Source organism: Frankia sp. R43 (assembly GCF_001306465.1).
GTDB lineage: Bacteria > Actinomycetota > Actinomycetes > Frankiales > Frankiaceae > Parafrankia > Parafrankia irregularis.
In genome coordinates, this window is sequence record NZ_LFCW01000010.1 from 56877 (window position 1) to 112860 (window position 55984).

Annotated in this window: 62 protein-coding genes and 3 tRNA genes (1 of these 65 running past the window's edge); 60 read left to right on the forward strand and 5 right to left on the reverse strand. The window is 69.7% G+C overall.

Going from position 1 to position 55984, the window contains the following annotated elements:
• The first annotated feature begins 359 nt into the window (after nucleotides 1-359).
• From ACG83_RS34190 to ACG83_RS34210, 5 genes are all read left to right on the forward strand, one after another.
• Nucleotides 360-432, forward strand: a tRNA-Thr gene (locus tag ACG83_RS34190).
• Between the two features lie 94 nt (nucleotides 433-526).
• Nucleotides 527-603, forward strand: a tRNA-Met gene (locus ACG83_RS34195).
• Nucleotides 604-696: 93 nt separating this feature from the next.
• Nucleotides 697-861: a 50S ribosomal protein L33 gene (gene rpmG, locus ACG83_RS34200; protein WP_006539112.1), complete on the forward strand. Its 165-nt coding sequence runs from the start codon at nucleotides 697-699 to the stop codon at nucleotides 859-861.
• Between the two features lie 268 nt (nucleotides 862-1129).
• A complete protein-coding gene (locus ACG83_RS34205) occupies nucleotides 1130-1585 on the forward strand; it encodes a MaoC family dehydratase N-terminal domain-containing protein (RefSeq protein WP_006539113.1) in 456 nt (151 codons plus the stop codon).
• Between the two features lie 20 nt (nucleotides 1586-1605).
• On the forward strand, nucleotides 1606-2043 hold the full coding sequence (locus tag ACG83_RS34210; protein WP_054570656.1) for a MaoC/PaaZ C-terminal domain-containing protein: 438 nt from the start codon (nucleotides 1606-1608) through the stop codon (nucleotides 2041-2043).
• 176 nt (nucleotides 2044-2219) lie between these two features.
• Here the strand turns inward: ACG83_RS34210 and ACG83_RS34215 are convergent, their stop codons facing one another.
• Entirely contained in the window at nucleotides 2220-3419 is a 1200-nt protein-coding gene (locus tag ACG83_RS34215; RefSeq protein ID WP_006539115.1) for a pyridoxal phosphate-dependent aminotransferase, read from the reverse strand.
• 175 nt (nucleotides 3420-3594) lie between these two features.
• Here ACG83_RS34215 and ACG83_RS34220 point away from each other — a divergent pair.
• From ACG83_RS34220 to ACG83_RS34270, 11 genes are all read left to right on the forward strand, one after another.
• Nucleotides 3595-3667: transfer RNA gene (locus ACG83_RS34220), tRNA-Trp, on the forward strand.
• Nucleotides 3668-3699: 32 nt separating this feature from the next.
• Nucleotides 3700-3963, forward strand: coding sequence for a preprotein translocase subunit SecE (secE, locus tag ACG83_RS34225; protein WP_006539116.1), 264 nt, complete (start codon nucleotides 3700-3702; stop codon nucleotides 3961-3963).
• Between the two features lie 238 nt (nucleotides 3964-4201).
• Nucleotides 4202-5002, forward strand: a complete 801-nt coding sequence (gene nusG, locus ACG83_RS34230; protein ID WP_054570418.1) for a transcription termination/antitermination protein NusG — start codon at nucleotides 4202-4204, stop codon at nucleotides 5000-5002.
• Nucleotides 5003-5037: 35 nt separating this feature from the next.
• Nucleotides 5038-5472: a 50S ribosomal protein L11 gene (gene rplK / locus ACG83_RS34235; RefSeq protein ID WP_054570419.1), complete on the forward strand. Its 435-nt coding sequence runs from the start codon at nucleotides 5038-5040 to the stop codon at nucleotides 5470-5472.
• Between the two features lie 208 nt (nucleotides 5473-5680).
• The gene (rplA, locus tag ACG83_RS34240; RefSeq protein WP_054570420.1) at nucleotides 5681-6394 is read left to right on the forward strand and encodes a 50S ribosomal protein L1; all 714 of its coding nucleotides are present in this window, start codon (nucleotides 5681-5683) and stop codon (nucleotides 6392-6394) included.
• Between the two features lie 414 nt (nucleotides 6395-6808).
• A complete protein-coding gene (gene rplJ, locus ACG83_RS34245; RefSeq protein ID WP_054570421.1) occupies nucleotides 6809-7372 on the forward strand; it encodes a 50S ribosomal protein L10 in 564 nt (187 codons plus the stop codon).
• A 96-nt stretch (nucleotides 7373-7468) separates the two neighbouring features.
• Entirely contained in the window at nucleotides 7469-7861 is a 393-nt protein-coding gene (rplL, locus tag ACG83_RS34250) for a 50S ribosomal protein L7/L12 (RefSeq protein WP_054570422.1), read from the forward strand.
• 1842 nt (nucleotides 7862-9703) lie between these two features.
• Nucleotides 9704-13129, forward strand: a complete 3426-nt coding sequence (gene rpoB / locus ACG83_RS34255; protein WP_054570423.1) for a DNA-directed RNA polymerase subunit beta — start codon at nucleotides 9704-9706, stop codon at nucleotides 13127-13129.
• Between the two features lie 135 nt (nucleotides 13130-13264).
• The gene (locus ACG83_RS34260) at nucleotides 13265-17155 is read left to right on the forward strand and encodes a DNA-directed RNA polymerase subunit beta' (protein WP_054570424.1); all 3891 of its coding nucleotides are present in this window, start codon (nucleotides 13265-13267) and stop codon (nucleotides 17153-17155) included.
• Nucleotides 17156-17316: 161 nt separating this feature from the next.
• Nucleotides 17317-17616 (forward strand): type II toxin-antitoxin system CcdA family antitoxin, encoded by a 300-nt coding sequence (locus tag ACG83_RS34265; RefSeq protein ID WP_054570425.1) that lies wholly within the window; start codon nucleotides 17317-17319, stop codon nucleotides 17614-17616.
• A complete protein-coding gene (locus ACG83_RS34270) occupies nucleotides 17613-18050 on the forward strand; it encodes a PIN domain-containing protein (RefSeq protein WP_054570426.1) in 438 nt (145 codons plus the stop codon). Before ACG83_RS34265 ends, ACG83_RS34270 begins: the two co-directional genes overlap by 4 nt.
• Here the strand turns inward: ACG83_RS34270 and mug are convergent.
• The gene (gene mug / locus ACG83_RS34275) at nucleotides 18027-18743 is read right to left on the reverse strand and encodes a G/U mismatch-specific DNA glycosylase (RefSeq protein WP_083473833.1); all 717 of its coding nucleotides are present in this window, start codon (nucleotides 18741-18743) and stop codon (nucleotides 18027-18029) included. The genes ACG83_RS34270 and mug overlap by 24 nt on opposite strands.
• Before the next feature lie 1033 nt (nucleotides 18744-19776).
• Here mug and rpsL point away from each other — a divergent pair.
• From rpsL to truA, 36 genes are all read left to right on the forward strand, one after another.
• A complete protein-coding gene (rpsL, locus tag ACG83_RS34280; RefSeq protein WP_009740532.1) occupies nucleotides 19777-20151 on the forward strand; it encodes a 30S ribosomal protein S12 in 375 nt (124 codons plus the stop codon).
• Nucleotides 20151-20621, forward strand: coding sequence for a 30S ribosomal protein S7 (gene rpsG, locus ACG83_RS34285; protein ID WP_006539128.1), 471 nt, complete (start codon nucleotides 20151-20153; stop codon nucleotides 20619-20621). Before rpsL ends, rpsG begins: the two co-directional genes overlap by 1 nt.
• Before the next feature lie 6 nt (nucleotides 20622-20627).
• The gene (fusA, locus tag ACG83_RS34290; protein WP_054570427.1) at nucleotides 20628-22724 is read left to right on the forward strand and encodes an elongation factor G; all 2097 of its coding nucleotides are present in this window, start codon (nucleotides 20628-20630) and stop codon (nucleotides 22722-22724) included.
• Nucleotides 22725-22825: 101 nt separating this feature from the next.
• The gene (gene tuf / locus ACG83_RS34295) at nucleotides 22826-24019 is read left to right on the forward strand and encodes an elongation factor Tu (RefSeq protein WP_054570428.1); all 1194 of its coding nucleotides are present in this window, start codon (nucleotides 22826-22828) and stop codon (nucleotides 24017-24019) included.
• Nucleotides 24020-24316: 297 nt separating this feature from the next.
• Nucleotides 24317-24625, forward strand: coding sequence for a 30S ribosomal protein S10 (gene rpsJ / locus ACG83_RS34300; protein WP_006539131.1), 309 nt, complete (start codon nucleotides 24317-24319; stop codon nucleotides 24623-24625).
• Nucleotides 24626-24643: 18 nt separating this feature from the next.
• Entirely contained in the window at nucleotides 24644-25357 is a 714-nt protein-coding gene (gene rplC, locus ACG83_RS34305; RefSeq protein WP_054570429.1) for a 50S ribosomal protein L3, read from the forward strand.
• Entirely contained in the window at nucleotides 25354-26073 is a 720-nt protein-coding gene (rplD, locus tag ACG83_RS34310; protein ID WP_054570430.1) for a 50S ribosomal protein L4, read from the forward strand. Before rplC ends, rplD begins: the two co-directional genes overlap by 4 nt.
• Nucleotides 26070-26366, forward strand: a complete 297-nt coding sequence (gene rplW, locus ACG83_RS34315) for a 50S ribosomal protein L23 (protein WP_006539134.1) — start codon at nucleotides 26070-26072, stop codon at nucleotides 26364-26366. Before rplD ends, rplW begins: the two co-directional genes overlap by 4 nt.
• Nucleotides 26367-26424: 58 nt before the next feature.
• Nucleotides 26425-27258 carry a 50S ribosomal protein L2 gene (gene rplB / locus ACG83_RS34320; RefSeq protein ID WP_006539135.1) on the forward strand — a complete coding sequence of 278 codons (834 nt, stop codon included), beginning with the start codon at nucleotides 26425-26427 and terminating at the stop codon, nucleotides 27256-27258.
• A 63-nt stretch (nucleotides 27259-27321) separates the two neighbouring features.
• Nucleotides 27322-27603: a 30S ribosomal protein S19 gene (gene rpsS / locus ACG83_RS34325; RefSeq protein WP_006539136.1), complete on the forward strand. Its 282-nt coding sequence runs from the start codon at nucleotides 27322-27324 to the stop codon at nucleotides 27601-27603.
• On the forward strand, nucleotides 27596-28018 hold the full coding sequence (gene rplV, locus ACG83_RS34330) for a 50S ribosomal protein L22 (protein ID WP_054570431.1): 423 nt from the start codon (nucleotides 27596-27598) through the stop codon (nucleotides 28016-28018). Before rpsS ends, rplV begins: the two co-directional genes overlap by 8 nt.
• Nucleotides 28018-28980, forward strand: a complete 963-nt coding sequence (gene rpsC / locus ACG83_RS34335; RefSeq protein ID WP_054570432.1) for a 30S ribosomal protein S3 — start codon at nucleotides 28018-28020, stop codon at nucleotides 28978-28980. The genes rplV and rpsC overlap by 1 nt, the downstream gene beginning before the upstream one ends.
• Before the next feature lie 5 nt (nucleotides 28981-28985).
• The gene (rplP, locus tag ACG83_RS34340) at nucleotides 28986-29402 is read left to right on the forward strand and encodes a 50S ribosomal protein L16 (RefSeq protein WP_054570433.1); all 417 of its coding nucleotides are present in this window, start codon (nucleotides 28986-28988) and stop codon (nucleotides 29400-29402) included.
• On the forward strand, nucleotides 29402-29653 hold the full coding sequence (rpmC, locus tag ACG83_RS34345) for a 50S ribosomal protein L29 (protein WP_054570434.1): 252 nt from the start codon (nucleotides 29402-29404) through the stop codon (nucleotides 29651-29653). Before rplP ends, rpmC begins: the two co-directional genes overlap by 1 nt.
• Nucleotides 29654-29673: 20 nt before the next feature.
• Nucleotides 29674-29973 (forward strand): 30S ribosomal protein S17, encoded by a 300-nt coding sequence (rpsQ, locus tag ACG83_RS34350; RefSeq protein WP_054570435.1) that lies wholly within the window; start codon nucleotides 29674-29676, stop codon nucleotides 29971-29973.
• 238 nt (nucleotides 29974-30211) lie between these two features.
• Complete coding sequence (rplN, locus tag ACG83_RS34355) at nucleotides 30212-30580, forward strand: 50S ribosomal protein L14 (RefSeq protein WP_006539142.1); 369 nt, start codon at nucleotides 30212-30214, stop codon at nucleotides 30578-30580.
• 12 nt (nucleotides 30581-30592) lie between these two features.
• Nucleotides 30593-30910 (forward strand): 50S ribosomal protein L24, encoded by a 318-nt coding sequence (gene rplX / locus ACG83_RS34360; protein WP_035950362.1) that lies wholly within the window; start codon nucleotides 30593-30595, stop codon nucleotides 30908-30910.
• 29 nt (nucleotides 30911-30939) lie between these two features.
• Complete coding sequence (rplE, locus tag ACG83_RS34365; protein ID WP_054570436.1) at nucleotides 30940-31509, forward strand: 50S ribosomal protein L5; 570 nt, start codon at nucleotides 30940-30942, stop codon at nucleotides 31507-31509.
• Nucleotides 31510-31512: 3 nt separating this feature from the next.
• Nucleotides 31513-31698 carry a type Z 30S ribosomal protein S14 gene (locus ACG83_RS34370; RefSeq protein ID WP_006539145.1) on the forward strand — a complete coding sequence of 62 codons (186 nt, stop codon included), beginning with the start codon at nucleotides 31513-31515 and terminating at the stop codon, nucleotides 31696-31698.
• A 135-nt stretch (nucleotides 31699-31833) separates the two neighbouring features.
• The gene (gene rpsH, locus ACG83_RS34375; protein WP_054570437.1) at nucleotides 31834-32241 is read left to right on the forward strand and encodes a 30S ribosomal protein S8; all 408 of its coding nucleotides are present in this window, start codon (nucleotides 31834-31836) and stop codon (nucleotides 32239-32241) included.
• A gap of 12 nt (nucleotides 32242-32253) precedes the next feature.
• Nucleotides 32254-32790: a 50S ribosomal protein L6 gene (gene rplF, locus ACG83_RS34380; RefSeq protein WP_054570438.1), complete on the forward strand. Its 537-nt coding sequence runs from the start codon at nucleotides 32254-32256 to the stop codon at nucleotides 32788-32790.
• Nucleotides 32791-32800: 10 nt separating this feature from the next.
• Nucleotides 32801-33175: a 50S ribosomal protein L18 gene (gene rplR, locus ACG83_RS34385; RefSeq protein ID WP_054570439.1), complete on the forward strand. Its 375-nt coding sequence runs from the start codon at nucleotides 32801-32803 to the stop codon at nucleotides 33173-33175.
• 29 nt (nucleotides 33176-33204) lie between these two features.
• Nucleotides 33205-33813, forward strand: coding sequence for a 30S ribosomal protein S5 (rpsE, locus tag ACG83_RS34390; protein WP_006539149.1), 609 nt, complete (start codon nucleotides 33205-33207; stop codon nucleotides 33811-33813).
• Complete coding sequence (gene rpmD / locus ACG83_RS34395; protein ID WP_006539150.1) at nucleotides 33813-33998, forward strand: 50S ribosomal protein L30; 186 nt, start codon at nucleotides 33813-33815, stop codon at nucleotides 33996-33998. Before rpsE ends, rpmD begins: the two co-directional genes overlap by 1 nt.
• Nucleotides 33998-34495, forward strand: a complete 498-nt coding sequence (rplO, locus tag ACG83_RS34400) for a 50S ribosomal protein L15 (RefSeq protein ID WP_006539151.1) — start codon at nucleotides 33998-34000, stop codon at nucleotides 34493-34495. Before rpmD ends, rplO begins: the two co-directional genes overlap by 1 nt.
• Before the next feature lie 350 nt (nucleotides 34496-34845).
• A complete protein-coding gene (gene secY, locus ACG83_RS34405; protein WP_054570440.1) occupies nucleotides 34846-36138 on the forward strand; it encodes a preprotein translocase subunit SecY in 1293 nt (430 codons plus the stop codon).
• Nucleotides 36138-36791 (forward strand): adenylate kinase, encoded by a 654-nt coding sequence (locus ACG83_RS34410; RefSeq protein WP_006539153.1) that lies wholly within the window; start codon nucleotides 36138-36140, stop codon nucleotides 36789-36791. The genes secY and ACG83_RS34410 overlap by 1 nt, the downstream gene beginning before the upstream one ends.
• A 395-nt stretch (nucleotides 36792-37186) precedes the next feature.
• Nucleotides 37187-38026: a type I methionyl aminopeptidase gene (gene map, locus ACG83_RS34415; protein WP_054570441.1), complete on the forward strand. Its 840-nt coding sequence runs from the start codon at nucleotides 37187-37189 to the stop codon at nucleotides 38024-38026.
• 330 nt (nucleotides 38027-38356) lie between these two features.
• Nucleotides 38357-38578: a translation initiation factor IF-1 gene (gene infA / locus ACG83_RS34420; RefSeq protein ID WP_006541558.1), complete on the forward strand. Its 222-nt coding sequence runs from the start codon at nucleotides 38357-38359 to the stop codon at nucleotides 38576-38578.
• Between the two features lie 55 nt (nucleotides 38579-38633).
• A complete protein-coding gene (gene rpmJ, locus ACG83_RS34425; RefSeq protein WP_003956441.1) occupies nucleotides 38634-38747 on the forward strand; it encodes a 50S ribosomal protein L36 in 114 nt (37 codons plus the stop codon).
• 281 nt (nucleotides 38748-39028) lie between these two features.
• A complete protein-coding gene (rpsM, locus tag ACG83_RS34430) occupies nucleotides 39029-39409 on the forward strand; it encodes a 30S ribosomal protein S13 (RefSeq protein ID WP_006541559.1) in 381 nt (126 codons plus the stop codon).
• Nucleotides 39410-39500: 91 nt separating this feature from the next.
• Nucleotides 39501-39905, forward strand: a complete 405-nt coding sequence (gene rpsK, locus ACG83_RS34435) for a 30S ribosomal protein S11 (RefSeq protein ID WP_006541560.1) — start codon at nucleotides 39501-39503, stop codon at nucleotides 39903-39905.
• A 35-nt stretch (nucleotides 39906-39940) separates the two neighbouring features.
• A complete protein-coding gene (gene rpsD, locus ACG83_RS34440) occupies nucleotides 39941-40570 on the forward strand; it encodes a 30S ribosomal protein S4 (RefSeq protein WP_006541561.1) in 630 nt (209 codons plus the stop codon).
• 193 nt (nucleotides 40571-40763) lie between these two features.
• The gene (locus ACG83_RS34445; protein ID WP_006541562.1) at nucleotides 40764-41813 is read left to right on the forward strand and encodes a DNA-directed RNA polymerase subunit alpha; all 1050 of its coding nucleotides are present in this window, start codon (nucleotides 40764-40766) and stop codon (nucleotides 41811-41813) included.
• A gap of 120 nt (nucleotides 41814-41933) precedes the next feature.
• The gene (rplQ, locus tag ACG83_RS34450; protein WP_054570442.1) at nucleotides 41934-42506 is read left to right on the forward strand and encodes a 50S ribosomal protein L17; all 573 of its coding nucleotides are present in this window, start codon (nucleotides 41934-41936) and stop codon (nucleotides 42504-42506) included.
• 153 nt (nucleotides 42507-42659) lie between these two features.
• Nucleotides 42660-43487: a tRNA pseudouridine(38-40) synthase TruA gene (gene truA, locus ACG83_RS34455; protein ID WP_054570443.1), complete on the forward strand. Its 828-nt coding sequence runs from the start codon at nucleotides 42660-42662 to the stop codon at nucleotides 43485-43487.
• A gap of 71 nt (nucleotides 43488-43558) precedes the next feature.
• Here truA and ACG83_RS34460 read toward each other — a convergent pair whose 3' ends face one another.
• A complete protein-coding gene (locus ACG83_RS34460) occupies nucleotides 43559-45253 on the reverse strand; it encodes a hypothetical protein (protein WP_054570444.1) in 1695 nt (564 codons plus the stop codon).
• Nucleotides 45254-45745: 492 nt separating this feature from the next.
• Here ACG83_RS34460 and rplM point away from each other — a divergent pair, with 492 nt between their 5' ends.
• From rplM to glmS, 4 genes are all read left to right on the forward strand, one after another.
• Nucleotides 45746-46189, forward strand: a complete 444-nt coding sequence (rplM, locus tag ACG83_RS34465) for a 50S ribosomal protein L13 (RefSeq protein WP_054570445.1) — start codon at nucleotides 45746-45748, stop codon at nucleotides 46187-46189.
• A gap of 36 nt (nucleotides 46190-46225) precedes the next feature.
• Entirely contained in the window at nucleotides 46226-46633 is a 408-nt protein-coding gene (gene rpsI, locus ACG83_RS34470) for a 30S ribosomal protein S9 (RefSeq protein ID WP_006541567.1), read from the forward strand.
• A gap of 171 nt (nucleotides 46634-46804) precedes the next feature.
• Nucleotides 46805-48208, forward strand: coding sequence for a phosphoglucosamine mutase (glmM, locus tag ACG83_RS34475; RefSeq protein ID WP_054570446.1), 1404 nt, complete (start codon nucleotides 46805-46807; stop codon nucleotides 48206-48208).
• Nucleotides 48209-48391: 183 nt separating this feature from the next.
• Nucleotides 48392-50326 (forward strand): glutamine--fructose-6-phosphate transaminase (isomerizing), encoded by a 1935-nt coding sequence (gene glmS, locus ACG83_RS34480; RefSeq protein WP_054570659.1) that lies wholly within the window; start codon nucleotides 48392-48394, stop codon nucleotides 50324-50326.
• A 128-nt stretch (nucleotides 50327-50454) separates the two neighbouring features.
• Here the strand turns inward: glmS and ACG83_RS34485 are convergent, their stop codons facing one another.
• Nucleotides 50455-51342 carry a PadR family transcriptional regulator gene (locus tag ACG83_RS34485; RefSeq protein ID WP_054570447.1) on the reverse strand — a complete coding sequence of 296 codons (888 nt, stop codon included), beginning with the start codon at nucleotides 51340-51342 and terminating at the stop codon, nucleotides 50455-50457.
• A gap of 126 nt (nucleotides 51343-51468) precedes the next feature.
• Between ACG83_RS34485 and ACG83_RS34490 the strand changes: the two genes are divergently transcribed.
• From ACG83_RS34490 to alr, 3 genes are all read left to right on the forward strand, one after another.
• A complete protein-coding gene (locus ACG83_RS34490; RefSeq protein ID WP_054570448.1) occupies nucleotides 51469-52011 on the forward strand; it encodes an SWIM zinc finger domain-containing protein in 543 nt (180 codons plus the stop codon).
• 123 nt (nucleotides 52012-52134) lie between these two features.
• Nucleotides 52135-53790, forward strand: coding sequence for an NAD(P)H-hydrate dehydratase (locus ACG83_RS34495; protein WP_054570449.1), 1656 nt, complete (start codon nucleotides 52135-52137; stop codon nucleotides 53788-53790).
• Entirely contained in the window at nucleotides 53787-54926 is a 1140-nt protein-coding gene (gene alr / locus ACG83_RS34500) for an alanine racemase (RefSeq protein WP_054570450.1), read from the forward strand. Before ACG83_RS34495 ends, alr begins: the two co-directional genes overlap by 4 nt.
• 155 nt (nucleotides 54927-55081) lie before the next feature.
• Here the strand turns inward: alr and ACG83_RS34505 are convergent, their stop codons facing one another.
• Nucleotides 55082-55414: a hypothetical protein gene (locus tag ACG83_RS34505; protein WP_054570451.1), complete on the reverse strand. Its 333-nt coding sequence runs from the start codon at nucleotides 55412-55414 to the stop codon at nucleotides 55082-55084.
• A 382-nt stretch (nucleotides 55415-55796) separates the two neighbouring features.
• Between ACG83_RS34505 and ACG83_RS34510 the strand changes: the two genes are divergently transcribed.
• Nucleotides 55797-55984 carry the 5' portion of an alpha/beta fold hydrolase gene (locus ACG83_RS34510; RefSeq protein ID WP_054570452.1) on the forward strand. The gene runs 1054 nt beyond the window's last position, so only the first 188 of its 1242 coding nucleotides appear in the window; its start codon is at nucleotides 55797-55799; the stop codon falls past the right edge of the window.

The following is a 55984-nucleotide window of genomic DNA, read 5'->3' on the forward strand; positions in this document are numbered from 1 at the left end:
GGCACACGCTAAGCACTCGAGTGATTACTTACAGCTATCGACGTGGGAGGCGTGTCGGGCTGGCCGTCACTCGGATCCGCGCCGATGCGGCCTTGGTGGTGTTTCGTCTGTCGAAGTCGTCGCGCAGCGTCGACAACCCGACGGTGGGTGGTCGACGGCGTCGTGACGTCCCGCAGTCGCGCGGCGCCGATCAGGGGTGGCGGTCGAGAGTTGTGATCAAGGGGAGATGTTGCGAGGAGTGGGGTGTTGTGGGGTGGGTTGGCGGCCTGCCCGGCTGACCACGTGTCGGCTCGTCAAACTGATGGGGGCCCGCCCGCCACGAAGGCTCCGGAGTCGTGTAACGTGAGTCCCGCGAACACGCCCCTTTAGCTCAGTCGGCAGAGCGTCTCCATGGTAAGGAGAAGGTCTACGGTTCGATTCCGTAAAGGGGCTCAGGCGGTCCGGTGCCGGGTGGGATCGTGATCGGCAGTAAGTGGTACGTCCGCTTATACTGTCTTCGGGTCTTCGCCCGGCGGTGATCCGTCCTGGCGGTGTAGCTCAGTCTGGCAGAGCAAGCGGCTCATAATCGCTGTGTCGCCGGTTCAAGTCCGGCCACCGCTACCATCGGGTCGCGGCGCACCGTGTAACCCCCAGGGGGTCTGGTGAGTCGCGACCCCTTGGCTTGTAAGCATTCGAGACAGGAAGAGGCCTCTCGCCGTGGCTGCCACCGACGTTCGTCCGAAGATCACAATGGCGTGTCAGGTGTGCAAGCACCGCAACTACATCACGCGCAAGAACCGGCGGAACGACCCCGACCGTCTCGAGCTGCGCAAGTTCTGCCCGAACTGCCGCACGCACACGGAGCACCGCGAGACCCGCTGACCGATCGAGGTCACACTCTCGCGGCAGGCGGTGGATCGCATCGCCGTTCCCGGCACTGGCGGCTTTTCAGCTTCCACCGGTGACCGTCAGAGATGTTTGCCCGGGCGGGTCCGAAATCTCTCGGACCCGCCCGGGTTCTTTGCTGTTCTGGCCTCTGTCCAGGCTGGCACGACGCCGCGCCCGGTAGGGTCCTGAACCGGTCGGATGGACCGGCGTGGCCCGATCCGATCCCGCCGACGTCGGGCCCTCGTCGAGATCGGAGCGTGCTGTGCCGTTGAACCAGGACTTCGTCGGTCGTAGCTACACGTCCGAGGTGCCCTTCCAGGTGGGCCGTGAGCACATCCGCCAGTTCGCCCGTGCGATCGGCGACGACAATCCGCTGTACCACGACGTGGCGGCGGCGAAGGCAGCCGGTCACGCCGATCTGCTCGCGCCGCCGACGTTCCTGGTCACCACCATTCCGGGAAGCCTCGGCCTGCCGACCGACGATCCGGCGCTGGGGCTGGACTACTCGCTCGTCGTGCACGGCGAGCAGAGATTCACCTTCCACCGGCCGTTGGTGGCCGGCGACGAGCTGGTCGTGCGGTCGACGCTGGCCTCCATTCGGCCGGTCGGGCGCAACGAGGTGCTCGTCACGGCGTACGACTTCCTGACGACGAGCGGCGAGCTCGTCGCCGAGGGGACCTGCAGTCTGGTGTCCCGCGGCACGGCTCCGCCGCGGTGAACGACCGATCGGAGCTGTGGATGCCTTCCACCGTCAGCACTGTCAGCTATGACGAGGTTGCCGTGGGCACCGAGATCGGTGACCGGATCTTCACCCTGCGCCGGTCCGATCTGGTGCGGTATGCCGGTGCCTCGGGAGACTTCAACCCCATCCACTGGAACGAGCGGGTGGCCCAGGAGGCGGGGCTGCCGGGGGTGCTCGCGCACGGCATGCTGACGATGGCCACCGCGGGTCGTCTGGTCACCGACTGGGCCGGTGATCCGGGGGCGGTACTCGAGTACGGTGTGAAGTTTTCCTCACCGATTGTGGTGCCTGACGACGACGAGGGCGCCCAGGTCTCGGTCCAGGGCGTTGTCGAGAAGAAGCTGGACGGTGGCCGCGTCGTGGTGAACCTCACAGTTCGCCACCAGGGTGCCAAGGTCCTCATGGCCGCGCGGGCGACGGTCCAGCTTTCCTGAACGGTGGCCGGGCCCCGTCGGCGGGTCGGGCAGCCCGCAGGCGAGTGGGAGCGGCGGCCAGCTCAGGGGCCGGCTGTGAGGCCGTGAGACGGCTGTGAGGCCGTGAGACGGGCACGGGCCCCGCGGCGGCTCGCCGCGGGGCCCGTGCTGGGAACTCGGAGTGCTTCGGGAGCCGCTCAGGCCGCCTCGGCCAGCAGCGCCGCGAGCCGCCGGACACCCTCGACCAGGTCGTTGTCCCCGAGGGCGTAGGACAGCCTGGCGAAGTTCGGGGTGCCGAAGGCCTCGCCGGGGACGATCGCGACGCCGGCCTCCTCCAGGATGAGCTGGCACAGGTCGCCGGAGGTGGTCGGGGTCTTCCCCCGCAGGGTGCGGCCGATCACGCCCTCCAGTGACGGGTAGGCGTAGAAGGCGCCGTCCGGGAGCGGGCACTGCACGCCCGGGATCTGGACGAGCATCTCGTGCATGGTCTTGCGGCGGCGGTCGAACGCCGTCCGCATCTCGTAGACGGCGTCGAGGGGACCCGCGACGGCCGCGAGCGCCGCGGCCTGCGCGACGTTGCAGACGTTCGACGTGGCGTGGGACTGCATGTTGGTGGCTGCCTTGATGATGTCGAGCGGGGCGATCATCCAGCCGACCCGCCAACCGGTCATCGCGTAGGTCTTGGCCACACCGTTGACGACGATCCACCGGTCGCCGAGCTCCGGTGCCTCGACGGGCATCGAGGAGAAGCGCGCGTCGCCGTAGACGAGGTGCTCGTAGATCTCGTCGCTGATCACGTAGATGCCGGCCTCGGCTGCCCAGCGGCCGATGGCTCGGACTTCCTCCGGCGTGTGGACGGCGCCGGTCGGGTTCGACGGCGAGCAGAACAGCAGAACCTTGGTGCGGGGGGTCCGGGCGGCCTCGAGCTGCTCGACGGTCACCCGATAACCGGCGTCAGGGCCGGTCACGACATCGACGGGGACACCGCCGGCGAGTCGGATCGCCTCGGGATAGGTCGTCCAGTAGGGCGCCGGCAGGAGGACCTCGTCGCCGGGGTCGAGCAGGGTCGCGAACGACTGGTAGACGGCCTGCTTGCCGCCGTTGGTGATGAGGACCTGACTCGGCTCGATGACCAGGTTGGAATCCCGCCTGGTCTTCTCCGCGACGGCCTCACGCAGGTCCGGCAGGCCCGCGGCCGGGGTGTAGCGGTGCATGGCCGGTGCGCGGCACGCCTTCTCCGCGGCGGCGACGATGTGCTCGGGCGTGGGAAAATCGGGCTCGCCGGCACCGAAGCCGATCACGTCCCTGCCCGCGGCGCGCATCGCCTTGGCGGTCGCGTCGACGGCTAGGGTCGCGGAGGGCGCGATGCCTGCGATGCGGTGGGAGATCCTGCTCATGGGTCGCCATGCTGCCACGGGGGAGCGGTCTGGGGCCGGCCCGTCCGGCCCGTCCTGGGGCGACTAGCGGACGTCCAAGAGCACCGTGTGGCGAGCTTCTGGGCGATGACGGGGTATGCTCGATCCGCTCGGTCTGTCGGGCCCGCTTGCGGGCCCAAAAGTTCGAGTACGTCTAAGGGGCGTGGCTCAATTGGTAGAGCACCGGTCTCCAAAACCGGCGGTTGCAGGTTCGAGTCCTGTCGCCCCTGCGTTGGACCGACGAACGAGTGGGTGGAGCTGAGTGGCGACCGATACGCGTGACGCGGCACCGCGGGCCGGCCGGTCCGCGCGGGCTGACCGTCGTCGGTCGCCGTTCTCGATTGTCCGCAGGATTCGTCAGTTCGTCCGCGAGGTCATCGGGGAGCTCCGCAAGGTCGTCTACCCGGGGCGTAGCGAGCTGGTCACCTACGTGATCGTCGTGCTCGTCTTCGTCACGGTGATGACGGCCTTCGTTGCTGGCCTTGACTTCGGCCTGACGAAGGCGGTCCTCGCGGTCTTCGGCTGATACCGAGGCCGCGTCGGGCTCCGAGCCGGGCTGACCGATGGTCGGCGTGGCCCAGTGCCTGGCCTGGCCGGTTCCGGCCTGATCCGGTTCGCCCCGTCGCGTCGTGCGCGGGTTGAGGTGCCGGCCACAGGCGGGCACCGCGGGCGGGTCCAGTCCAGAAGGGCCGTTCGGCGGGTGACGGCCGTCAGCGACAGAACCACCCACCAGTGCATCCGTCCACGAGAAAAGGATCGGCCGCGTGTCCCAGTCTCCCGAGCACGCTTCCTCCGAGCAGGGGGAGGCGCTCGAACGCCTCGACCCCGTCGCGGCGTTCGAACGCGACGAGGTCGCGAGCACGGATGCCGCGGCCGAACCCGACGTGGACGACGCCGAGTCGGTAGACCAGGCCGAGTCGGCCGACCAGGCGGAGGCGGACGTGCCCTCGGCGGCGGAGACGGCCCCGGCCGCCGAGGCCGAGCCGGCGGAGGACGACGCCGACGACCTGCTCCGTGCGCTGGAGGAGGCGCCGGGCGAGTGGTACGTCGTGCACTCCTACGCGGGTTACGAGAACAAGGTCAAGGCCAATCTCGAGACCCGGATCTCCAGCCTCAACATGGAGGACTACATCTTCCAGATCGAGGTGCCCACCGAGGAGGTCCCGGTGGTCAAGAACGGCAAGCGCCAGCTCGTCCTGCAGAAGAAGTACCCCGGCTACATCTACGTCCGGATGGATCTCACCGACCAGTCCTGGTCGGCGGTCCGGAACACGCCGGGTGTGACCGGGTTCGTGGGCCTCACGAACCGGCCTTCGCCGCTGCGCCGCGAAGAGGTGGTCGCCATCCTCGCGCCGGTCGCGCCGAAGGAGAAGAAGGTCGAGACGGTCAAGGCCCAGGAGTTCGAGGTCGGGGAGTCCGTCACGGTCATGGACGGCCCGTTCGCCACCCTGCCTGCCACCATCAGCGAGATCAACCTCGACGCGCAGCGCCTCAAGGTGCTTGTCTCCATCTTCGGTCGGGAGACGCCGGTCGAGCTCCAGTTCAACCAGGTCGCGAAGATCTGATCCGCTCCGTAGAACTCCGGTAGGAAGACGAACAGATGCCTCCCAAGAAGAAGAAGATCACTGCGCTGATCAAGCTCCAGATCAACGCCGGCAAGGCGACCCCGGCCCCGCCGGTCGGCCCGGCCCTCGGCCAGCACGGCGTGAACATCATGGAGTTCTGCAAGCAGTACAACGCGGCCACCGAGTCGCAGGCCGGCAACGTCGTGCCGGTCGAGATCACGGTGTACGACGACCGTTCCTTCACCTTCGTCACCAAGACCCCGCCGGCCGCGCGGCTGATCCTCAAGGCCGCCGGTGTCGACAAGGGCAGCGGCACGCCGCACCGGGTCAAGGTCGCGAAGCTGACGCCGGCCCAGGTCCGTGAGATCGCCCAGACGAAGCTGCCCGACCTGAACGCGAACAGCCTCGAGGCGGCAGAGAAGATCATCGCGGGCACCGCTCGGTCGATGGGTATCACCGTCGGCGAGTGAGCCCCTTCCGTGGTCGCCGTGTGACCACGGAGCTCTACGACCACGGGCGCTGCACAACCACGAACACTGCACGACCACGAACGCGACGCCGCGACGACTCCGTCACGGCCAGTCATGTGGGAGGGCCTGTTCCGTTCCGACCCTGTCCGGGATCACGCCGGGCCCGGTGTCGGGTGGCCAGGACCCGCCAACACCACAGGGAGAGCACATGAAGCGCAGCAAGGCGTACCGCGCCGCGGCTGAGAAGATCGACCGGGCCGCTCTCTACAGCCCGCTCGAGGCCGCGAAGCTGGCCCGCGAGACGTCCTCCACGAAGTACGACGCGACCGTCGAGGTCGCGATCCGTCTCGGTGTGGACCCGCGCAAGGCGGACCAGATGGTCCGCGGCACGGTCAACCTGCCGCACGGCACCGGAAAGTCGCCGCGGGTCGCCGTCTTCGCCGCCGGTGAGAAGGCCGCCGAGGCCACCGCCGCCGGTGCGGATGTCGTCGGCAGCGACGACCTGGTCGCGCGGATCCAGGAGGGCTTCCTCGACTTCGACGCCACGGTCGCCACGCCGGACCAGATGGCGAAGGTCGGCCGGATCGCCCGTATCCTCGGCCCGCGTGGCCTGATGCCCAACCCGAAGACCGGGACGGTCACCCTAGACGTGGCCAAGGTCGTCGGTGACATCAAGGGCGGTAAGATCAACTTCCGGGTCGACAAGCAGGGCAACCTGCACATTGTCATCGGCAAGGTGAGCTTCTCGGAGGCGCAGCTCATCGAGAACTACGGCGTGGCGCTGGACGAGATCGTCCGGGTCAAGCCGTCCGCGGCGAAGGGCCGTTACCTCAAGAAGATCACCTTCGCGACGACGATGGGCCCCGGTATCCCGGTGGACCCGAACCGGACCCGCAACCTCCTGGAGGAGACCCCGGTCTGACCGGGCGTCGCAGACGTCGCGCGTTGACATCGCGCGCGGGCGTCGCGCGCGGACTCCGAAGGGGCACGCACCGTTTTTCGGGCGTGCCCCTTCGTTCGTTCCTGCGCCGATGCCTGCTACCATTGCGAACAGTTCCACACCGAAGACCGCTGGTCGTTCTTCAGCTGTCAGGGTTCCGGTTGTCGCGGGATCCAGGCACTGGAGGCCGAAGGCTCGGATTTCCGAGCGGCCCGCGCAGGTGGCGAACGGGAAGTCGTAACGAAGACCGTCAGGTTCGCTGGTCGTCCACTCCGATGGGCCGCCAGCCTCCCGGGCACAGTCGGATGTTCTTGACGCCCCCGCGCCTCGCTGCGCCGGGGCGTTCGTTGTTTCCAGGGCTTGTCGGCATGGCCGGCCGACACCTGAAGGAGCCCGATGGCGAACTCGGAGAAGACCGCCGCCGTGGCGGAGATCGCCGAGGAGTTCCGTGGTTCGACCGCCGCGGTGCTGACCGAGTATCGCGGCCTCACGGTGAGCCAGCTCACCGAGCTGCGTCGCACCCTCGGCGAGACCACTCGTTACGCGGTGGTCAAGAACACCCTCACCAAGATCGCGGCAGAGCAGGCCGGGGTCTCCGGCCTCGATGACCTGCTCGTCGGCCCGACCGCCGTGGCCTTCGTCGGGGGCGACCCCGTCGAGGCGGCGAAGGGGCTGCGGGACTTCGCCCGCGCCAACCCGGCCCTGATCGTCAAGGGCGGGTTCGTCGAGGGCAAGGCGATGACCGCGGACGAGATCCGCAAGCTCGCCGACCTGGAATCCCGCGAGGTGCTGCTCGCCAAGCTGGCCGGGGCGATGAACGGCTCCCTGGCGAAGGCGGTCGGCCTGTTCGCGGCTCCGCTGTCCCAGGTCGCCCGCCTCGCCGAGGCGCTGCGCGCGCAGCGCGAGGCGACGGCCGGCGCCGAGCCGGCCGCGGCCGAGGCCGCTGCCACCGACGCCTGAGCGATCCCCGCTCACCACGGACCATCCCCCGCACGAAGGCCCGGCTGACCGGGCGCCGGATCACCTGATCGGCATTACCAGGAAGGAACCGCCACCATGGCGAAGCTTTCGACCACCGAGCTTCTCGACGCCTTCAAGGAGATGACTCTCCTCGAGCTCTCCGAGTTCGTGAAGGAGTTCGAGGACACCTTCGGCGTGACCGCTGCCGCTCCGGTCGCCGTCGCGGCCGCGCCGGCTGCCGGTGGCGGCGGCGGCGAGGCTGCCGCGGCCGAGGAGCAGGACGAGTTCGACGTGATCCTCGAGGCCGTCGGCGACAAGAAGATCCAGGTCATCAAGGAGGTCCGCGCGCTCACCAGCCTGGGCCTCAAGGAGGCCAAGGACCTCGTCGACGGCGCGCCGAAGCCCGTCCTCGAGAAGGTTGCCAAGGAGGCCGCTGAGAAGGCCAAGGCGGCTCTCGAGGGCGCTGGCGCCACGGTCACCGTCAAGTAGTTCGCCGGGTGCCGCCAGCGGCACCTGTGGCATCTGAAGCCCCGTCCTGGACTTCTCCAGGGCGGGGCTTCGCCGCGTCCGGTGGTGTGTCTGTGCGGCTGCGGGTCGCCGGCCGGGGCCGGGGGGCCGGGGGCCGGCGTCGTTCCGGCGACCAGTCGATCGCGGAATCGCGCCAGTCAAGATCGGTACGCGGGCGGACGCGGCTGCTGTCGCCACGGGCAGGCGGCAGCCGCAGTGGCGGCCCGAAGCGTTGAGGATTCTGGTCGTTCGCGAGCCTGTCGCAGGCTGGCGCCCATCAAGATCGCTAATCGGTGGGCGGAAAGGTTCGCGCTCCTCGAACGCGGCCGGACCTCCGAGTGCCAGGTAGCCCGGCAGGCCCGGTCCTGGTAGGCCCGGTCCTGGTAGGCCCGGTTTGGCGGGTCGCAGGAGTGAACGGTTCTGGTCGTTCCGACGACCAAGATTCTTCCTTCTTGCGGGTCACCAGGCAGCCCTGCGCCCCTTCTGCGCCTCATGAGGTGAATTGCCGATGCTGTGCGGGAGGCGCGGGATCCTCGATGGGTGCCCGTGCGGGCGGAGTTCGCGTTCCATCGGCGCGGTTCCGCCAGGCCCACGCCGGTAACTCGGATCCGCCGCATCTCAGGATTCTGCTACAGGCTCTCTCGCGGCCAGGATCCTCAAGTCCTGGCCGACGGCAGTGGCCGCGGCGGCGGCAGTAGCGGCAGTAGCGGCAGCTCGAGGAGCTGAGGATCGCCGTCCTGGCGACCGCGATCCTCAGGCCGTACTTGGTCGCGGCGGCGACGCCGACTGGTGGCGGGCGTCAGACGGGCGCCATCGGTGGTAAGACCTATGTGCTGTCCGTCGGTCGGGGCCGGTGCGCAGCGTGACGAGGTGCGGGGGGCTGGCGGCCTGCGGGCGGCCGGGCCGGGAGGCGGACCGCCTGCTCGAATCGCCGTCTTCATGCATGAATGGCCTTTTCACGACGCATGTCCGTATGCGGCGGGCGGGCTCTCGGCGGCGGGCTGACCCCGCCTCCGGGGCCGGCCTCGGCCGGAACTGCCAGTCAGCGCGGGCCCTTGCCCGAGACGATGTTGGCTTCGGGCCCTTGACGAGCTCCCGGGCAACGGAGTTCCATCGTTTTGCGAACCTTCGTCGGGAAGCGGCGCGTGACTTGATCATGTCTCGTCCTTGCCAGCAGTGAAGCCCTCGGCTACACTGCTAGTTTGCGCTGTCTTTCTCGTTACATCGGGCTCGTCGGTAACACGTTCGACATCGGGATCCGGCCCCATCGGGTGATCGGGTTCGCGCTGCGGAGCGGTCCGCGGCTCTCTGGCCCAGTGGCCGAGGGCTCGCCGCCCCAGCGGGTTCGGGTGACGCGAGAGCGGCGTGGCCGTGCCTCGTTCGCGAGCACGGCGGCCCGGCTGTCCGCAACGAGACCCGAACGAGACTTCTCGCCCTTGCACCGACACACCGATCCGAGACCGCCGCGCCGGCGGCGCCTGGGCATTCCAGCGCCTGCCGACCAGACCCGCGGCGGCTTTGTCGTGCCCGGAGCCTTCGCTGGCCCGGATGCCCCGTGGACCTCTGCCCCGGCTGCTCCGCTCGATCCACTTGGCCGGTTCGGCCCGACCGCCCCGTTCGCGCAGGCGTCCGCGGGGGCGGGCATTGCCCGACGGACTGTCGTATCGGCGAAGGAGCCTCTCTCTCGGGATCGTCGCATTGCCGGGGCACCCCCCGCCGATGTTCCGCATAACCGTAGCGAGACACTGATCACCTGACCACCCCCAAACGGATCCTTGACATCCGCGACGCCAGCCCCACGATCAGGCCACCGGAAGGACCACCTTGGCCGCCTCGCGTTCCGCCTCCCGCATCTCGTTCGCCAAGATCATCGAGCCTCTCGAGGTCCCGGATCTTCTCGCCCTGCAGACGCAGTCGTTCGATTGGCTGATCGGTAACGACGCCTGGGCGGAGCGGGTCCAGGAGAGCATCGACGCCGGTAAGGACGACGTTCCCATCACCTCCGGGCTCGAGGAGGTCTTCGAGGAGATCTCCCCGATCGAGGACTTCTCCGGCTCGATGTCCCTGTCCTTCCGGGATCACAGGTTCGAGCCTCCCAAGTACTCCGTCGAGGAGTGCAAGGACAAGGACATGACGTTCTCGGCGCCGTTGTTCGTCACCGCCGAGTTCACCAACAACACCACTGGCGAGATCAAGAGCCAGACGGTGTTCATGGGCGATTTCCCGCTCATGACGCCGAAGGGCACGTTCGTCATCAACGGCACCGAGCGCGTGGTGGTCAGCCAGCTCGTCCGTTCCCCGGGCGTCTACTTCGAGAAGGCGATCGACAAGGCGTCCGACAAGGATCTTTTCTCCTGCAAGATCATCCCCTCGCGGGGGGCCTGGCTCGAGTTCGAGATCGACAAGCGGGACACCGTCGGCGTGCGCATCGACCGCAAGCGCCGCCAGTCGGTCACCGTGCTGCTCAAGGCGCTGGGCTGGGACGAGGCGCGCATCCTGGAGCGGTTCGGCGAGTTCCCGTCGATGCGGGTGACGCTGGAGAAGGACCACACCTCCAGCCAGGACGACGCGCTGCTCGACATCTACCGGAAGCTGCGCCCGGGCGAGCCGCCGACGCGGGAGTCGGCGCAGACCCTGCTGGAGAACCTCTTCTTCAACCCGAAGCGCTACGACCTGGCGAAGGTCGGTCGCTACAAGGTCAACAAGAAGCTGGAGCTCGAGGTCGCGTACGACGTCGGCGTCCTCACCGAGGACGACGTCGTCCGCACGATCGAGTACATCGTCAAGCTGCACGCGGGCCAGGAGCCGGACACCTACGAGGTCGACGACATCGACCACTTCGGTAACCGGCGTCTGCGCACCGTCGGCGAGCTCATCCAGAACCAGGTCCGCCTGGGCCTCGCCCGGATGGAGCGCGTCGTGCGCGAGCGCATGACGACCCAGGACGTCGAGGCGATCACGCCGCAGACCCTGATCAACATCCGGCCGGTCGTCGCCTCCATCAAGGAGTTCTTCGGCACCAGCCAGCTGTCCCAGTTCATGGACCAGACCAACCCGCTGGCCGGCCTGACCCACAAGCGCCGTCTGTCGGCGCTGGGCCCCGGCGGTCTGTCCCGGGAGCGGGCCGGCTTCGAGGTCCGTGACGTGCACCCCAGCCACTACGGCCGGATGTGCCCGATCGAGACGCCGGAAGGCCCGAACATCGGTCTGATCGGCTCGCTGTCGACGTTCGCGCGGGTCAACCCGTTCGGCTTCGTCGAGACCCCGTACCGCAAGGTGGAGAACGGCCGGGTCACCGGCCAGATCGACTACCTGACCGCGGACGAGGAGGACCGGCACGTCAAGGCGCAGGCGAACACCCCGCTGAACGCGGACGGCTCGTTCGCCGAGGAGCGCGTCCTGGTCCGCCGTAAGGGCGGTGAGGTCGAGTTCATCCCGCCGGACGAGGTCGACTACATGGACGTCTCGCCGCGCCAGATGGTGTCGGTGGCGACGGCCATGATCCCGTTCCTCGAGCACGACGACGCCAACCGCGCCCTGATGGGCTCGAACATGCAGCGCCAGTCGGTTCCGCTGCTGCGTTCGGAGTCCCCGCTGGTCGGGACCGGCATGGAGGCCCGCGCGGCCAAGGACGCCGGTGACGTCGTCGTCTGCGCGCAGTCCGGTGTGGTCGAGGACCTGTCGGCCGACTACATCACCGTCATGCACGACGACGGCACCCGGCGCACCTACCGGCTGGCGAAGTTCCGCCGGTCGAACCAGGGCACCTGCATCAACCAGAAGCCGATCGTCTTCGAGGGGGACCGGGTCGAGGCCGGCCAGGTCATCGCGGACGGTCCGTGCACCGACAACGGCGAGATGGCGCTGGGCAAGAACCTGCTCGTCGCCTTCATGCCGTGGGAGGGGCACAACTACGAGGACGCGATCATCCTCTCCCAGCGCCTCGTCCAGGACGACGTCCTCTCCTCGATCCACATCGAGGAGCACGAGGTCGACGCCCGGGACACCAAGCTGGGCCCGGAGGAGATCACCCGGGACATCCCGAACGTGGCCGAGGAGGTCCTGGCGGACCTCGACGAGCGCGGCATCATCCGGATCGGTGCCGAGGTCTCGCCCGGTGACGTGCTGGTCGGCAAGGTCACCCCGAAGGGTGAGACCGAGCTGACCCCGGAGGAGCGCCTGCTGCGCGCGATCTTCGGTGAGAAGGCGCGGGAGGTCCGTGACACCTCGCTGAAGGTGCCGCACGGCGAGTCCGGCAAGGTCATCGGCGTCCGGGTGTTCTCCCGGGAGGACGGCGACGAGCTGCCGCCGGGTGTGAACGAGCTGGTCCGCGTCTACGTGGCCCAGAAGCGGAAGATCACCGATGGTGACAAGCTCGCCGGCCGCCACGGCAACAAGGGTGTCATCGCCAAGATCCTGCCCGTCGAGGACATGCCCTTCCTCTCCGACGGCACCGCGGTCGACGTCGTCCTGAACCCGCACGGCGTGCCGCGGCGTATGAACATCGGCCAGATCCTGGAGACCCACCTCGGGTGGGTGGCCAAGACAGGGTGGCAGGTCGACTCCGGCTCCGAGGACTGGAAGGAGCGCCTGCGCGGTATCGGCGCCGACGCCGCCCCGCCCGGAACGAACGTGGCGACGCCGGTCTTCGACGGCGCCCGCGAGGAGGAGATCACCGGCCTGCTCGACGCCACCCTGCCGAACCGGGACGGTACGCAGCTCATCGGCTCCTCGGGCAAGGCCGAGCTGTTCGACGGCCGCACGGGGGAGCCCTACCCGTACCCGGTGGCGGTCGGCTACATCTACATCCTCAAGCTCCTGCACCTGGTCGACGACAAGATCCACGCCCGGTCGACCGGCCCCTACTCGATGATCACGCAGCAGCCGCTCGGTGGTAAGGCGCAGTTCGGTGGCCAGCGGTTCGGCGAGATGGAGGTGTGGGCGTTGGAGGCGTACGGCGCCGCCTACGCCCTGCAGGAACTGCTGACGATCAAGTCCGACGACGTCGTGGGCCGCGTCAAGGTCTACGAGGCCATCGTCAAGGGCGAGAACATCCCGGAACCCGGTATCCCGGAGTCGTTCAAGGTCCTCATCAAGGAGATGCAGTCGCTGTGCCTCAACGTCGAGGTGCTGTCCAGCGACGGTGTCTCGATCGAGATGCGGGACACCGACGAGGACGTCTTCCGCGCGGCGGAGGAGCTCGGTATCGATCTGTCGCGGCGTGAGCCGAGCAGCGTCGAGGAGGTCTGACGTGACGGGGGGCCTGGTCTAGCCAGGCCAGGCCCCCGACCCCGTCCACTCGTGCCACCCGGCGCGGCACCCACCGGTGCCTGACCGGGGGCCCCGGCAGCGTCCCGACTGAGAAAGAGAGAGCAGGCGACAGTCTTGCTGGACGTCAACTTCTTCGACGAGCTGCGCATCGGTCTGGCCACCGCGGACGACATCCGCCAGTGGTCGTTCGGTGAGGTCAAGAAGCCGGAGACGATCAACTACCGCACCCTCAAGCCGGAGAAGGACGGGCTCTTCTGCGAGAAGATCTTCGGTCCGACCCGGGACTGGGAGTGCTACTGCGGGAAGTACAAGCGGGTCCGGTTCAAGGGCATCATCTGTGAGCGCTGTGGCGTCGAGGTAACCCGCGCCAAGGTGCGTCGTGAGCGGATGGGCCACATCGAGCTCGCCGCCCCGGTGACCCACATCTGGTACTTCAAGGGTGTGCCGAGCCGTCTCGGCTACCTGCTGGACCTGGCGCCGAAGGACCTGGAAAAGGTCATCTACTTCGCCGCCTACATGATCACCAAGGTCGACGCCGACGGTCGGCACCGCGACCTGCCGACTCTCGAGGCCCGTATCGGCGTCGAGAAGCAGCAGCTCGAGGACAAGAAGAACGCCGACGTCGAGACCCGCCAGCGCAAGCTGGAGGAGGACCTCGCGCAGCTGGAGGCCGAAGGGGCCAAGGGCGACGCGCGCCGCAAGGTCCGCGAGTCGGCCGAGCGCGAGATGCGCCAGATCCGGGACCGTTCGCAGCGCAAGATCGACGACCTCGAGCGGGTCTTCGAGCGCTTCAAGAACATGAAGGTCCAGGACCTGGAACCGGACGAGCTGCTCTACCGCGAGCTGCGCGACCGGTTCGGCCAGTACTTCGAGGGCGGCATGGGCGCCGAGGCGCTGCAGCGCCGGCTCTCCGAGTTCGACCTGGCCTCCGAGGCGGAGTCGCTGCGCGAGACCATCCGCAGCGGCAAGGGGCAGAAGAAGGCCCGCGCGCTCAAGCGGCTCAAGGTCGTGTCGGCGTTCCTCAACACCCGCAACTCCCCGATGGGGATGGTGCTGGACTGCGTCCCGGTCATCCCGCCGGACCTGCGCCCGATGGTGCAGCTCGACGGTGGCCGGTTCGCGACGTCCGACCTGAACGACCTGTACCGCCGGGTCATCAACCGGAACAACCGGCTGAAGCGGCTGCTCGACCTCGGCGCGCCCGAGATCATCGTCAACAACGAGAAGCGGATGCTGCAGGAGGCCGTCGACGCGCTGTTCGACAACGGCCGCCGCGGCCGGCCCGTCACCGGGCCCGGCAACCGTCCGCTCAAGTCGCTGTCCGACATGCTCAAGGGCAAGCAGGGCCGGTTCCGCCAGAACCTGCTCGGCAAGCGGGTCGACTACTCCGGCCGTTCGGTCATCGTCGTCGGCCCGCAGCTGAAGCTGCACCAGTGCGGCCTGCCCAAGCAGATGGCGCTGGAGCTGTTCAAGCCGTTCGTGATGAAGCGGCTGGTCGACCTCAACCACGCGCAGAACATCAAGTCGGCGAAGCGCATGGTCGAGCGGGCCCGCCCCGTCGTGTGGGACGTGCTCGAAGAGGTCATCACCGAGCACCCCGTGCTGCTCAACCGGGCGCCGACCCTGCACCGGCTCGGCATCCAGGCGTTCGAGCCGCAGCTGGTCGAGGGCAAGGCGATCCAGATCCACCCGCTGGTCTGCACCGCCTTCAACGCCGACTTCGACGGTGACCAGATGGCGGTGCACCTGCCGCTGTTCGCCGAGGCGCAGGCCGAGGCGCGGATCCTGATGCTGTCGAGCAACAACATCCTGTCGCCGGCGTCGGGACGTCCGCTGGCCATGCCCAGCCTCGACATGGTCACCGGGGTGTTCCACCTGTCCCGGATGGCTGACGGCGCGCTCGGCGAGGGCCGGTACTTCTCCGGCGTGGCCGAGGCGCAGATGGCCTTCGACGCGCGTGAGATCCAGCTGCAGGCCCGCATCCAGGTGCGGCTGCGGGAGAGCACGCCGCCGACCGACTGGGTGCCGCCGGCGGACTGGTTGCCGGGTGACCCGTTCACCCTGGAGACCACGTTCGGGCGCTGCCTGCTCAACGAGGCGCTGCCGGAGGGCTACCCCTTCATCAACGCCCAGCTGAACAAGAAGGCACAGGCCGCGATCGTCAACGACCTGGCCGAGCGGTACCCGAAGATCCAGGTGGCGGCGACGCTGGACGCCCTCAAGAGCGCCGGCTTCTACTGGGCCACCCGGTCCGGTGTGACGGTCGCGATCGAGGACGTCATCGCCCCGCCGAACAAGGGCGAGATCCTCGACGAGTACGAGCAGCGGGCCGACCGGGTGCAGAAGCAGTTCGACCGCGGTTTCCTCTCCGACGAGGAGCGCCGCAGCGAGCTGGTCCAGATCTGGACCGAGGCGACGAACAAGATCGCCGAGGCCATGGAGGCGAACTTCCCGGAGACCAACCCGGTCTACACGCTGGTCAACTCCGGGGCCGCCGGAAACATGATGCAGATCCGGCAGCTCGCCGGCATGCGTGGCCTGGTCTCCAACCCCAAGGGTGAGATCATCCCGCGGCCGATCAAGGCGAACTTCCGCGAGGGCCTCACCGTGCTCGAGTACTTCATCTCGACGCACGGTGCCCGTAAGGGTCTCGCGGACACCGCCCTGCGGACCGCCGACTCCGGCTACCTGACCCGTCGTCTGGTCGACGTCAGCCAGGACGTCATCGTGCGCGATGACGACTGTGGCACCGAGCGTGGCATCCTCACCCGGATCGCGCGCAAGGGCCCGGACGGAACGCTGGTGCGCGACCGTTACGCGGAGACCTCCGCGTACGCCCGCACGCTGGCCTCCGACGCCGTCGACGCCCAGGGCGAGGTCGTCGTCCCGGCCGGGGCCGACGCGGGTGACGTGGTCATCGGCCAGATCATCGAGGCCGGCATCGAGACGGTGCGGGTGCGCTCGGCGCTCACCTGCGAGTCGCGGATGGGCGTCTGCGCGCAGTGCTACGGCCGCTCGCTGGCCACCGGCAAGCTGGTGGACGTCGGTGAGGCCGTCGGTATCGTCGCGGCCCAGTCGATCGGTGAGCCGGGTACGCAGCTGACGATGCGTACCTTCCACTCGGGTGGTGTCGCCGGTGACGACATCACCCAGGGTCTGCCCCGAGTCGTCGAGCTGTTCGAGGCCCGTAGCCCCAAGGGCAAGGCCCCGATCAGCGAGGTGGTCGGCCGGGTCAAGATCGAGGAGACGGAGAAGACCTTCAAGGTCGTCATCGTCCCCGACGACGGCAGCGAGGAGATCGCCTACCCGGTGTCCCGCCGCTCCCGGCTGCGGGTGCGGGAGGGCGAGCGGGTCGATGTCGGCGCCCAGCTCATCGACGGTGCCGTCGACCCGCACGAGGTGCTGCGCATCCTCGGCCCGCGCCAGGTGCAGCTGCACCTGGTCGACCAGGTGCAGGAGGTGTACCGGTCGCAGGGTGTGTCGATCCACGACAAGCACATCGAGATCATCATCCGCCAGATGCTCAAGCGGGTGAACGTGCTGGAGTCGGGGGAGACCGCGCTGCTGCCCGGCGAGCTCGTCGAGCGGGCCCGGTTCGAGAGCGAGAACCGCCGCGTGGTGGAGACCGGCGGTCAGCCGGCCTCGGCCCGTCCGGTGCTCATGGGTATCACCAAGGCGTCGCTGGCCACCGAGTCGTGGCTGTCGGCGGCCTCCTTCCAGGAGACCACCCGGGTGCTCACCGACGCGGCGATCAACGCCCGTTCGGACTCGTTGGTCGGCCTCAAGGAGAACGTCATCATCGGAAAGCTCATCCCGGCGGGTACCGGTATCTCCCGGTACCGCAACATCCGGGTGGAGCCGACCGACGAGGCGCGTGCGGCGATGTACTCCGTCAGCGGCTACGACGACGGCGGCTCGGTCGAGTACGGCGCGTTCGGTGCCGGCTCCGGCCAGGCCGTCCCGCTGGACGAGTTCGACTACCGCAGCTCCGGCGACTACCGCTGATCCGCTCCGGGCGGGCTGACCAGCCCGCCCGGCCGGTGTGACGGCGGCCCGGCCCGGCAGGCCCACATCAGGTGGGCCTGCCGGGCCTTTCGCGTTCCTGGGCGTGTCAAGGGGCGTGCGCTCGGGGTGGGATCACAGTAGGATCACAGTAGGATTGATCCATGACGGTGGCGGTGTTGGAAATGAGCAGGCTCCAGCCAGGCGTCTCCGGCTCGTCGGCCAAGCGCAAGGTCTCGATCACGCTGGACGCGGACCTCGTCGCCGAGCTGGAGGCCACCGGGGAGAACCTCTCGGCACAGGTCAACCTGGCGCTGCGGGACGAACTGCACCGGCGGCGGCGTCAGCGGGCCCTGGCGGCCCTCGTCGACCGCCTCGACGCCGAGGCGCCCGAGCGTGATCCGGCGGCGGACGAGCGGGAGACCGAGGGCTACATGCGGCTGCTCGGGGGTCCGTCGGCGTGAGGCTCGTGCTGGACGCGGAGGCGGTCAACGCGCTGCTCCAGCGCGACCACCGCAGCCGTGCTCAGGTCCGGAACTGGCTGCGGGCGGCGGCGCGGCTCGACCGCGACGTCGTCGTGCCCTCCGCTGTCCTCGCCGAGCTCTACCGCGGCGCGGGCCGCAGCGCCGCGGTGGACGCCCTGCTCGCCCGGGATGCCGAGGCGCTGTGCCTGCGCGACACCGACCGCTCGATGGCCCGGCTCGTCGGCGCGGTGCTGGCCCAGGCCGGGCTCGGTTCCCGGTATCTCGCCGACGCGCACGCGGTGGCCGCCGCTGTCGAGGCCGGTGGTGGTGTGATCCTCACCGGCGACGCGTCGGATCTCGGCCGGCTGGCCGATCCCTATCCCACCGTCACGGTGGAGAGCCTCGGCGGCTCAGCCGGGCGGGAGCGGGCCTGACCCGCTCACCGCCTCGCGCAGCTCGCCGTAGACGCGCACCAGGTCCGGGAGCTGATAGTGGGCGTTGAGGCCGCTGGGATTCGGCAGCAGCCATACGCCGGCCGGGCCGAGGCGCTCCGCCTGCCGGCCCACCTTCGCCGCCCGCCGGCCGAAGCCGACGCGGTAGGCGGCCAGCCCCAGGAATGCCACCCACTCCGGCTGGACCCGTTCCACCAGCGCGGTGAGGGTTGCCACGCCCGCCCGCACCTCGCCGTCGTCGATCTCGTCGGCACGCGCCGTGGCCCGGTGCACCAGATTGGTGATGCCGATGCCGCAGCCCCGCAGTTCGTCGGTCTCCGATGGATGCAGCCGTCTGGGGGTGAAGCCGGCCAGGTGCAGGACCGGCCACAGTCGATTGCTCGGCGTCCCGAAATGGAATCCGGTCGCTCCGGACTCCAGCGACGGGTTGATGCCGCACAGCAGCACCCGGGTCTCGGGGCCGACGAGGTCGGGGACGGTCCTGCCGTAGGCGGCGAGCACCTCCGCACGGCTGGGCCGGGCCGGCAGCTCCCGCTGGCGGGTTGCCGTGCCGGCCGTGTCGCCTGCGCCGCCTGTGCCGGCCGTGTCGCCTGTGCCGCCTGTGCGGGCCGCGCCGGGCGTCGGGGCGGCGGTCGGTGGCTCGGAGGCGGCGGGAAACGACGGAGAACTGCGCACGGTGCCATCCTTCACCTCGGCGCCGCCCAGCCATCCGACGGGCCGGGCGAAGGACCGGGGATCGCGGTTACAAGAAATGGCTCCGCGCCGTAGCCGCCGCTGGCTGCCGCCGCTGTTACGCGGCCGCCGCCAGGCAGGAGTCGAGGATTTCGGCTGTTCTGAGGTCCGCACGGCCGTCGTCCGTCATCGGTTCCACCGAGCCTTTCAGCGCTGGCCGGCCGGGTCTGGTTCCGGTGTCCAGGCCGGCCGGGGCTCTGCGGGCGAGGAATCGGCCGCTCCGGCGAGTCACGGCTGACAGGGGCGTCCTGGGGTGGATCGGGCGGCTCGGCATGGACCGGGGCGGCTTGGGTGAGCTGGGCAGCCGTGGCGAGTCGCGACGAGAACCACGAGTCATCGGCCCGTCGGCAACGACCGGGATGACCACCGGCGACGGCCGGGACGAGCAGTGCCGGTCGCAAACATTCCAACAACACTCGCGGGCAACACGGCAGAAAGACACCGGTAGCGCACCGATGATCGGACCCGTCGGTGTGGGCCTTGCGGTGGACGGAGAAGCCGCAGGCCAGGGCATCGGTTGCCCGATCCCGGGTGTCGTGGTCGTCGGCTGATACCCCGTTCGACACTTGACGCGGGCGTGGAGTAATGTTGGTGCCTGTGGCTGGAGCCCACGTGGCTCTGGCGTGTGTCCTGCGCCCTGTCGTGGCGCCGTGGCGCCGAGAACCAGCCGCTAGGTTCCTGCTGGACTGAGGTCCGCATGAACCGGGCGGCCAGGTGATCAGGCAGCCGTCGGTGACTGTCAGGTTCGGGCCGACTGGCAGTCGGGTGGGCGCGCTCCTTCTGGGACAGTTCGGATCATCCGAATCGTTCGGAAGGTGCGACACGCCCGACCGCGTGGGTCGGCAGAGGGGCACACCGGCGCTCACACTCCGTGCCAGACGGCCAGGAGCGGCACCGTTACACAGCAGGCAGACAGGCCGGCCATCCGGGATGGCTGCCGACGAGTACGACGAGGCACGAAGGAACGGGAGCGGCGTTGCCCACGATCCAGCAGTTGGTCCGCAAGGGCCGGCAGGACAAGGTCGAGAAGACCAAGACCCCGGCACTCAAGGGGAGCCCGCAGCGTCGTGGCGTGTGCACCCGCGTCTACACGACCACGCCCAAGAAGCCGAACTCGGCGCTGCGCAAGGTCGCTCGAGTCCGGCTGAACAGCGGGATCGAGGTCACCGCCTACATCCCCGGGGTTGGTCACAACCTGCAGGAGCACTCGATCGTCCTGGTGCGCGGTGGCCGAGTGAAGGACCTTCCGGGCGTTCGCTACAAGATTGTCCGTGGCGCTCTCGACACGCAGGGCGTCCGTAACCGGAAGCAGGCTCGCAGCCGCTACGGCGCGAAGAAGGAGAAGGGCTGATGCCGCGCAAGGGGCCCGCGCCCAAGCACGCCGTCGTTGTCGACCCGGTCTACGGCTCGCCGCTGGTGACCGCTCTGGTCAACAAGGTGCTGCTGAGCGGCAAGAAGTCGGTGGCGGAGCGCATCGTCTACGGCGCGCTCGAGGGCGCCAAGAACAAGACCGGCAACGACCCGGTCGTCACGCTCAAGCGCGCGTTGGACAACGTCAAGCCCACCCTTGAGGTGCGCAGCCGCCGAGTCGGTGGCGCCACCTACCAGGTGCCGGTCGAGGTTCGCGCGGGCCGCAGCACCACGCTGGCTCTGCGCTGGATCGTCGGGTACGCCCGTGGCCGTCGTGAGAAGACGATGACCGAGCGTCTGATGAACGAGCTGATCGACGCGAGCAACGGCCTCGGCGCGAGCGTGAAGCGCCGGGAGGACACCCACAAGATGGCGGAGTCCAACAAGGCCTTCGCCCACTACCGCTGGTAAGCCATCATGTCTGCTGACGTACGTGCCGCGCTGGCCGCGACCCGCAACATCGGGATCATGGCCCACATCGACGCGGGCAAGACCACGACCACCGAGCGGATCCTCTACTACACCGGTGTGAACTACAAGATCGGTGAAGTCCACGAGGGTGGCGCCACGATGGACTGGATGGAGCAGGAGCAGGAGCGGGGGATCACCATCACCTCCGCCGCCACCACCTGCTCGTGGCGCGATCACACCATCAACATCATTGACACTCCGGGCCACGTCGACTTCACCGTCGAGGTGGAGCGGTCGCTGCGGGTCCTCGACGGTGCGGTCGCCGTGTTCGACGCCGTCGCCGGCGTCGAGCCGCAGAGCGAGACGGTGTGGAAGCAGGCCGACCGCTACGACGTCCCGCGGATCGCGTTCGTCAACAAGATGGACCGGGTCGGCGCCGAGTTCCACCGCTGCGTCGACATGATGATCGACCGGCTGGACGCGACGCCCGCCGTCATCCAGCTGCCCTGGGGTGTCGAGGCCGACTTCCGCGGCGTGATCGACCTGATCCGCATGAAGGGCCTGCTCTGGCACACCGAGGACAAGGGCGCCTCGTACGAGACGGTCGACATCCCCGAAGACCACGCCGAAGCCGCGCAGGAATGGCGGGAGAAGCTGGTCGAGACCGTCTCCGAGAACGACGACGAGCTCATGGAGCTCTACCTCGAGGGCGTCGAGCCCACCGAGGAGCAGCTCATGGCGGCGCTGCGGCGGGCGACCGTCAGCAGCAAGATCAACCCTGTGCTCTGCGGTTCCGCGTTCAAGAACAAGGGCGTCCAGCCCATGCTCGACGCGGTCATCGACTTCCTGCCCTCGCCGACCGACATCGGCTCGGTCACCGGCCACTCGGTCGGTAACGAGGACACCGAGGTCGTCCGCAAGGCCGACGAGAGCGAGCCGTTCTCCGCTCTCGCCTTCAAGATCATGTCGGACCCGTACGTCGGCAAGCTGACCTACATCCGGGTGTACTCCGGCAAGATCAGTGGTGGTTCCGCGGTCCTGAACTCGACCAAGGACCGCAAGGAGCGGATCGGCCGCATCCTCCAGATGCACGCCAACCACCGGGAGGACCGCGAGGGCGCGGGCGCCGGCCAGATCGTCGCCGTGGTGGGCCTGAAGAACACCACCACCGGTGACACGCTGTGCGACCCGAACTCGCCGGTCATCCTCGAGTCGATGATCTTCCCTGCCCCGGTCATCGACGTCGCCATCGAGCCGAAGACCAAGGCCGACCAGCAGAAGCTGGGCACCGCGATCCAGCGTCTCGCCGAAGAGGACCCGACCTTCCAGGTCCGCACCGACGAGGAGACCGGCCAGACGGTCATCGCCGGGATGGGCGAGCTGCACCTCGACGTCCTGGTCGACCGGATGCGCCGCGAGTTCGGTGTCGAGGCCAACGTCGGTAAGCCGCAGGTGGCCTACCGGGAGACCATCCGCCGCAAGGTGGAGAAGGTCGACTACACCCACAAGAAGCAGACGGGTGGCTCCGGTCAGTACGCCCGCGTGATCATCGACCTCGAGCCTTCCGGCGGCGACGGCGGCGGTTACGAGTTCTCGAACAAGGTCACCGGCGGTCGCATCCCCAAGGAGTTCATCCCCTCGGTGGACGCCGGCTGCCAGGAGGCCATGGAGTTCGGCGTCCTGGCCGGCTACCCGCTGGTGGACGTCAAGGTCACCCTGCGGGACGGTCAGTTCCACGAGGTGGACTCCTCGGAGCTCGCCTTCAAGATCGCCGGCTCGATGGCCTTCAAGGACGCGGCGCGCAAGGCTGACCCGGTCATCCTCGAGCCGCTGATGTCGGTCGAGGTCACGACACCCGAGGACCATATGGGTGACGTGATCGGCGACCTGAACTCACGCCGTGGGCAGATCCAGGCGATGGACGAGCGAGGCGGTTCCCGCATCGTCAAGGCCCTGGTCCCGCTCTCGGAGATGTTCGGGTACGTCGGCGACCTGCGTTCGAAGACCTCCGGTCGGGCGAGTTACTCGATGCAGTTCGACTCCTATGCCGAGGTTCCCGCGAACGTCGCCAAGGAGATCATCGCGAAGGCAAGGGGCGAGTAGTCAGGCCTTCCAAGCGGGCCCCGTGCCGGCACCACTGACGACAGTGCCGGCCCACTGACGACGAGACACGCACGACACCACCCGTCCTTGGAGGGACACCAGTGGCGAAGCAGAAGTTCGAGCGGACCAAGCCGCACGTCAACATCGGCACCATCGGTCACATCGACCATGGCAAGACGACGCTGACGGCAGCCATCACCAAGGTTCTGCACGACGCGCACCCGGACCTCAACCCCTTCACGCCGTTCGACCAGATCGACAAGGCGCCGGAGGAGAAGGCCCGCGGTATCACGATCTCGATCGCGCACGTCGAGTACCAGACCGACGCGCGGCACTACGCGCACGTCGACTGCCCCGGCCACGCCGACTACATCAAGAACATGATCACCGGTGCCGCGCAGATGGACGGCGCGATCCTGGTGGTCTCGGCGACCGACGGCCCGATGCCGCAGACGAAGGAGCACGTGCTCCTCGCCCGCCAGGTCGGCGTGCCTTACATCGTCGTCGCGCTGAACAAGGCCGACATGGTCGACGACGAGGAGATCCTCGAGCTCGTCGAGCTCGAGGTCCGGGAGCTCCTGAACACCTACGAGTTCCCCGGCGACGACGTGCCGGTCATCCGCGTCTCCGCGCTCAAGGCGCTGGAGGGCGACAAGGAGTGGGGCGCGAAGCTCCTCGAGCTCATGGCGGCGGTGGACGAGTCCATCCCCGAGCCCGAGCGTGACATCGACCGGCCGTTCCTCATGCCGATCGAGGACGTCTTCACGATCACCGGTCGTGGCACAGTCGTCACCGGCCGTATCGAGCGTGGAATCGTCAAGGTCAACGAGACCGTCGAGATCGTCGGTATCAAGGACGCGACCACGACGACGACCGTGACCGGCGTCGAGATGTTCCGCAAGCTGCTCGACGAGGGCCAGGCCGGTGACAACGTCGGTCTGCTCCTGCGTGGTATCAAGCGCGAGGACGTCGAGCGCGGCCAGGTCATCGTCAAGCCGAAGTCGATCACCCCGCACACGGTGTTCGAGGCGCGCGTCTACATCCTCAACAAGGACGAGGGTGGGCGGCACACGCCGTTCTTCAAGAACTACCGGCCGCAGTTCTACTTCCGCACCACCGACGTGACCGGCGTCGTGACCCTCCCCGAGGGCACCGAGATGGTCATGCCGGGCGACAACACCGAGATGACGGTCGAGCTCATCCAGCCGATCGCCATGGAGGAAGGTCTGCGCTTCGCCATCCGCGAGGGTGGCCGGACCGTCGGCGCGGGCCAGGTTCTGAAGGTCATCAAGTAGTAGCGGCGGGCGGCGGGTGCCCCACGGGGCCCCGCCGCCCGCTCTTGCTGCCCGGCGGCACGCCGGGGCGACTCCGATCGCCCCGGGTCAGCGCGAGACCGGGCACGGAAGTTGCCTGCGGGCCGCGTTGCGGAACCGATAGGCGTCAGACAAGGCGGTACACCCGGCACGAATCCGGCCCGGCCGGGCAGGCCGTCGATCCCGACGGCAGCCCGCGCCGCGCAGCGCCGGACAGGTCGACGGGGACCCGGTAGTGATACCGGCCGGACGAGACAGACAGGACAGGCGAAGCCCACCATGGCGGCACAGAAGATCCGCATCCGGCTCAAGGCCTATGACCACGAGGTCATCGACAGCTCGGCGCGGAAGATCGTCGAGACCGTGACGCGTACCGGTGCGCAGGTCGCGGGTCCGGTGCCGCTGCCGACGGAGAAGAACGTCTACTGCGTCATCCGGTCGCCGCACAAGTACAAGGACAGCCGCGAGCACTTCGAGATGCGGACGCACAAGCGGCTGATCGACATCCTTGACCCGACGCCGAAGACGGTCGACTCGCTGATGCGCCTCGACCTGCCCGCCGGCGTGGACATCGAGATCAAGCTGTAAGAGGGGCCGGCGCCAGTCATGCTCAACCGCAATTACAGAGGGCTCCTGGGCACCAAGCTCGGGATGACCCAGGTATGGGACGCGAACAACCGCGTCGTGCCGGTCACCGTCATTCAGGCCGGCCCCAACGTCGTGACTCAGGTCAAGACGCTCGACAACGACGGCTACTCCGCCGTCCAGCTCGGCTTCGGCGAGATCGACCCGCGTCGGATCAACAAGCCGCTGCGAGGCCACTTCGAGACCTCCGGGGTCACCCCCCGGCGGCACCTGGTGGAGCTCCGCACGGCGGACGCCGGCAACTACCGGGCCGGCCAGGAGCTGACCGGTGAGCTGTTCGACGCCGGTCAGGTCGTCGACGTCACCGGCACCTCCAAGGGCAAGGGCTTCGCCGGTGTCATGAAGCGGCACGGCTTCAAGGGCCTGGGCGCCGGTCACGGCGTCGAGCGCAAGCACCGCTCCCCGGGATCGGTCGGTGGCTGTGCCACCCCGGGCCGGGTCTTCAAGGGCCTGCGGATGGCCGGTCGGATGGGGCACGCCCGGGTCACCGTGGCCGGGCTGACCATCCACGCCGTGGACACCGAGCGTGGTTTTCTGCTGATCAAGGGTGCGGTCCCCGGCCCCGACGGCGGTCTGGTCTTCGTGCGCAGCGCGGCCAAGCGGCCCGCGCCGGAGCCGCTCGCTCCGGTGGCCGAAGGTGCGACCGCTGGCACCGCTGAGGAGGCCTCGGCATGAGCGCGACGGCAACAGTGACTGAGGAAGCCTCCGTCGAGGTGGATGCGCCGGTCGACCGCACGGTCCCGGTGCACGCGCCGGCGGGTGGCGACGCGGGCAGCGTCGAGCTGCCGGGCGCCGTCTTCGACGTGCCGCTCAACGTGCCGCTCATCCACCAGGTCGTGGTGGCGCAGCTCGCCGCGGCACGGCAGGGCACGCACTCCACCAAGACCCGCGGCGAGGTTCGCGGTGGTGGTCGCAAGCCGTACCGCCAGAAGGGCACCGGCCGGGCGCGGCAGGGTTCGCTGCGTGCGCCGCAGTTCACCGGTGGTGGAATCGTCCACGGCCCGACGCCGCGCAGCTACGAGCAGCGCACGCCCAAGAAGATGAAGGCCGCCGCGCTGCGCGGGGCCCTGTCCGACCGGGCCCGCAACGACCGGGTGCACGTGGTCTCCGCACTGGTCGCCGGCGACGCGCCGTCCACGAAGGCCGCCTTCAAGGCGCTGACCAGCCTGGTCGACGCCCGCCGGGTGCTGGTCGTCGCGCAGCGTTCGGACGAGCTGACCTGGCTCAGCCTGCGCAACGTCGAGGCCGTGCACCTGCTCGACCCGGGCCAGCTCAACACGTACGACGTGCTGGTGAGCGACGACGTGGTGTTCACCGAGGGCGCGCTCGCCGCGTTCCTCGCGCGTGGCTCCCGTCCGGCGATCTCGGCCGGCGAGCAGGAGGACAAGTGATCCCCGACCCGCGTGACATCATTCTTCGCCCGGTCGTCTCCGAGAAGAGCTACGGCCTGCTCGACGAGAACGTCTACACGTTCATCGTCCGCCCCGACGCCAACAAGACGCAGATCAAGCTCGCCGTGCAGAAGATCTTCAACGTGCGGGTCACCAGCGTCAACACGATCAACCGGCAGGGCAAGCGCAAGCGGACCAAGTCCGGCTGGGGACACCGCCCGGCCACGAAGCGTGCGCTCGTGAGCCTCGCGCCCGGTGACACCATCGAGATCTTCGGAGGCCCCGGTGCCTGACACCCGCGTGGGGCTCACCCGGGTGCCGCACAGCCCGGCGTCGGATCGGAAGTAGAGCATGGGTATTCGTAGGTACAAGCCGACGACGCCGGGGCGTCGTGGGTCGAGCGTCGCCGACTTCGTCGAGATCACCCGTGATCACCCCGAGAAGTCCCTCGTCCGGCCGCTGCACTCCAAGGGCGGTCGTAACGTCCACGGGCGGATCACCACCCGGCACCAGGGCGGTGGCCACAAGCGCGCCTACCGGCTCATCGACTTCCGCCGGGACAAGGACGGCGTGCCGGCCAAGGTCGCGCACATCGAGTACGACCCGAACCGCACCGCGCGCATCGCGCTGCTGCACTACCTGGACGGCGAGAAGCGCTACATCCTCGCCCCGGTGAAGCTGCGCCAGGGCGACATGGTGAGTTCGGGCGTCGGCGCCGACATCAAGCCGGGCAACGCCCTGCCGCTGCGTAACATCCCGACCGGCACCGTGGTGCATGCGATCGAGCTGCGCCCCGGCGGCGGCGCCAAGATCGCCCGCAGCGCCGGCGCCAGTGTGCAGCTCGTCGCCAAGGACGGCCCGTACGCCCAGCTCCGGATGCCCTCCGGTGAGATCCGCAACGTCGACGTGCGCTGCCGCGCGACCGTCGGCGAGGTCGGTAACGCCGAGCAGAGCAACATCAACTGGGGCAAGGCCGGCCGCATGCGCTGGAAGGGCCGTCGGCCCACCGTGCGTGGTGTCGCCATGAACCCGGTCGACCACCCGCATGGTGGTGGTGAGGGCAAGACCTCCGGTGGCCGCCACCCGGTCAACCCGAAGGGCCGTCCCGAGGGCCGGACCCGGCGGACCAAGAAGTCCAGCGACGCGATGATCGTGCGTCGGCGCAAGCAGAACAGGCGGCGGTAACAATGAGCGTGCCGGCCACCTCGATCCACCCCCACCACTGAGCAGGAAGGAGGAGACACAGCCATGCCACGCAGTCTTAAGAAGGGCCCGTTCGTCGACGACCACCTGCTCAAGAAGGTGGACGCCCAGAACGAGAAGGGCACCAAGCACGTCATCAGGACCTGGTCGCGACGCTCGACCGTGATCCCCGACATGCTGGGCCACACCATCGCCGTGCACGACGGCCGCAAGCACGTCCCGGTGTTCATCACCGAGGGCATGGTCGGCCACAAGCTTGGCGAGTTCGCGCCGACGCGCACGTTCCGCGGGCACGTCAAGGAGGACCGGAGGTCACGTCGTGGCTGACGACCTCGTCGAGGGTCTGACCCGCGCCGGCCTGCCCGGAGCCAAGGCGACCGCCCGGTACGTCCACACCTCCCCGACCAAGGCGCGCCGGGTCGTCGACCTGGTCCGCGGCCGGGCGGCCGGCGAGGCGCTCGACATCCTGCGGTTCGCCCCGCAGGCGGCGAGCACCGACGTCTACAAGGTCGTCGCGAGCGCGGTGGCCAACGCCGAGAACAACCACTCCCTGGACCCGGCGACGCTGTGGATCAGCGCGGCTTACGTCGACGAGGGGCCGACGCTCAAGCGCATCCGGCCCCGCGCGCAGGGCCGTGCGTACCGGATCCGTAAGCGCACCAGCCACATCACGGTCGTGGTGGAGAGCCGGGAACCGGTCGCGACGGGCGCCGGCGCCAGGACGACAAGGAGGGCCCGGTAGTGGGGCAGAAGGTAAACCCGCACGGGTTCCGACTTGGCATCACGTCGGAGTTCACCTCCCGCTGGTACGCCGACAAGCAGTACAAGGCGTACGTCGGTGAGGACGTCAAGATCCGCAAGATGATGTCCCGCGGTATGGAGCGGGCCGGCATCAGCCGCGTCGACATCGAGCGCACCCAGGGCCGGCTGCGGGTGGACATCCACACCGCCCGTCCGGGCATCGTGATCGGTCGTCGCGGCGCCGAGGCCGACCGCATCCGCGGTGACCTGGAGAAGCTCACCGGCAAGCAGGTGCAGCTCAACATCCTCGAGGTCAAGAACCCCGAGACCGACGCGCAGCTCGTCGCCCAGGGCGTCGCCGAGCAGCTGTCCAGCCGGGTCAGCTTCCGGCGGGCGATGCGCAAGGCGATGCAGTCGGCGATGAAGGGCGGCGCGAAGGGCATCCGGGTTCAGTGCTCGGGCCGCCTGGGCGGCGCCGAGATGAGCCGGTCGGAGTTCTACCGCGAGGGCCGGGTGCCGCTGCACACGCTGCGTGCGGACATCGACTACGGCTTCTACGAGGCCAGGACGAACTTCGGCCGCATCGGCGTGAAGGTCTGGATCTACAAGGGCGACGTCGTCCAGAGCCGCGCGGAGCGGGAGGCGCAGGAGGCGCTGCTTCGTCAGCAGCGTCGCGACCGTCCGCGCCGTGGCCCGCGCTCGGGTTCGTCGGGCACCACGCAGGGCGGTACGGACGCCGGCCGGGCGGCTGCCCGCGCGGGTGAGCGCCGCGGTCGTGGCGGCAGCGGCGGAGCCGGTGGCGCAGCGGCGGAGAAGGCGTCGGGCGAGAAGACCTCGGGCGAGAAGACCGCGACCGAGAGCACGCCGGCCAGCCCGGCGGCGCCCGAGGCGGTCGCGCCCGAGGTGACGTCGGCCCCGGTGGTCGCCGAGGCCCAGGGCGCGCCGGAGAAGGCGGAGGGTTAGGAAACATGCTCATTCCCCGGAAGGTCGCGCACCGCAAGCAGCACCACCCCAAGCGGACGGGCGCGGCCAAGGGCGGCACGAGGATCGCCTTCGGCGAGTACGCGATCCAGGCCTTGGAGCCGGCCTACGTGACGAACCGGCAGATCGAGTCGGCGCGTATCGCGATGACCCGGCACATCCGGCGTGGTGGAAAGGTCTGGATCAACATCTACCCGGACCGTCCGCTGACCAAGAAGCCGGCCGAGACCCGGATGGGTTCCGGTAAGGGCTCGCCGGAGTGGTGGGTTGCCAACGTCAAGCCCGGACGCATCATGTTCGAGCTGTCCGGTGTCCAGGAGCCCGTCGCCCGTGAGGCGATGCGCCGCGCCATCCACAAGCTGCCGATGAAGTGCCGTTTCGTGACCCGTGAGGGTGGTGCCTGATGGCCGTCACGACAGCGGACGATCTGCGCGCCCTGTCCGCCGGCGAGCTGGTGGACAAGTTGCGGGAGGCCAAGGAGGAGCTGTTCAACCTCCGGTTCCAGGCCGCGACTGGTCAGCTGCGCAACAACCGGCGGCTGCGCGACATCCGTCAGGACATCGCGCGGATCTACACGGTTATGCGCGAGCGTGAGCTCGGGCTGAGCGATGACCCGGCCGTCGCGTTGGACGACGCCGGCACGGATCGGGCGTGAGCGCAGTGAGCGGAGAAGAAGTGAGCACGGAAAGCAGCACCACCGCTGCCGCCACCGACGAGGCCGCCGCGCGGGGTTTCCGCAAGGTGCGTGAGGGTCTGGTGATCAGCGACAAGATGGAGAAGACGGTTGTCGTCGCGGTCGAGGACCGGGTCCAGCACCCGCTCTACGGCAAGACGATCCGTCGTACGAAGAGGGTCAAGGCGCACGACGAGGCCGGCACCGTCGGTGTCGGCGACCGCGTTCTGCTGATGGAGACGCGGCCCCTGTCGGCCACCAAGCGCTGGCGGGTCGTCGAGGTCCTCGAGAAGGCCAAGTAGGTCCGAGGCGGCCTGATGGCAGTGGTGGCGCGGGTCGTGATCGGCGCGCGCCACCACAGCCCGGCGGTGATCGGCCCGGCAGTGATCCGGATTCTCTCGCCGGATCCGGCCCCGAGGGTGCCGTGACCACGGGGACGGCCGGCCGGGTGCCGGCGCGAGGCGGTGCCGCACCACAGGCGGCCCTCATCGCCTCGTACGAGGGATTGCAACGGCGGCAACGGGTGATCAGGAGCGGAAAGTGATTCAGCAGGAGTCGCGACTTCGGGTCGCCGACAACACCGGAGCCAGGGAGATTCTGTGCATCCGGGTTCTCGGCGGCTCTGGGCGTCGTTACGCGGGGATCGGCGACATCATCGTCGGAACGGTGAAGGACGCCCTGCCCGGCGCCGGCGTGAAGCGCGGCGACGTGGTCAAGGCGGTCGTGGTGCGCACCACCAAGGAGCGGCGGCGGCCGGACGGCTCCTACATCCGGTTCGACGAGAACGCGGCGGTCCTCATCCGAGACGGGGGAGACCCCCGCGGTACCCGCATTTTCGGCCCGGTCGGCCGTGAGCTGCGGGACAAGCGTTTCATGAAGATTATTTCGCTGGCGCCGGAGGTGCTCTAGACCGTGGCCGGTTTGAAGATCAAGAAGGGCGACACGGTCCAGATCATCACTGGCAAGGACCGGGGCCTCAAGGGCAAGGTCATCCGGGCTCTCCCCGACCAGAACAAGGTCGTCGTCGAGGGCGCGAACCGGATCACGAAGCACACCCGGGTCCAGCAGAGCGCACGTGGCTCGCAGTCCGGGGGAATCGTCACCCAGGAAGCGCCGATCCACGTGAGCAACGTGATGATCGTCGATCCGTCGGATGGCAAGCCGACCCGTGTCGGTTACCGCATCAACGAGGACGGCACCAAGGTCCGGATCTCGCGCCGCACCGGTGCCGAGCTCTAGGCCCCCGGCGCAAGGCTAGGAAACGAGACATGAGTGTGACCACGGAAGCCCGGCCGGTCCCTCGGCTGAAGCAGCGGTACCGCGAGGAGATCTCCCCGGCTCTGCGGGAGCAGTTCTCCTACGGCAACGTCATGCAGATCCCAGGCGTGGTGAAGGTCGTCGTCAACATGGGTGTCGGCGACGCCGCCCGGGACGCGAAGCTGATCGACGGAGCCACCCGGGACCTCACGGCCATCACCGGCCAGAAGCCGGCGATCCGTCGGGCCAAGAAGTCGATCGCCCAGTTCAAGCTGCGCGAGGGCCAGCCAATCGGGGCGAAGGTGACCCTGCGCGGTGACCGGATGTGGGAGTTCCTCGACCGCCTGGTCTCGATCGCGCTGCCCCGCATTCGCGACTTCCGCGGGCTGTCGCCCAAGCAGTTCGACGGCGCGGGCAACTACACGTTCGGTGTGACCGAGCAGTCGATCTTCCACGAGATCGACATCGACAAGATCGACCGGGTCCGCGGTATGGACATCACGGTCGTGACCACCGCGACCAACGACGACGAGGGCCGGGCGCTGCTGCGCGCGCTGGGCTTCCCGTTCCGGGAGAGCTGAGAGATGGCGAAGAAGGCGCTGGTCGAGAAGGCCGCCCGCAAGCCCAAGTACGCCGTGCGTGGCTACACCCGCTGCCAGCGGTGTGGCCGCCCGCGCTCGGTCTACCGGGTGTTCGGGCTGTGCCGGGTGTGCCTGCGGCAGATGGCCCACCGGGGCGAGCTGCCGGGCGTCACCAAGAGCTCCTGGTAGTAGACGGAGCTCAGGGCAGTTGGAAGGAGCTCCCGGGGGGTTACCCGGGGCTCCTGGTAGTACCCACACGATCGCGGTAGGCCCGACCGGCTCCGGTGCGAGCACCGGGAACCGCCGTGAGAAAGGCGTCAAGCCATGACGATGACTGATCCGATCGCGGACATGCTCACCCGTGTCCGCAACGCCAACCGGGCTTATCACGACCGGGTGGTGATGCCGCACAGCAAGATCAAGACTCACATCGCCGAGATCCTCCAGCAGGAGGGTTACATCACCGGCTGGCACGTCGAGGACGCACCGCCGGGCGCGGTCGGCAGGACTCTGATCGTCGACCTCAAGTACGGCCCGAACCGGGAGCGTTCCATCGCGGGCGTGAAGCGGATCAGCAAGCCGGGTCTGCGCGTCTACGCGAAGTCGACGAATCTGCCGAAGGTCCTTGGCGGCCTGGGTGTTGCAATCATCTCTACCTCGTCGGGGCTGCTGACCGACAGGCAGGCCGGCAAGCGGGGCGTGGGCGGGGAAGTCCTCGCCTACGTCTGGTAAGGAAGGCGAACGATGTCACGGATCGGGCGCCAGCCCATCAGTGTTCCCAGCGGCGTCGAGGTGACTCTCGATGGCCCGACGGTGACGGTGAAGGGCCCCAAGGGGACCCTGAGTCACACTGTCGTCGAGCCGATCGAGGTCGCCCGCGAGGACGGTCAGATCGTCGTCAGCCGGCCCAACGACGAGCGGCGTAGCCGCGCTCTGCACGGCCTCACCCGGACGCTCGTCTCCAACATGGTCGTCGGGGTCACCACCGGTTACTCCAAGACGCTGGAGATCGTCGGTGTCGGTTACCGAGTCCAGGCCAAGGGCTCGGATCTGGAGTTCGCTCTCGGCTACAGCCACCCGGTTCCGGTGAAGGCGCCCGAGGGCATCCGGTTCGAGGTGCAGGCCCCGACCCGCTTCGTCGTGCACGGCATCGACAAGCAGCTGGTCGGCGAGGTCTCCGCCAAGATTCGCGGGCTGCGCAAGCCGGACCCCTACAAGGGCAAGGGCGTGCGCTACCAGGGCGAGGTCGTTCGCCGCAAGGTCGGGAAGACCGGGAAGTAGGTAGACAGACATGGCAGTGAGCCTCAGCGCCAGCGCGCGTCGGCGGACGGCCAAGCTCCGCCGCCACGTTCGTGTGCGCAAGAAGGTGTCGGGCACCCCGGTCCGCCCGCGTCTCGTCGTCACCCGGTCCTCGCGGCACATCTACGCCCAGGTCATCGACGACGTCGCCGGGCACACGTTGGCCTCGGCCTCCACGCTGGAGGACGGTCTGCGCGCCTCCGAGGGAGACAAGAGCGCCAAGGCCCGCGAGGTCGGCCGCCTCGTCGCGGAGCGTGCCCGCGCCGCCGGGATCGAGGCCGTGGTGTTCGACCGCGGTGGTCGCACCTACCACGGCCGGATCGCCGCGTTGGCGGACGCGGCCCGCGAAGGCGGGCTGAACTTCTGATGACCACAGCTACTAGGGAGATGTTCTAGATGCCAGGCCAGCAGCGCCGCGGAGGCGGCTCCGGCGGTTCCGACCGCCGCGAGCGCCGCGACCGTTCGGGCGGTGGCCCGGCGCAGGAGAAGACCGCTTATGTCGAGCGGGTCGTCGCCATCAACCGGGTGGCGAAGGTCGTGAAGGGCGGGCGCCGCTTCAGCTTCACGGCGCTCGTCGTCGTCGGTGACGCGGACGGGACCGTCGGCGTCGGCTACGGCAAGGCCAAGGAGGTCCCGGCGGCTATCGCCAAGGGGGTCGAGGAGGCCAAGAAGCACTTCTTCAAGGTTCCGCGGATCGGCTCCACCATCCCGCACCCGGTGCAGGGTGAGGACGCCGCCGGTGTCGTGCTGCTCAAGCCGGCCTCGCCGGGTACCGGTGTCATCGCCGGTGGCCCGGTGCGTGCGGTGCTGGAGTGCGCCGGTGTGCACGACGTGCTGTCGAAGTCGCTGGGGTCCTCGAACCCGATCAACATCGTGCACGCGACCGTCGCGGCGCTGCGCGGGCTGATGCGGCCTGAGGAGATCGCCGCTCGTCGTGGGCTGCCGCTGGAGGACGTCGCTCCGCCGGCTATGCTTCGCGCGCGGGCGGCTGGGGTCGGTGCGTAATGGCGAAGCTGCGCATCACCCAGATCCGCTCCGAGATCGGCGGAACCCGCAACCAGCGTGAGACGCTGCGGACGCTGGGCCTGCGCCGTATCAACGGCAGCACTGTTCGTGAGGATCGTCCCGAGGTTCGTGGGATGATCGCTACCGTGACCCATCTCGTGCGGGTCGAGGAGGTGGACTCCTGATGGCCGAGCAGACGCTCGAGAAGGCGGATTCCGCCGGTGCCCAGGAGCCCCGTGCGCTCGGGCTGAAGGTCCATCACCTTCGCCCGGCGCCTGGTGCCCACAAGAAGAAGCAGCGGGTGGGCCGCGGTGAGGGCTCCAAGGGAAAGACCGCGGGGCGTGGTACGAAGGGTTCCAAGGCCCGTAAGCAGGTTCCGGCCCGCTTCGAGGGTGGCCAGATGCCACTGCATATGCGGGTTCCGAAGCTGAAGGGCTTCCGTAACCGTTTCCGTACCGAGTACCAGGTGGTGAACGTCGCCACGATCGAGGAGCTGTTCCCCGAGGGTGGCACGGTCGGCGTCGACGAGCTGGTGGCCGCCGGCGCCGTCCGCTCGAAGTCGTTGGTGAAGGTCCTCGGCGACGGGGAGATCGGCGTGGCCGTTCAGGTCACCGCGCACGCTTTCTCCGGCTCGGCCAAGCAGAAGATCGAGGCCGCCGGCGGCAGCGTCACCCAGGTCTGACAGCGCCTCGGGACGGGCGTACCCACGCCCGTCCCGAGGCGTTCGTGCTTTGCCGGGCCGTGCGGCGAGGTGGTTGTAAGCACATCTCGCCGCGTGACCCGGGCAGGACAGGCCACTGTACGGATACCGGCACACGCCGGCTCGGCAGTGGTTTGGGCTTGGCGTGGTTTGGCAGTGGTTTGCGCACCGGGATCCCGGTACACCAGTGCCTACCGCGCGTGATGTCCGGACGAGTGAGCCTCAGGTGCTGTTAGAGTCGCCTCACCGCGTACGGTCCGCTTCCAGGGCCGCCGGAGATCTGCACCAAACGCCGCGCCGTCCCGTCAGCCGTAGGAACAGCAGGAGGAGACGTGCTCACCGCCTTCACGCGGGCCTTCCGCACGCCCGACCTGCGGAAGAAGCTGCTCTTTACCGCAGGCATCGTCGTCCTGTTCCGGCTGGGCAGCGTCATGCCGTCGCCCGGCGTCTCCACAGCGGCGGTGAACTCCTGTCTGGATGCGGCCAGCGAGGACAGCAGCAACGTCTACTCGCTGATCAACCTGTTCAGCGGTGGCGCACTCCTGCAGCTGTCGGTCTTCGCGCTCGGCATCATGCCGTACATCACGTCGAGCATCATCATCCAGCTGCTCGTCGTGGTCATCCCGCGGCTTGAGCAGCTGAAGAAGGAAGGCAGTTCGGGTGAGCAAAAGCTCACTCAGTACACCCGTTATCTGACGATCGCGCTGGGGGTTCTGCAGGCCACCGGCATCGTGGCGCTGGCGCGCAGCGGTCGGCTCTTCCCGAGCTGCAGCGCCGCCATCATTCCGGACACCAGCCTCTTCCGTATCGCCACCATCGTGATCACGATGACCGCCGGCACGTCGGTCATCATGTGGATGGGCGAGCTGATCACGGCCCGCGGCGTGGGCAACGGCATGTCGCTGCTGATCTTCACCTCGATCGCCGCGCAGCTGCCCTCGCAGGGCGGGCGCATCCTCCAGGTCGCCGGCGGCCTCGTCTTCGGCCTGGTGATCCTGCTGGGCCTCGCGATCGTCGTGTTCGTCATCTTCGTCGAGCAGTCGCAGCGTCGGATCCCCGTCCAGTACGCGAAGCGCCTCATCGGGCGCCGCATGTACGGCGGGACCTCTACCTATCTGCCGATCAAGGTGAACCAGGCCGGCATCATCCCGGTCATCTTCGCCTCGTCGCTCCTTCAGCTCCCGCAGCTGCTGGGCCAGGTGTGGAGCAACCAGACATTCCAGGATTTCGAGCAGCGCTACCTCTCCCGCGGCGACCACCCGCTCTATCTCGTGGCCTACGGCGCGCTGATCATCTTCTTCACGTACTTCTACGTCGCGATCACCTTCAATCCGACGGAGGTCGCGGACAACATGAAGAAGTACGGCGGGTTCATCCCGGGGATCCGGCCCGGCCGCCCGACGGCCGAATACCTGGACCACGTGCTGTCCCGCATCACCCTCCCTGGCTCGTTGTTCCTGGGGGTCATCACGGTGTTGCCGTTGGCGCTTCTCAACCTGACCAAGGACCAGCCCTTCCCGTTCGCTGGTACGTCGGTGCTGATCATGGTGGGAGTGGGGCTGGAAACCGTGAAACAGATTGAAAGCCAGCTGATGCTGCGCAACTACGAAGGATTCCTCCGGTAGTGCGCCTCGTACTGGTCGGACCGCCCGGTGCAGGTAAGGGAACGCAGGCCGCCTTCATAGCCCAGGCGAGGTCCATTCCGAAGATCTCGACCGGTGACATCTTCCGGGCGAACGTGCGCGAAGGCACCGAGCTGGGTGTCCTGGCGAAGACCTACATGGATGCCGGTGACCTCGTCCCCGACGAGATCACCATCGGTATGGTGCGCAACCGGCTCGCCGAGGACGACGCGGTCAAGGGCTTCCTCCTGGACGGCTTCCCCCGCAACGTGCCGCAGGCCGAGGTGCTCGGCGGCATGCTGGACGAGATGGGCACCCGCCTCGACGTCGTGCTCGAGCTCGTCGTCGACGACGACGAGGTGGTGCGCCGGCTCTCCGGTCGTCGCACCTGCCGCAACTGCGGGCACATCTGGCATCTCGACTTCGATCCGCCCCGCGACGAAGGGGTCTGCGACCGCTGCTCGGGTGAGCTGTTCCAGCGGGACGACGACCGTTCGGAGACCGTTCGCCACCGCCTGGAGGTGTACGCGGAGCAGACAGCTCCACTCGTCGCCTACTACGCGGCCAAGGGCGTTCTCATCGGTATCGACGCGACCGGGCCGGTGGACAACGTGACCGATCGCGCCTTGGACGCGCTGCGCCACTACGCCGACTGACCCCACTGCGCCGACTGACGCCACTGTGCCGACTGATCCGCGTCGGCGGACCCTGCCGGCGGATGGGCGGGCCGACTGCTCGGGCTGGAGCAGTCGGCACCTGCGCGGGGCGCCTGGTCACGAACCGGGCGGCCCGGACTCGACCGCGGCCACGTCGCGGCGGCTCCGGGCGGTTATCGTCGAGGAAGAGGTGGGGCCTGTCGGCGCGGAAGCCAGTTTCCGCGGGGCCTGGCTCGCCTCCCGGCGCCGGGAGGCGATGACCAGGCCTGCGGAGCCGAGCCGGCCGGCCAGGGCCCACCGGCCCTGCCCCGTGGCGGCACGCCCCCAGTGGGACTGACGGCTCGGCTGGGTTGCTGAACAGGGCGAACACTACTGAGGACGGGACCGGTCAGACCGTGGCACGACGAGAGCATGTCCAGATCAAGACGGCATCTGAGATCGCCAAGATGCGGGTGGCCGGGCTGCTCGTCGCGAAAACCCTGGCCAAGCTGCGGGAAGCGGTCGCGCCCGGGGTTACCACGGCCGATCTGGACGAACTCGCGGAGAAGACGATCCGGGCCGACGGCGGCATTCCGTCCTTCAAGGGCTACGCCCACCCGCCCTACCCCGCGTCGATCTGCAGCTCGGTGAACAACGAGGTCGTGCATGCGATCCCGAGCCGGCGGCGGGTGCTGCGCGAGGGTGACATCGTCTCGATCGACTGCGGAGCGATCGTCGACGGCTGGCACGGAGACTCGGCGATCACCGTCCCCGTCGGCGAGGTGGCCCCCGAGGTGCTCGACATGCTGCGGGTCTGTGACGAGGCGCTGTGGCGGGGCCTGGCGGCCGCCCAGCTCGGCGGCAGGCTGACCGACATCAGCAACGCGGTGGAGCGCCACATCACCCCGCATGGCTACGGCATCGTGGACCACTACGGCGGTCACGGCATCGGCACGGAGATGCACCAGCCGCCGCACGTGCTGAACTACGGCCGGCCTGGGCGCGGCCTGAAGCTGGTCGAGGGGGTGGCGCTGGCCATCGAGCCGATGATCACTCTCGGTTCGCCGGACACGGTGATTCTCTCGGACGAGTGGACGGTCGCGACGAAGGATGGGTCGCTCGCTGCCCACACCGAACACTCGGTGGCGGTGACTCCGCGTGGGCCGTGGGTCCTGACCGAGCCGGATGGCGGCGTGGCGCGCTTCGCCGCGCTCGGTGTGGCCTGCGGCCAGCCGGCTGACGCCCCGACCGGCTGACGCCCCGGCCGACGCCGCGCGGCCGCCGGGACGCCACGGCTCGCGGACGCCTCGACGGGTTGGTGGCCCCGGGATGGTCGACGGTCACGAGGGCGCGGGCTGAGGTCGGCGGGCCCCCTGTTGGCCCTTGACGGGCCGGGCACGTACACTCAGGAGTCGACGGTCTCAAGCGTTGTCGGTGTTCGTCGTTCACACGGCGAGCCCGCGCGGTGACCTGGCGCGATGATCTCGCGTGGTGCTCTCTGGGGTGCGGCGCCGGTCCATACGGGTCAGGGTCCATCAGGGGCAGGGTCCGTCATCCCAAGCGTCGACGTCAGGACAGCGGAGGACATGCCGAAGAAGGACGGGGCCATCGAGATCGAAGGCCGAGTAGTGGAGCCGCTCCCGAACGCGATGTTCCGGGTGGAGCTCCAGAACGGTCATCGCGTTCTCGCCCACATCAGTGGCAAGATGCGCCAGCACTACATCCGTATCCTCCCGGAGGACCGGGTGGTGGTGGAGCTCTCGCCATACGACCTGTCCCGCGGTCGCATCGTCTACCGCTACAAGTAGTCGTCATCCCACCAGCAAGCGCGGCCCACAGCTGCGTGTGGAGGTTCTCGCGGCCGTGAAGGTCAAGCCGAGCGTCAAGAAGATCTGCGACAAGTGCAAGGTGATCCGCCGTCACGGGCGTGTCATGGTCATCTGCGACAACCTGCGTCACAAGCAGCGCCAGGGCTGATGACTGGGCGTTTTCCGTCGTCGACCCGGCGCTGCGGCCCCATGGCCGTGCACCTCGAGATGGAAAACGCTCACTGGCGGCGGGCCTGAGCTCGCCGCCGACAACCGGCAGGTTCGCAGCCTGCCAGCAGAAGCGACACCAGACCGCATCATGCGGTTCCACCCCCGGTCGGAGGCCGGGGCCTCGTCGACTACGGGCTGATTTTCGCCGTCAAGGTGTGGTCGTCCCGGCGAGGAGGGTGTCGCCCGAGACCTCCGGATGCAGGAAGGAACCATCGCGTCATGGCACGCCTGTCAGGTGTCGACCTTCCCCGCGAGAAGCGGGTCGAGATCGCACTGACCTACATCTTCGGGATCGGCCGTAGCCGTTCCAAGGAGACTCTCGCCGCCACCGGCGTCAACCCGGACACCCGGGTTCGCGACCTCACCGACGAAGAGGTCCAGAAGCTCCGGGAGTGGATCGACGCGAACTACCGCGTCGAGGGTGACCTCAACCGCGAGATCAAGCAGGACATTCGCCGCAAGATGGAGATCGGCTGCTACCAGGGTCTCCGTCACCGCCGCAACCTTCCCGTCCACGGCCAGCGGACGCACACCAACGCGCGTACCCGCAAGGGCCCGCGCCGCGCCATCGCCGGGAAGAAGAAGGCCGGCAAGAAGTAGTCATCGGTTCCGCTCGGGCCACTTTCGCTTTCGCGCCGGCCCGGGCGTCACGACCGCTGACCGACGACCTCGTAGACGGAGACCACGGGTTATGCCTCCCAAGACACGCGCCGCCGGCGTCAAGAAAGTCCGGCGCAAGGAAAAGAAGAACGTCGCCCACGGGCACGCTCACATCAAGAGCACGTTCAACAACACGATCGTCTCGATCACGGACCCCAGTGGCAACGTGATCTCCTGGGCCTCGGCCGGCCACGTCGGCTTCAAGGGCTCCCGCAAGTCCACCCCGTATGCCGCGCAGATGGCCGCTGAGAACGCGGCCCGCAAGGCGCAGGAGCACGGGATGCGCAAGGTTGACGTCTTCGTCAAGGGCCCCGGCTCCGGCCGGGAGACCGCGATCCGTTCGCTGCAGGCCGCTGGCCTGGAAGTCGGCGCGATCCAGGACGTCACCCCCACCCCGCACAACGGCTGCCGCCCGCCGAAGCGTCGCCGGGTCTGAGCTCCGCGCCAGGGATACGAGAGAGAAGGACGAGCATGGCCCGTTACACCGGCGCGGACTGCAAGCGTTGCCGCCGCGAGAAGACGAAGCTGTTCCTCAAGGGCAGCAAGTGCGAGACCCCGAAGTGCCCGATCGAGATCCGGCCGTACCCGCCGGGCGAGCACGGCCGCGGGCGCACCAAGGACTCCGAGTACCTGCTCCAGAAGCGCGAGAAGCAGAAGTGCGCGCGCATCTACGGCGTCCTGGAGAAGCAGTTCCGGGGCTACTACGACGAGGCGAACCGCCGTGCCGGCAAGACCGGTGACGAGCTGCTGAAGATCCTCGAGTCCCGGCTCGACAACGTGGTTTACCGGGGTGGCTTCGCGCCGTCCCGCGACGCCGCGCGCCAGGCTGTCCGGCACGGTCACGTGCAGGTCAACGGGCGCAAGGTCGACATCCCGAGCTACCGGGTCACCGAGAACGACATCGTTGAGATCGCGCCGAAGTCGCGTGAGCTCACGCCGTTCATCGTGGCCCGTGAGACCGCGGGGACCGGGCGTACCGTCCCGCCGTGGATCGAGGCCATCCCGAGCCAGATGCGGCTGCTCGTCCACTCGCTGCCCGCGCGCCAGGTGATCGACACCCAGGTGCAGGAGCAGCTGATCGTCGAGCTTTACTCGAAGTAGTCGTGAGATCCGGCGCCGGCCCTGTGCCGGCGCCGGATTCGCGTCGGCACCCGGTCCGGGGGCTTGTCCCGGCCTGTTGGCGACCGGGCGTACTGTTGACAGGCACGGGGATGGACCGATGTCCCTGTGTCAACCCCCGTTGGGGGCTTCCACGGCGTCATATGGCGGTCGCCGTGTCCGGAAGGAAGATCTCATGCTGATCGCTCAGCGTCCCACCCTCGTCGAGGATCCGATCACGGAGTTCCGGTCACGTTTCGTGATCGAGCCTCTGGAGCCGGGCTTCGGCTACACCCTCGGGAACTCGCTGCGCCGCACGCTGCTGTCCTCGATCCCGGGCGCCTCCGTGACGAGCATCCGGGTGGACGGTGTCCTCCACGAGTTCTCGACGGTCCCCGGGGTGAAGGAGGACGTCACCGACCTGATCCTGAACCTGAAGGAACTGGTCGTCAGCTCCGACAACGACGAGCCGACGGTGATGTACCTGCGCAAGCAGGGCCCCGGTGACGTCACCGCGGCGGACATCGCCCCGCCGGCCGGCGTCGAGGTGCACAACCCCGACCTGCACCTGGCCACCCTCAACGACAAGGGCAAGCTCGAGATCGAGCTGACCGTCGAGCGGGGCCGTGGCTATGTCAGCGCCGCGCAGAACAAGCAGCCTGGCCAGGAGATCGGGCGCATTCCGATCGACTCGATCTACTCGCCGGTGCTGAAGGTCACCTACAAGGTCGAGGCGACCCGTGTCGAGCAGCGCACGGACTTCGACCGGCTCATCGTCGACGTCGAGACCAAGCAGTCGATCTCGCCGCGGGATGCGATGGCCAGCGCCGGTAAGACCCTCGTCGGCCTGTTCGGGCTGGCTCAGGAGCTCAACGCCGAGGCGGAGGGCGTCGACATCGGCCCGTCCGCGGCGGACGCCGCCCTGGCCGCCGACCTGGCGCTGCCGATCGAGGAGATGGACCTGACCGTCCGCTCCTACAACTGCCTCAAGCGCGAGGGCATCCACACCATCGGTGAGCTGGTGTCCCGCAGCGAGGCGGATCTGCTCGACATCCGCAACTTCGGGCAGAAGTCGATCGACGAGGTGAAGACGAAGCTGGGTGCCATGGGCCTGCAGCTCAAGGACTCCCCGCCCGGGTTCGACCCGCGTCAGGCGGTCGACACCTACGGCACCGACACGTACAACCCGTCGTTCTCCGACCCGTCCGACGACGGTCGCGAGTTCGTCGAGACCGAACAGTACTGATCCGACCGTGCGCCCCGGGGCCCCGATTCGGTCGGAGCCCCGGGCGTACGTCGACCGGGAGCCCAGCCGTGCTTCCCGGCGGCGCCCGGAGAACAGCGAAAGGAACGAGGAGCACCCATCATGCCCACGCCAACCAAGGGCGCCCGGCTCGGCGGTAGTCCCGCACATGAGCGGCTGCTGCTGGCCAACCTCGCCACCGCGCTGTTCGAGCACGGTGGCATCACGACCACTGAGGCCAAGGCGCGCCGGCTGCGTCCCTACGCCGAGCGCCTGGTCACCCACGCGAAGCGCGGTGACCTGCACGCACGGCGCAGGGTCATGCGGGTCGTCCGGAACAACTCGGTCGTCCACACCCTCTTCACGGAGATCGGCCCGCGCTACGCGGACCGCAACGGTGGCTACACCCGCATCGTGAAGCTGGGCCCGCGCCGTGGCGACGCCGCTCCGATGGCGCGCATCGAACTGGTCGAGGCGCTGACCGTCGGCCAGTCGGCGGTCGCGGAGGCCGAGCGCGCCCGCGGTACCCGGTTCGCGGCCCGCAAGGCGCCGACCGGTGCGACCGCCGAGGCGGCCGACGACCTGAAGAACGAGTCGCCGACCGCCGCGGCGGTCGCGGCCGAGGCACAGGCCGCCGACACCGCACCCGAGGCCGTGTCCTCCGAGACGCAGGGCGACGCGAAGCCGGAGAGCTGAGCGCGCAGCGCAGGTTCGTTCGTAACAGCAGAAGCCCGTCGCCCATGGGGCGGCGGGCTTCTGCTCTGCCGCTGGTGGAGCTCCTGAGGGAGCTCTGTGAGCCAGAAGTCCGCGACGATGCTCCCGACGGTTGCACAGGGGGGAGGCCCGCTCATGAACCCGGCCGACGGACTGCTCCGACTACGGCTGGACCTCGCCTACGACGGCACGCCCTTCGCCGGCTGGGCGCGCCAGCCGGGTCAGCGCACCGTGCAGGGCGACGTCGAGGACGCGCTGATGCGGGTGGCGAGGCTGCCAGCGGTCCGGCTCACGGTCGCGGGCCGCACCGACTCCGGTGTGCACGCGATCGGCCAGGTGGCGCACGTCGACCTTCCCGCGGGCACTCCCGTCGGCGGGCTCGCCCGCAGGCTCAACGGCGTGCTCGACCGCGCCGTCCGGGTGAAGGGTCTCGCTCCCGCCCCGCCGGGCTTCGACGCCCGGTTCTCCGCGTTGTCCCGCCGGTACGTCTACCGGATCACCGACGCGCCGTTCGGGGCGGATCCGCTGCGTCGGTTCGACACTCTGGCCACGCCGCGCCCGCTGGACGTCCCCGCGATGGCCGAGGCCGCGTTGCTGCTGCTGGGGGAGCACGACTTCGCCGCGTTCTGTCGACGACGGGAGGGTGCGACGACGGTGCGGACCCTGCTGCGCCTGGATGTCTCCCGAGTGGAGGGCGTCATCCAGGCCGATGTCGAGGCGGACGCGTTCTGCCACTCGATGGTGCGCGCGCTGGTCGGGGCGCTCGTGGCGGTTGGAGAAGGCCGCCACCGACCGGAGTGGGCGGCCGCCGTGCTCGGCCGGGGCGTGCGTGATTCCGGGGTCACGGTGCTGCCCGCCCACGGCCTGACACTGGTCGAGGTCAGGTACCCGCCGGACGCTCTGCTCGCCGCCCGGGCCCAGGTGACCCGAGCGGTGCGCGTCCCGACGTCCGCGTCGGGCTGACACCTGCATGTTGCCGGGCGCGCCCCGGCAGGGCTGCCGGGGCTGCGCGCCGCCTGGCTGGCACGGGCCGCTCAGCGGGCGCTGGCGCTCGCTGTCGGAGCCGGCGTGGGTGACACGGTCCCGGTCGGGGCAGTGCCTCCGGCGCCACTGCTGCTGCCGGCGCCGCTGCTGCCCGCGCTGCCGGTGACCATGCGCTGGGCGATGGGCTCCTTGGCGATCAGGCCCAGATCGGTGATGGCGCTGCGCAGCGGAACGTCGTCGGCCGCGCCCTGGCTGCCGTCGACATAGGCGAGCTGGGTGAGGATCATGTAGTGGCCACTCGCGATCGCGGCGCGCCACGAGTTGTCCCCGTTCGGGCCGGTGATCCGCGCGTCGCGCACCGAACCCTCCGGGATCGGCAGCGGCGCGACGCCGCCCCTGCGCTCAGCCGCGATGGTGGCCGAGGACTGCGCGGTGCTCTGCTCGTCCAGCACGAACACGGACATCCCCGCGAGCACCTGCTTCTCGCCGGCCGCCGGCGTGCTCAGGTACAGCGCCCGGACGAGTTGGGTGCACCTGCCGTCCTTGAGCGCGGTGGTGAGCTCTCCGGTCAGGTCCGGGCAGCCGTCGACGACACTGCCGGCGATTCGGGTGTACGTCCGCCCCTGGACGGTGACCTCCTTGTCCGGGAAGAACTCGTTCGAACCCACCGGCCGGGAGTCGGAGCTGGCGCTGTTGATGAAGTTCGGGTCGACGGTCGGGGGCGCGGGCCGGGGGTCCTCGGTGGCCGAGGTGTCGCCCCTGGTCAGCATGACCACCGCGACCGCGGCGACGAGGGTGAGCACGACTGCGGTCGCCACGGCGACCAGAGCGCGGGGGCGCCGCCGCGTCGGCGCGTACTCCGCCGGGATCCGGAATCGGCCGGCCGCCTCCGACGGCTCCTCGGGTTCTTCCTCGTCGTCCCGCGCGTTCGGGCCGTTCGGGCCGTGCTGGTCGTACTGGGCGGCCCGCTGGCGGCTCAGCGCGACCTGCAGGCGGGCTGGCCTGGCCCGCCCTGAGGCGTCGCCGCGGCCGTCCGCCACGGGTGCCTCGCCGCCGCCGGCGCTGTGGGGGCGCGGGCGCGGGCGCGGTTCGTCCTCGGGGTAGGGCGTGGCCGCGGGGATGGCGAGTGGGCCGGTCGGGTGCTCCGATTCCGGCCCGTCGAAGGCCTCGTCCGCACTGGCCGGCCGCCCGGCGGCGGGTGACAGGTCCGCGGTGGTCGCACCGTCAGGAGTCGCGGGACGCTCTGGCAGCGTCGGCAGCGGGCTGGTCGCGGCCCGGAGATGGAAGGAGTAGCCCGTCGTCTGCTCAGGGCCCGCGCCGCCGGCCACCGGCTGGCCGCCGGTCGGCGGCCCGATCCGGATGCCGCCGGAGGAGGGCTCCGCGCCCGGCCAGCCCGCTGCGACCTGGTCGGGCCGGGCGCCCGCGGGCGGATACGCGGCGACCGGGTAGCCCCCCTGCTGCTGGCCGGCGAGGGGATAGGCCCCGGTCGCGTAGGTCGGCATGGGACCGAACAGCGGGTCATCGACCGGTGGGGTCCAGCCGCCGGTCGGCGGCGCGCCGTCGTCAGGCCCGGACTGGCCGGGCTGCCCGGACAGGTCGAACGGAACGGGCGAGCCGAACGGAACGGGCGAGCCGGGATCCGACGGGCCCGGGCCGGGCACAGGAGCCGTCTGTGGCGTGGGTCCCGGGTAGGGCGGGCCGCCGGCCACTGTGAACGAGTCGTTGTCCGCGGGTTCGGGTGGCATGTGCCCTCCTCACTGATCCCCCCAGGCCCGCAGCCGGCGAGGCGTCCCGATGTCGTCGTCGCTGTCGTGACGGGTCGGGCCTCGGCTGCGGAGCAGTTCTCGACCCTCGCGCGCGGTTCAGACGCGTCCGGCTGGATCGGGTGAGAATATCCGAACGCGGCATATGCCCATGTCGGGGCGCTGCTCGGAAGATGTGTGCGGCCGCGGTGCCCTCGCATGCGTTGTCGAGGGGGCCTGCGGTCCGGTACGACCGATCGCCTGGTAACCTCAAAGACTGCTGCGGACCTCCAGCCTCGTGCGGATCAGCCCGGTCGATCAGGTCATGCTCAACTGCGTGCTGATTAACTCCATGCTGATGGACTCATGGTGCTGAGGTCAGCCCATACTTCTGGCAGTGCACCTCGCTCCGCGGTGTTTCGCGCCCCGCGGAGCACAAGCTGGCGACACCCCGACGATCTCCCCGCGAGATCGTCCGAACGAGAAGGCAGACCTGTGCGCACGTACCAGCCCAAGCCCGCGGACGTACAGCGCGCGTGGCACGTCATCGATGCCACCGACGTCGTGCTCGGTCGGCTGGCCAGCCAGGCTGCCCAGCTCCTGCGCGGCAAGAACAAGCCGTACTTCGCCCCGCACATCGACACCGGTGACTTCGTCGTCGTCATCAACGCCGGCAAGGTCGCGATGACCGGCAACAAGCGCGAGCAGGCCCAGTACCACCGGCACTCGGGCTTCCCGGGCGGTCTGCGCAGCACCTCCTACGGCGAGCTGCTCGACACGCGCCCGCACGTGATCGTCGAGCGGGCGATCCGTGGGATGCTGCCGCACAACCGCCTCGGTCGTGCGCAGGGCAGCAAGCTGAAGGTCTACGCGGGGCCGACGCACCCGCACCAGGCCCAGCAGCCGGTCCCCTACGAGATCAAGCAGGTCGCGCAGTAGTCGCGGTTCTGGTTTCAGACAAGGAAGGAACGCGACGTGGCTGTCGTGACCGACGCCCAGGGTAACCCCCGCGCCACCGGGCGGCGCAAGGAAGCCGTCGTCCGGGTGCGGCTGCTCCCGGGGACGGGCAACTGGAGCCTCAACGGGCGCACGCTCGAGGAGTACTTCCCGAACAAGGTCCACCAGCAGCTCGTGAACGAGCCGCTGAAGATCCTGGAGCGGGCCGAGTCCTTCGACGTGGTGGCCATCCTGCACGGCGGCGGCGTGTCGGGGCAGGCGGGCGCGCTGCGCCTGGCCATCGCCCGGGCGCTGATCGTCGCCGATGAGGAGTCCCGCCCGGCGCTCAAGAAGGCCGGCTTCCTGACCCGGGATGCCCGGATCAAGGAGCGCAAGAAGTACGGCCTCAAGAAGGCCCGTAAGGCGCCTCAGTACAGCAAGCGCTGACGCAGCACCGGCCCGTGGTCCTCACAGCCCGGGTCGGTGTCCCGGCCCGGCAGGTGCATCCTGCCGGGCCGTAGGCGTGAGATTGTCCTTTGCGGATCTGTCCTTTGCCGATCTCCGCGCGGTGTGCCGACAGCGCCCGCCGGTGCCGTTGCAACTTCAGGGGAGGCCTCAATGGCGAGGCTTTTCGGTACCGATGGCGTCCGTGGCGTCGCCAACGCGGACCTGACGGCTCAGCAGGCACTTGAGCTTGCTTCGGCCGCGGTTGAGGAGGTCGCCGCGCGGGACGCCTCCCCGCAGCGTCCGGTGGACGGCGTACCGGTGGCCCGGGCCGCCTCGTCGGCGGACCACCGCCCTGTCGTCATCGTCGGCCGGGACACCCGCCCATCCGGCGAGTTTCTCGAGGCGGCGGTTGTGGCCGGTCTGGCCAGCTCCGGTGCCGACGTCGTGCGGATCGGCGTGGTGCCGACCCCGGTGGTCTCCTATGTGGTCGCGCAGACGGGCGCCGATCTCGGCGTGATGCTGTCCGCGAGCCACAACCCGATGCCCGACAACGGGATCAAGCTCTTCGCCGCCGGGGGCCTCAAACTGCCCGACGAGGTCGAGGACGCGATCGAACGGCGGATGGCCGGCCCGCTCACCCGCCGCCCGGTGGGAGCAGAGGTCGGTCGGGTCCGTGACGACGTCACGCTCGTGAACGGCTATGTCGACCACCTGCTCGCGAGCCTGCCAGCCGGGCCGGGCAGCCTGCAGGGCCTGAAGGTCGTGGTGGACTGCGCCCAGGGCGCCGCCTCCGACCTCGCGCCCCGGGTGCTGCGGGCCGCCGGAGCTGACGTGATCGCCCTGCACGCGGACGGCGACGGCCTGCGCATCAACGACCGCTCCGGCGCGACCCATCTGGACAGCCTGCGCGACGCCGTCCGCCTGCACGGCGCGGACGTGGGTATCGCCCACGACGGTGACGCCGACCGCTGCCTGGCCGTCGACGCGCTGGGCGAGATCGTCGACGGTGACCAGATCCTGGCCATCTGTGCCGTGGCGCTCGCCGAGCGCGGTGAGCTGGGTAACGGCACCGTGGTCGTCACCATCATGTCCAACCTCGGGTTCCACCACGCGATGCGCGAGGCCGGAATCAACGTGGTCACCACCCCGGTCGGGGACCGCTACGTGCTCGAGGCGATGCGGTCGGGCTCCTATTCGCTGGGTGGCGAGCAGAGCGGCCATGTCGTCTTCCTGCGACACGCCGGTACCGGCGACGGGCTGTTGACCGCCCTGCAGGTTCTCGGCCGGATGGCGGAGAAGGGCCAGCCGCTCGACGAGCTGGCGAAGGTGATGACCAGGCTGCCGCAGGTCCTCGTGAACGTTCGCGGGGTCGACCGGTCGCGGGCCGGGACGTCGGAGGAGCTGCGCGCCGCGGTGGCGGAGGCGGAGGCGGAGCTCGGGGGCAGCGGGCGGGTGCTGCTGCGCCCGTCGGGCACCGAGCCGCTGGTCCGGGTGATGGTCGAGGCGCCGACCGACCAGCTCGCCCGTTCGCTCGCGGACCGGCTCGCGGATGTCGTCCAGCGTGCCCTGCGCTGAACTGGCCCGTCCTGCGTCCCTGAAGTCGCCCGTCCTGCGTCGGCCGGCACGAGTGACGGGGATCTTCCATGCGGCGGATGCGCCAACCCGCTGTGACGGGACGCGCGCGGCTTCCGTCCGACATCCGCGGTGTCCCAGTGGTCTATGCGCGGTACCCGGACCGGACTGCGTACGCTGAGCAACATGTGCGGGATCATTGGGTACGTCGGTGAGCAGCCGGCCCTTGAGGTCGTGCTGAGCGGACTGCGCCGGTTGGAATACCGCGGCTACGACTCGGCGGGCGTCGCCGTCGTCGGCGGTGGGGTGCTGCGAACCGCGCGCCGCGCCGGCCGGCTGGCGAATCTGGAGAAGGTCCTCGACGAGAGCGGCGAGCAGATGCCCGGCACGACGGGCATGGGGCACACCCGGTGGGCGACCCATGGCGGTCCCACCGACGTGAACGCGCACCCCCACACCGACTGCACCGGTGCGGTCGCCGTGATCCACAACGGGATCATCGAGAACTTCGCCGAACTGCGAGCGGAACTCGAGGCCGCGGGCCATGAGCTGAGCAGCGAGACCGACACCGAGGTCGTCGCACATCTGCTGGAGATCGAGATCGCTCGTGCGGCCGCCGCGGGCCCCGCGGCGTCATCGGTGTCGCCGGTGTCGGCGTCGGTGTCGTCGGGGTCCGGGCAGCGGGTCGCGTCGGCGCACCCGGTCACCGAGGCCCTGCGGGTGGTGTGCCGCCGGCTGAAGGGCGCCTTCACGTTGGTCGTCCTGCATCAGGACCATCCCGGCGTGGTGGTCGGGGCGCGCCGTAACAGCCCCCTCGTCGTCGGTCTCGGTGTCGGGGAGGCCTTCCTGGCCAGCGATGTCTCCGCGTTCATCGCGCACACCCGGGAGGCGCTGGAGATCGGCCAGGACCAGGTCGTCGAGGCCCGTCCAGATGGTGTGACCGTCTACGACTTCGACGGCACCCCGGTCGAGGGCCGTCGGTATCACGTCGACTGGGACGCGAGCGCGGCGGAGAAGGGCGGCTTCCCATACTTCATGCTCAAGGAGATCAGCGAGCAGCCCGAGGCGCTCGCTGACACCCTGCGCGGGCGGCTTTCCAGCGAGGGCGCGATCGTCCTGGACGAAGAGCGTCTCTCCGACCAGGACTTTCGCGACATCGACAAGGTCTTCATCGTCGCCTGCGGGACGGCCTACCACGCCGGGCTGATCGCCAAGTACGCCATCGAGCACTGGACGCGGCTGCCGTGCGAGGTCGAGATGGCCTCGGAGTTCCGCTACCGGGATCCGGTCCTCGACCGGTCCACCCTGGTCATCGCGATCAGCCAGAGCGGGGAGACGCTTGACACCCTGATGGCGGTCAAGCACGCCCGCGAGCAGAAGGCCCGGGTGCTGGCGATCTGCAACACCAACGGCTCGACGATCCCGCGGGAGTCGGACGCCGTCCTGTACACCCGCTGTGGCCCCGAGGTCGGTGTCGCGGCGACGAAGACGTTCCTGGGGCAGGTCGCGGCCTGCCTGCTCGTTGGTCTGTTCCTGGCCCAGACCAGGGGCGTCCTGTACGGCGACGAGGTCGCGGCCTATGTGGAGCGGCTGCAGCGCATGCCGGAGCTGGTGCGCCGCACCCTGGGGACGGTCGAGCCGGTACGCGAGCTGGCCCGCAGCCTGGCCGACGCCAAGGCGGTGCTCTTCCTCGGCCGCCATGTCGGCTACCCGGTCGCCCTCGAGGGCGCGCTCAAGCTCAAGGAACTGGCCTACATGCATGCCGAGGGGTTCCCGGCGGGCGAGCTGAAGCACGGCCCCATCGCGCTCATCGAGCCCGGGCTGCCCGTCGTGGTGGTGGTGCCCTCACCCCGGGGCCGGGCGAACCTGCACGGCAAGGTGGTGTCGAACATCCAGGAGGTCCGGGCCCGCGGGGCGCGCACGATCGTGATCGCCGAGGACGGCGACACCGATGTCGAGCCCTACGCTGATCATCTGATCCGGGTGCCGGCGACGTCCTCGCTGTTCGCGCCGCTGGTCACGACCCTGCCGCTGCAGGTCTTCGCCTGCGAGCTGGCGCTTGCCCGGGGCCTGGACGTCGACCAGCCGCGCAACCTGGCGAAGTCCGTCACGGTCGAGTAGGACCGGGCCCCGGCCGTGGCCGGGGCACACCCGGTGCCTGCGGTACCGGAGCGGACGCGGGGCTCGCGTTTCCGCTCCGGTACCGAGCCAGCTTTCGGGCGGCGCCTGGTGGCGACGCCGTCGAACGGTCAGCTCAGATCCTTCGTGGGCCGACCGGACGGGTTCCCGTCGCCGTCGTCGTCGGTCGAGCCGGACTGTGCGGTGCCGGTCGCGCCCGCGTCACCGCCGGTCTGCGTGGCCGCCTCGGGGCCGGCCGGTTCCCCGGCGAGGATGCGGTACAGGTTCCGACGGGTCTCGGTGAGCAGCTCCCGGGCCGCGGCGATCTGGCTGGCATCGCCGGCCTGGGCGACCTGCACCACCGCCGCGCCGACCCCGAAGGCCAGGTTCCGCAGCGCGGACACGTCGTCGTTGGCGCTCGCCGCCGCGGTCTCCCACGGCTTGGGCGCGTCGCCACGGGCCTCGACGTGGGCCCGGCCCGCGTCGGTGAGGTGGAACACCCGGCGCCCGTCCCGCTCCTCGGCGCGGACCAGGCCCTCGTCGGCGAGCATCGACAGCACGGGGTAGACCGAACCGGGGCTCGGCCGCCACATGCCACCGCTGCGGTTCGCCAGCTCGCCGATCATCTGGTATCCGTGCATGGGCTCCTCGGCGAGCAGTGCGAGCAGGGCCTCGCGGACGTCGCCGCGGCCAACCCGTGCCCCGCGGCCGAAGCCGGGGCCGGGCGGAAAACCGCGGCCGAACGGCCAGCCGCCCCCGGGCCCGCCCGGTCCGCCGGGACCGAACGGCCCGCCTGCGCCGCCTCGCCCACCGCGGCCGCCGCGGCCACCATGCCCGCCACGGTCACCTCGGTCGCGTGGCCCGGGACCGCCGTGCATACGGCTGTGGCGCTCACGGGTGGGGTCGCAGTTCGTTTCGGTGAAGGCCGCCTGGTAGGCGGCGTCGATCAGCCGGGAGGCACCGAACCTGCGCCAACCCTCCCAGCCGGCTTCCCATCCTGGAATCGCGTACGAACTCATCTTGATCTCCTTGATCTTGGATCGCGTTGTCTCGCGTAAGCTCACGATATATCGCGAGCGGACGCCTGGCAAGGCGGTCTCCCACCTGGCCGGCGCGCACGTGCGTCGGTTCCGTAGGATTAGAGAATGATCATTTCGGCTTCCGAGGGTGACGGCCACGGCGAGGGTGCGGTCACCCCGCTCGAGGCCGCCTTCGAGGAACGTGCCTGTGCCCAGCGGGCTGGCACGGCCGTCTTCATGGAAGGCGTCAGCCTTGCTCTGCTCGGCCGGGTGGAGCAGCTCCGGATCCGTCCCACCAACGCGTCGGGCACCGTCGATGACGACGGTCACCAGCAGGTCAGCCTGGTGGCTGGCGACGATGGCCCAGGCTCGACCTGTACGTGCTCCGACAGCGCGGGCGGGGTGTTCTGTCGCCATGCCGTGGCGGTCGCCCTGGTTGCCACCGGGTCGGCCGGAATGGCCGACGACGATGACGACGAGGAAGGCCACGGGGAGGAGCTCTTCGCCGACGATCCCGTGCACGCGGCCATCAGGGTCTTCTTGAGCCGCGTTCCGCGGGCCGAGCTGGTCGAGACACTCCTCGACGCCGCGGACGAGAGCGACGCCGTCGCCGACGCGCTCTGGGAAGCCACCGTGGCCTGGCACGGCCGTCAGCACGGGGCTGCCTGAGCGCAGCCCGCGAAAGCCGGGTCGCCCGCGCCGACTCCGCTGCCCTGCCGCCGGGCGGGTCGCCGCACCCGTACGGCCGGGCCGGGCGTGCAGGCGGCGTGCCCGAGGCGGGAGCATGGCGCCATGCTCGAAGCGCACACCGTCGCCGACGTGCGGGCCGCGGAGGCACCGCTGCTTGCCACGCTGCCCGCAGGCGCCCTCATGCAACGGGCTGTGTCCGGATTGGTGGCCCATGTCGGCCGGCGCCTGGGCCGGGTGTACGGGGCCCGGGTCGTCGTCCTCGCCGGTGGCGGCGACAACGGTGGCGACGCGCTGTGGGCCGGTGCCCGGCTCGCCGCGCGGGGCGCGGTTGTCCAGGCACTGGCACCGGGACGGACCCATCCCGAGGGCACGGCGGCCCTGCTCGCCGCGGGTGGCCGCCTGTACCGCACCGGTCCACCCGAGACCGGCGCACGCGGTGCCGGTTCGGACGCCGCCGCTTCGGGTGCTGCTGGTTCCGGCGGTGCTGGTTCGTGTGCCGGCGGTTCGCGTGCTGGCCATTCCCGCGGTGGTGCGAGCCCCGACGGGCTGGGCGGTGACCGGGCCGCGGAGCTGCTCGCCTCGGCGGACATCGTGCTGGACGGCCTGCTGGGTATCGGCGGCCGGGGCGCGCTACGCGATCCGTACGCGGCGCTCACCCGCCTGACACCCACCGCGCGCACGGTTGCCGTCGACGTGCCCAGCGGTGTCGACGCCGACACCGGCGCGGTGGCCGACGGCGCCGTGCGGGCCAGCAGCACGGTCACCTTCGGCACCTACAAGCGTGGTCTGCTGGTGGGACCCGGATCGACGCACACGGGCCAGGTCGAGCTGGTCGACATCGGGCTGACGCTGCCCGCCGCCGATCTGCGCGCGTTGCGGGACGGTGACGTGGCCCGGCTGCTTCCGGTGCCGCTCGCCACCGATTCGAAGTACACCCGGGGCGTCCTCGGGCTCGTCGGCGGCAGCGACCGCTATCCCGGCGCGGCCGTGCTGGCCGTCGGTGGAGCGTTGCGCGGGGGAGCGGGCTACCTCCGGGTGGCAGCGCAGGCGCGGGCCGCCGATCACGTCCTGCGTGCGCACCCCGAGGCGGTGGTAACGGTGATCGAGCCCGGGGACGCCGACGCGGCGCTCGGTGTGGGCAGGGTCCAGGCGTGGGCGATCGGGCCAGGCCTGCCGGCGGACGAGACCACGGGACGGCTCGTGACGGCGCTGCTGGAGCGCACCGACGTCCCGCTGCTGGCCGACGCCGGCGCTTTGGAGCCACTCGCCGCCGTTGTCGCCGCCCGGCCCACCCTGCTGCGGGAGCGAACCGCCCAGGACGGGACGAACGAGGTCGTCCTGACGCCGCACGAGGGCGAATTCGCCCGCCTGGTCGCCACCGCCCTGGGTTGGGACGCCTCCGCTGTGCCGGCCCGCCTGGCCGCGGATCGGCTGGGAACCGTTCGCCGGGCAGCCGCCGAGCTTGGTGCGACGGTGCTGCTCAAAGGGGACCGAACCATCGTCGCCGGCGCCGGCGGGGAGGCGTTCGTCAACCTGACCGGCACGCCGTGGCTGGGAACGGCCGGGTCCGGCGACGTCCTCACCGGGCTGACCGGATCCCTGCTGGCCGCGGGTCTGGCACCGGTGTGGGCGGCCGCTGCGGGCGCCCACCTGCATGGCCTCGCGGCCGGCCGGGGCCCGCGCCCGCTGGCTGCCAGCGACATTCCGGCACTGCTCACAGTGGCCATCGGGGACCTGCTTGCTAGCGTCGAGGCGTGAGCCAGTCGCACCTGCCGCGCGCGTACGCGGCCATCGATCTTGACGCTGTTCGCGATTCGGTGGCGGCGCTGGTAGCCCGGGCACGCAACGCAACGACCATGGCCGTGGTCAAGGCGGACGGTTACGGCCACGGCATGGTGCCCTGCGCGCGGGCGGCGCTGGACGCCGGGGCGGGCTGGCTGGGCACCGCGTTCCTGGAGGAGGCGCTGGGCCTGCGCGCCGCCGGGATCAACGCCCCGATCTTCTCCTGGCTGGCCGCCCCGGGTGAGCGGCTGGCCGCGGGGCTCGCTGCCGACATCGACCTGTCCGCGTCGGCGACCTGGGCACTTGCCGAGCTTGCCGCAGCCGCGCGGCAGGTCGGCATAGCCGCGCGAGTGCACCTGAAGGTCGACACGGGTCTCGGGCGCGCCGGTGCCACCGCGGAGGACTGGCCGAACCTGTGCGACACGGCCGCGGCCCTGGAAGGGGAGGGGCTCCTCGACGTCGTCGGGGTCTGGAGCCACTTCGCCTTCGCCGACGATCCCGGGCACCCGACCGTCCAGTCGCAGATCGGTCGGTTCGGTGACGCGGTGGACGTGGCGCGCAAGGCCGGCCTGAACCCGCAGATCCGGCATCTGGCGAACTCGGCGGCGACGCTGATCACCCCGGAGGCGCATTTCGACATGGTCCGCCCGGGCGTGTCGGTGTACGGCCTGTCGCCCGGGCCCGAGGTCGGGCCGCCCTCGGCGTTCGGGCTGCGCCCCGCGATGACCCTTCGGGCCACAACCGCGCTGGTGAAGCGGGTCCCGGAGGGGACAGGGGTCTCCTACGCGCACCGGTACACGACGCGCTCCGAGACCAACCTCGCCGTCATCCCCCTCGGCTATGCCGACGGGATCCCCCGCGCGGCGACCAACACGGCCGAGGTTCTGATCGGTGGGCGGCGCCGCCGCATCGCCGGCACCGTGTGCATGGACCAGTTCGTGGTGGATGTGGGCGTCGACCCGGTGGCTGCTGGCGACGACGTCGTGCTCTTCGGACCGGGCCACCACGGTGAGCCGACCTCTGACGACTGGGCCCGCGTGCTCGGCACCATCAACTACGAGATCGTCACCCGGGTCGGCGCTCGAGTCCCACGGGTCTACACCGGAGGCTGATCCGGCCCGGCGCGCCGACCGGACCGCAGCCCGCGCACAGCCATCGGCGGTACCAGCCGCGCTGGCCGCCGCAACAGCGCGCTGGCCGCCCCGGTCGACACTGACTGCGTCAGCAGCCGCAGCCGCCGCCCTGTGTCAGCAGCCGCGGCCGCCGGTCAGCAGCCGCAGCCGCCGCTGCCGCAGGAACCGCCGGAATCGCCGCCATGGGAGTGGCCGGTGGCGGCACCGCCGAACATCCCACGCTCCATCCGGCGACGGACCGGCTGCGGGTTGGCCGCACGCTCGGCGGCCTGCTCGATCTCCGAGCGCGTCGTCAATGTCAGCATGACCGGCCCGCCCGCGGCCGGGGCGGGGCCCGCCGCTCCCGCGTCGCCGAGACCCGAGCCCAGTTCGTCGAGGTCGTCCTCGAGGTCGTCATCGACCTCGAAAGCTCTGCCGCCGTACGCGGGCGACGTGGCCGGCTTGCTCTTGCGCCACCGCAACTTCACGAGGCCTCCCCTGGTCACAACCGCATGGCCCGACGTGCTCAACGCTAGCGGAGGATCTGGGTCAGGTCCTTGTGGATCTTGTTGATCCTCTGTCGTCTTTCTGCCGGGTCGCGCTGGTCCTTCTCCTTGCGCGTTTGCGCAGGCCGACGGCCTGGGTGGCCGGATCGGGCCGGAGTGTCCGACACGACGGACGCGTGGCGTGACACCCGACGGGATGGCACCATCGGGCATACCGGTGCGTCGTGCCGCTATTGGTGCATGTGTGACTGGTGCATGTGTGACTGGTGCAGGTGCGACTGGCGTGCGTGCGACTTCGGGTGGGCTGATCCGGCCGGATGGGTCCAGCCGAGTGGATCCGGTGGAGTGGAGAGGTGGGCGGGCGATGGTGGGTGTCCCAGCCGTGAGCGGTGGCACCGATGTCGGCGATGCCCGCGGTCGTCCCCACCGCTCCGGGCTGGCCGGGGTACCGGCTGTCACGGGTGGCGTGGCCCGGGCGGCCGCGCGGGCTGCCGGGGTGGTTGTGGGATCCCGCGCCGCGCGCCGGGGCGGAACCGCCGGCATCGTCGGCGC

Coding starts and splice junctions, on each gene's coding strand:
- ACG83_RS34210 (WP_054570656.1), top strand. CDS start 1,606: ATGCCTTCCACCGTCAGCACTGTCAGCTATGACGAGGTTGCCGTGGGC.
- ACG83_RS34215 (WP_006539115.1), bottom strand. CDS start 3,419: ATGAGCAGGATCTCCCACCGCATCGCAGGCATCGCGCCCTCCGCGACC.
- rplK (WP_054570419.1), top strand. CDS start 5,038: ATGCCTCCCAAGAAGAAGAAGATCACTGCGCTGATCAAGCTCCAGATC.
- rplA (WP_054570420.1), top strand. CDS start 5,681: ATGAAGCGCAGCAAGGCGTACCGCGCCGCGGCTGAGAAGATCGACCGG.
- rplJ (WP_054570421.1), top strand. CDS start 6,809: ATGGCGAACTCGGAGAAGACCGCCGCCGTGGCGGAGATCGCCGAGGAG.
- rplL (WP_054570422.1), top strand. CDS start 7,469: ATGGCGAAGCTTTCGACCACCGAGCTTCTCGACGCCTTCAAGGAGATG.
- ACG83_RS34265 (WP_054570425.1), top strand. CDS start 17,317: ATGACGGTGGCGGTGTTGGAAATGAGCAGGCTCCAGCCAGGCGTCTCC.
- rpsG (WP_006539128.1), top strand. CDS start 20,151: ATGCCGCGCAAGGGGCCCGCGCCCAAGCACGCCGTCGTTGTCGACCCG.
- fusA (WP_054570427.1), top strand. CDS start 20,628: ATGTCTGCTGACGTACGTGCCGCGCTGGCCGCGACCCGCAACATCGGG.
- rpsJ (WP_006539131.1), top strand. CDS start 24,317: ATGGCGGCACAGAAGATCCGCATCCGGCTCAAGGCCTATGACCACGAG.
- rplC (WP_054570429.1), top strand. CDS start 24,644: ATGCTCAACCGCAATTACAGAGGGCTCCTGGGCACCAAGCTCGGGATG.
- rplD (WP_054570430.1), top strand. CDS start 25,354: ATGAGCGCGACGGCAACAGTGACTGAGGAAGCCTCCGTCGAGGTGGAT.
- rplB (WP_006539135.1), top strand. CDS start 26,425: ATGGGTATTCGTAGGTACAAGCCGACGACGCCGGGGCGTCGTGGGTCG.
- rpsS (WP_006539136.1), top strand. CDS start 27,322: ATGCCACGCAGTCTTAAGAAGGGCCCGTTCGTCGACGACCACCTGCTC.
- rplP (WP_054570433.1), top strand. CDS start 28,986: ATGCTCATTCCCCGGAAGGTCGCGCACCGCAAGCAGCACCACCCCAAG.
- rpmC (WP_054570434.1), top strand. CDS start 29,402: ATGGCCGTCACGACAGCGGACGATCTGCGCGCCCTGTCCGCCGGCGAG.
- rplE (WP_054570436.1), top strand. CDS start 30,940: ATGAGTGTGACCACGGAAGCCCGGCCGGTCCCTCGGCTGAAGCAGCGG.
- ACG83_RS34370 (WP_006539145.1), top strand. CDS start 31,513: ATGGCGAAGAAGGCGCTGGTCGAGAAGGCCGCCCGCAAGCCCAAGTAC.
- rpsH (WP_054570437.1), top strand. CDS start 31,834: ATGACGATGACTGATCCGATCGCGGACATGCTCACCCGTGTCCGCAAC.
- rplF (WP_054570438.1), top strand. CDS start 32,254: ATGTCACGGATCGGGCGCCAGCCCATCAGTGTTCCCAGCGGCGTCGAG.
- rplR (WP_054570439.1), top strand. CDS start 32,801: ATGGCAGTGAGCCTCAGCGCCAGCGCGCGTCGGCGGACGGCCAAGCTC.
- rpsE (WP_006539149.1), top strand. CDS start 33,205: ATGCCAGGCCAGCAGCGCCGCGGAGGCGGCTCCGGCGGTTCCGACCGC.
- rpmD (WP_006539150.1), top strand. CDS start 33,813: ATGGCGAAGCTGCGCATCACCCAGATCCGCTCCGAGATCGGCGGAACC.
- rplO (WP_006539151.1), top strand. CDS start 33,998: ATGGCCGAGCAGACGCTCGAGAAGGCGGATTCCGCCGGTGCCCAGGAG.
- infA (WP_006541558.1), top strand. CDS start 38,357: ATGCCGAAGAAGGACGGGGCCATCGAGATCGAAGGCCGAGTAGTGGAG.
- rpsM (WP_006541559.1), top strand. CDS start 39,029: ATGGCACGCCTGTCAGGTGTCGACCTTCCCCGCGAGAAGCGGGTCGAG.
- rpsK (WP_006541560.1), top strand. CDS start 39,501: ATGCCTCCCAAGACACGCGCCGCCGGCGTCAAGAAAGTCCGGCGCAAG.
- rpsD (WP_006541561.1), top strand. CDS start 39,941: ATGGCCCGTTACACCGGCGCGGACTGCAAGCGTTGCCGCCGCGAGAAG.
- ACG83_RS34445 (WP_006541562.1), top strand. CDS start 40,764: ATGCTGATCGCTCAGCGTCCCACCCTCGTCGAGGATCCGATCACGGAG.
- rplQ (WP_054570442.1), top strand. CDS start 41,934: ATGCCCACGCCAACCAAGGGCGCCCGGCTCGGCGGTAGTCCCGCACAT.
- truA (WP_054570443.1), top strand. CDS start 42,660: ATGAACCCGGCCGACGGACTGCTCCGACTACGGCTGGACCTCGCCTAC.
- ACG83_RS34460 (WP_054570444.1), bottom strand. CDS start 45,253: ATGCCACCCGAACCCGCGGACAACGACTCGTTCACAGTGGCCGGCGGC.
- glmM (WP_054570446.1), top strand. CDS start 46,805: ATGGCGAGGCTTTTCGGTACCGATGGCGTCCGTGGCGTCGCCAACGCG.
- glmS (WP_054570659.1), top strand. CDS start 48,392: ATGTGCGGGATCATTGGGTACGTCGGTGAGCAGCCGGCCCTTGAGGTC.
- ACG83_RS34485 (WP_054570447.1), bottom strand. CDS start 51,342: ATGAGTTCGTACGCGATTCCAGGATGGGAAGCCGGCTGGGAGGGTTGG.
- ACG83_RS34490 (WP_054570448.1), top strand. CDS start 51,469: ATGATCATTTCGGCTTCCGAGGGTGACGGCCACGGCGAGGGTGCGGTC.
- ACG83_RS34495 (WP_054570449.1), top strand. CDS start 52,135: ATGCTCGAAGCGCACACCGTCGCCGACGTGCGGGCCGCGGAGGCACCG.